We start from the raw sequence: 56,997 nt of genomic DNA, 5'->3' as shown, positions 1-56,997 counted from the left end.
TCATAGTCGTCCAGGACGTACATCCAGCACAGCGCGTCGCCGTCGAGCGTCTGCACCCGCACCCTGATCTTGCGGTAGACGTCGAGCGCGGCCCCCTCCCAGGCGTCGAGCTCCTTCTCGTCCCAGGCGGGCACGTCGTAGATCACGACGAAGACCTGTTCGGAGTCGTCCTCGACGACGGTCGCGAGGGCGCCGTCCCAGCCCTTGTCCTGCCCGCCGAAGGTCAGGCGCCATCCGGCCAGCCAGCCGGTGCCGCGCATGGGCGAGTGGGGAGCCCGGCCGGACATCTGCTCGGGGTCCATGTTGGAGGCGTACGCCGCGTACAGAGCCACGGTGAGAGGCTACGCCAAGTAAGGCTCGGGGGTGTGGGGGACGCCCCCCACCGGGAACGCGCCTCGCCGGAGGCCGGGGTGTTGCGGTTGGGTCGTGCGATGGAACGCGCCACACCGGTTGATGGGCTCCGGCAGGGTTGTCGCAGGAAGAAAGGGTCCGGAGCGGGACTTTTCACTGCCGGGAGTAGGAAACAATGGAAGATGTGACCCGCATCGTGATCATCGGAGGAGGCCCGGGCGGTTACGAGGCCGCGCTCGTCGCGGCGCAGCTCGGCGCCGACGTGACCGTCGTCGAACGGGACGGTCCGGGCGGCGCGTGCGTGCTCACCGACTGCGTGCCCTCCAAGACGCTCATCGCCACCTCGACCCGCATCGCGGTCATGTCGGAGTCGGCCGGCCTCGGCCTGCGCTTCAACGGCGGCCCCGACGGGATCGTCGGCGCCCTGGAGGCCGACATGGCGACCGTGAACAAGCGCGTGAAGGACCTCGCGCGGGCCCAGTCGTTCGACGTCGCCGAACGGCTCTCCTACGAGGACGTGAAGATCGTCCGTGGCGAGGCGCGGCTGGTGGAGCCGCACGTCGTGGCGGTCGGCGACCGCCGCATCGACGCCGACATCGTGCTCATCGCGACCGGCGCGACGCCGCGCGTGCTGCCCGGCGCCGAGCCCGACGGCGAGCGCATCCTGAACTGGCGCCAGCTCTACGACCTGCCGGAGCTCCCCGAGGAGCTGATCGTGGTCGGCTCCGGCGTGACCGGCGCCGAGCTCGCGGGGGCCTACCTGTCGCTCGGCTCGAAGGTGACGCTGGTCTCCTCGCGCGACCGGATCCTCCCGACGGAGGACGCCGACGCCGCGGCCGTCCTCCAGGACGTGTTCCTGCGGCGCGGCATGAACGTCATGTCGCGGTCGCGGGCGGCGGCCGTGGAGCGGTCGGGCGACGGTGTGATCGTCACGCTGGAGGACGGGACGAAGGTCGAGGGCACGCACTGCCTGATGACCGTGGGCATGGTCCCGAACACCCGGGGCATCGGCCTGGAGGAGGTCGGCGTGCGGTGCGACGCGCGCGGCTTCGTCGAGGTCGACAAGGTCTCGCGGACGTCCGTCCCGCACATCTACGCCTCCGGCGACTGCACGGGCGTGCTCATGCTGGCGTCCGTCGCCGGCATGCAGGGGCGCATCGCGATGTGGCACGCGCTGGGCGAGGCCGTGCAGCCGCTGAAGCTCGGCTGGGTCGCCTCCAACATCTTCACCGATCCCGAGGTCGCGTCGGTCGGCGTGACGCAGCACATGGTCGACTCCGGGGACGTCAACGCCCGGACGGTCATGCTGCCGCTGTTCACCAACGCGCGGGCCAAGATGCAGGGCTTCGAGGACGGTTTCGTGAAGCTGTTCTGCCGCCCGTCCACGGGGATCGTGCTCGGCGGCGTCATCGTGGCGCCGCGGGCCAGCGAGCTGATCCTGGGCGTGTCGATCGCCGTCCAGCAGCACCTCACCGTCGACCAGGTGGCGCACACGTTCGCGGTCTACCCGTCGCTGTCGGGCAGCATCACCGAGGCGTCCCGCCGGCTGATGGCCGAGCACGCCTACTAGGGGCGTGCCCGGCCGGTCCGGCTAGAAGTAGCGCAGGGCCACGTAGACCCACGCCATCAGCGTGCTCAGCACCGTCACGACGATCCCGTAGCGGGTGAACTGCCAGAAGCTGATCGGGTTGCCGGTCTTGGCGGCGATCCCGATCGCGACCACGTTGGCGCTCGCGGCGACGGCCGTCCCGTTGCCGCCGAAGTCGGCGCCGAGGGCGAACGACCACCACAGCGCCTGCGCGGTCGTCGGGTCGGGCGCACCCGCGGCCATCCCCTCCACGATCGGCGCCATCGTCGCCGCGTAGGGGATGTTGTCGAAGAACGCGCCGAGCACGGCCGACCCGAACAGCAGGGCGGTGGCGGCGGCGAAGTAGTTGTCGCCGACCGCGTCCGCCGACCAGGTCCCGATCCTCTCGACGACCCCGGTGTGCCCGAGGGCGGCCACCATCACGAACAGCCCCATGAAGAAGACCAGGACGGGCCACTCGACCTCTTCGAGGACGTCGGAGACCTGGACGCGCGAGACCAGCAGCATCACGCCCGCGCCGACGAGCGCGACGATGGACGGCTCGACGTGCAGCACCGAGTGCAGCGAGAACCCGACGATGACGAGGCCGAGCACGGCCAGGCACCGGGTCAGCAGCGCCGGATCGGTGATCGCCTTGCGTTCGTCCAGCGACATCACCTCGGCCGCGTACCGCTCGTCGTACCGGAAGGAGGAGCGGAACAGCACCCGGGCGAGCAGCACGAACGCGATGAACACGATCACCACGATCGGCGCCATGTGGACGAGGAAGTCGTTGAACGTCAGCCCCGCCCGGCTGGCGATGATGATGTTCGGCGGGTCCCCGATCAGGGTCGCGGCGCCGCCGATGTTGGAGGCCAGCACCTCGGCGATGAGGTAGGGGTGGGCCGGGACGCGCAGCCGGTTGCAGACCACCACCGTCACCGGCGCCACCAGCATGATCGTGGTGACGTTGTCCAGGAACGGCGAGGCGATCGCGGTGATGAGCATCAGCATCACCAGCAGCCGGTACGGCCGGCCCCGGGACCGCTTGGCCGCCCAGATCGCCAGGTAGTCGAACAGCCCGGTGCCCTTGATGATCCCTACGATGATCATCATTCCGAGCAGCAGGAAGATGACGTTCCAGTCGATCCCGTCGTGCTCGGAGAAGAAGACCTCGGCGCCGGGGGTGAGCCCGAGCACCGTCAGCAGGCCGGCGGCGACGAGGACGACCTTGACCTTGTCGACCTTCTCGGTCGCGATGAAGAAGAACGCGACCGCGAACACGGCGAGGGCCGCGACCGCGGTCACCGCGCGCCCTCTCGCCGGGCGCCGGCGGGGGAGCCGTCCCTCAGTCGGCGGGCCTGGTCAGCGCCAGCGCCGACACCAGCCGGTCGAGCGTGACCGCGCCGGCCAGCAGCCCGGCCTCGTCCACCACGGCGACGAGGGGGCTGCGCTGCCGCGCCATCAGGGTGGCGAGCTCCAGCAGCGTCGCGGACGTCTTGACGATCACCGGGCGGGGAGTGGGCGTTGCGAGGCAGTCGCCGACCGTCAGGTCGCGGATCTCGTGCCAGAACACGTCGGCGTGCGCCTCGTCCACCGTCCGTGTCAGCGCCGGGTCCTCCTGGTAGGCGACGGGGACCGCCAGCCGCAGCACCTGCGTGCCCGGCAGGACGACCCGGGGGCGCTGCGCCTCGTCGATCACGATCAGGCCGGGCAGCCGCCCGAGCGCGAGGACCTGGATCGCGTGGGCGATCGAATCGCCCAGGGTCACGGTGGGCACCTGTACGGCGATGTCCCGTGCTTGCATCTCGTCCTTTCGGCTTCCGGAAAGCCTGGTCCTCCGGGTGGATAGGGTCCTCCTTCTGGCGCCGGGGGCGGCCCCGCCACGGGACGGCCTCCGCGGTGCCATGGGCGGGGTACGGTGCCCTCCGCCTGTGAGCCGTGCCATGCGTCCGCCCCTTTCGTCCTGCGGCTTCCAGTCTTTTCGGCGGCGGCCCGCGTCCCCATCGGGTGCGTCACCCATTTCGGGGGGTGCGGATCGTGTATTCGCAGGCGGCCGCCGGTCCGTGCCGGGCGGCGCGCCTAGGATGAGGGCGAGAGCGGAGGTGATCGGTGCACGCGGGAGCCCACACCCGGGAGTCGGCCACCCGGATCCTGCTCGCCGACGACCACGCGCTGGTGCGCCGGGGGCTGCGCCTGATCCTGGACGCCGAGCCCGACCTGACCGTGGTGGCGGAGGCCGCCGACGGGGCGGAGGCGATCGACGCGCTGGCCGCGGGCGGCGTCGACCTGGCGATCCTCGACATCGCGATGCCGCGCATGACGGGGCTGCAGGCGGCGCGGGAGATCTCCCGCCGCTTCCCCGAGGTGCGGACGCTGATCCTGTCGATGTATGACAACGAGCAGTACCTGTTCGAGGCGCTGAAGGCGGGCGCGTCCGGGTACGTGCTGAAGTCCGTCGCCGACCGCGACCTGCTGCACGCCGTCCGCGCCGCGATGCGCGGCGAGCCGTTCCTGTACCCGGCGGCCGTGACGGCGCTGATCCGCGAGTACCTCGACCGGGACCGGCGCGGGGAGGGCCAGGCCAGCATCCTGACCCCGCGCGAGGAGGAGATCATCAAGCTGGTCGCGGAGGGCTACTCGTCCAGGCGGATCGCCGAGACCCTCACGATCAGCGTCAAGACCGTGGACCGGCACCGCGCCAACATCCTCGGCAAGCTCGGGATGCGCGACCGGCTGGAGCTGACGAAGTACGCGATCCGCGTCGGGCTCGTCGAGCCCTGACGCGGCGGTCGGGCCCGGCGGGTCAGGCCCGGCGGGCGCCGGGCGGCGGGACGACCAGCCTCACCTCGGTGCCGCCGCCGTCGGCCGGGCCGATGGTGAGCTGCGCGCCGATGAGCATCGCGCGCTCCCGCATCCCGTGGATGCCGGAGCCCACCCTGTCCGGCGGGCCCGACCCGTCGTCGGCGACCCGCAGGACGACGCGCCCCTCCCCGTCCCGCGTGAGCGACAGTTCGGCGTTCCGCGCGCCCGAGTGCCGCCAGACGTTCGTCAGGCTCTCCTGCGCGATCCGGTAGATCACCAGTTCGGCGTCCGAGCCGAGCCCCTCCAGACCCGGCTGGACGCGGCGGGTCACGCGCGGGCCGCCGGTCCCGGAGAAGTCCGTGGCGAGGGCGGTGAGCGCGCTGGTCAGCCCGAGGTCGTCCAGGACGCCGGGACGCAGCCGCCGGGCGACGCGGCGCACCTCGTCCAGGCTGGACCGGACGGTCTCCTGGACGTCCCGCAGTTCTTCCGCGACCCCCTCCGGCGCCCGGTCCACCACCGGCTTCAGCTCCAGCAGCACCACGGTGAGGGTCTGGCCGATCTCGTCGTGGAGCTCCTGGGCGATGCGGCGGCGCTCGGCCTCCTGCGCGTCCAGGACGAGGGCGGTGCTGGAGCTGCGGTCGGCCTCCAGCCGGTCGAGCATCGCGTTGAACTGCTCGACCACGTGGAACAGGTCGCCGTTCCCGCCGGCCGGCAGCCGGTCGCCGGAGCGCAGCGAGTCCATGCGCGCCATCAGCGCGGTGAGCCCCTCCAGCGGCGCCAGGCTGGCGCGCAGCAGCAGCGCGTTCGCGGCCACCATGACCGTCAGCCCGCCCAGCAGCACGAAGAACTCGCCCAGCAGGATCGGCGTCGACACGGTCACGGGCCCCACCGCGAGGACGAGGGTGCCGGCCACGAAGATCAGGCCGTTGATGCCGAGGATGCGCCAGAACAGCGCCGACGCGGGTGTCCTTCTCACGGGGCACGTCCCTCAGAAGCCGCCGAAGTCGCCGCCCCCTCCGAAGTCGCCACCGCCCCCGAAGTCGCCGCCGCCGAAGTCCCAGCCTCCTCCGACGTCGCCGTCGCCCCCGCCGAAGCCGCCGCCCCACATCGAGCCGAGCGCGGTGCCGATCAGCATGCCGCTGAGCAGGTCGACCCCGCCGTAGCCCTGGTAGTAGCCGCCCGCGTAGGGCGCGTACGCGGGACCGGCGTTCCAGTACGGCTGCCGCCCCCCGCCGGCCGGGACCATGCGGACGTCAGGGTCGCTCCCGCGCAGGACGGCCTCCGCGTCGGCCGCGCACGCCGGGACGGAGCGGGCGACGCCGCCGGGCGGCGCCCACGTCACGTCCTGGACGGACGGCCCGTGCTGCGGGTTGAAGAAGCAGGGCGCGCGCCGCTCGGGCACCGGGTCCCCGGCGAGCCGGGCGCGCGTCGCGGTCATGTAGTAGCGGCCGTCCTCCAGCGCCGTCGTGACCTCCTGCATGTCCTGCGGCCGGGCGGCGCGCTCGGTCGAGGACTTGGCCCGGTCGTAGGAGTTCATCGCGCGCTCGTAGTCGGCGCGCGTGTCGGGATCGAGGTCGCTGTCCATGACGGGCAGGTCGAGGCGGGCGATGTCCTCGCCCAGGAGCGTCACGTCCTCCTGCACGCCCGCCTTGAGGTCGTCCATCTCGCGGGCCGTGCGCTCCCGCCGCTTCCGCCGGGTGTTGAGCATGACGCCCACGATGGCCGCCACCACGAGGGCGAGCACGCCGAGCAGCACGTAGCCGACGGTCGCGCTGGTCCGGGTGCCGCTGTCGACCTTCTTCTCGGCGAGGTTCCCGAACTGGATCAGGCGCTGCTTCAGCGGCGCGCCCTCGGTGCGGGTGACGATCTGGTTGATCTCCGGGCGGTCGAGCTTCTTGGAGATCGCGCCCATCCGGCTGCCGTCGGCGGTGATCGCGACGTAGGTCCCGCCCTTGCCGACGCGCTCGGCGACGGCCGGGAGCATCTGCCGGACCTCGGTGGACGTGACGTCGTTGCGGACGACGACCGCGCGGATGTCGGCGTCGCTGTCGCCGCCCAGCGACGTCTCGATCTCGTTCCGGTCGGCGGGGGTCAGCGGGTTCCCGGCGCCGCTCGTCACGAACAGCCGCGAGTCGAGGAGGCCCTTGGCGATCTGGCCGACGGTGTCGTCGGCGGGTGCCCGCGGGACCACCGCGGGTGCCCCGGCCGCCTGCGCCCCCGCCGTCTGCGTCGTAGCGGTCGTGTGTGCGGTGGTCTGGGACGCGGCGGCGCCTGCCGGGGCGGCGCCCGCCGGGGCGGCCAGGGCGAACGCCGGGACGGCGACGGCGACGATGATCGCCGCGGCGGCGCCCCCGCGGGCCGCCCGGGCGGCCCGGTTCTCGGTGCTCATTCCCCCAGTCTGCCCACGTGGACGCGCCGTTACGTCCTTCGCCGGACGGATTTGCGCACGCGCCGTATGGGCATCGCGCCCCATCCTCGCCCGGAGACCCCGGTTCGGGGCCCCCGGGCGAGGACGCGGCGCGGCGGCCGGGGTCAGGAGTCCTTGATCTCGCAGATCACGGCGCCCGCGGAGACGGTCTGGCCCACCTCGGCGGACAGGCCGGTGAGCGTCCCCGCCTTGTGCGCGGTGAGCGGCTGCTCCATCTTCATGGCCTCCAGGACCACGATGGTGTCGCCCGCCGCCACGGTCGCGCCCTCCTCGACGAGGAGCTTGACGATGGTGCCCTGCATCGGGCTGACCAGGGAGTCGCCGGACGCCTGGGCGCCGCCGCCCTTCTTGGCGCCCCGCCGCTTGGCGGGCGCCGCCTTGCCCGCGGCCGGGGCGGCGGAGGCGCCGAACCCGGCGGGCAGGACGACCTCGATGCGCCGGCCGCCGACCTCGACGGTGACGCGCTCGCGCTCGCCCTCGTCCTCCTCGCCCGCGTGGGGGCCCTCATAGGGCGCGATCCGGTTGTCGAACTCCGTCTCGATCCACCGCGTGTGGACGCTGAACGGGGTCTCGTCGTCCGCCGGGACGAACGCCGGATCGTCCAGTACCGCCCGGTGGAACGGCAGGACGGTCGGCATGCCGTCGATGGCGAACTCGGCGAGGGCGCGGCGGGAGCGCTCGACGGCCTGCCGCCGCGTCGCGCCCGTCACGATCAGCTTGGCGATGAGCGAGTCGAACTCCTGCGGGACGGTCTGCCCGGCCTCGTAGCCGGCGTCCAGGCGGACGCCGGGGCCCGTCGGGGGGTGCCAGGCGGTCAGGGTGCCGACGGCGGGCAGGAACCCGCGCCCGGCGTCCTCGGCGTTCAGCCGGAACTCGATCGAGTGGCCGCGCAGCTCCGGGTCGCCGTAGCCGATCTCCTCGCCGTCGGCGACGCGGAACATCTCGCGGACGAGGTCGACCCCGGCGACCTCCTCGGTGACGGGGTGCTCGACCTGGAGCCGCGTGTTGACCTCCAGGAACGAGATCGTGCCGTCCTGGCCCACGAGGAACTCGCACGTCCCGGCGCCGACGTAGCCGGCCTCCTTGAGGATCGCCTTGGACGAGGAGTACAGCAGGTCCAGCTGCTCCTGCGACAGGTACGGCGCGGGCGCCTCCTCGACGAGCTTCTGGTGGCGCCGCTGGAGCGAGCAGTCGCGGGTGGACACCACGACCACGTTGCCGTGCTGGTCGGCCAGGCACTGCGTCTCGACGTGCCGGGGCTTGTCGAGGTACCGCTCGACGAAGCACTCGCCGCGCCCGAAGGCGCCCACGGCCTCGCGGACGGCCGACTCGTACAGCTCGGGCACCTCCTCCAGCGTCCGGGCGACCTTCAGGCCGCGCCCGCCGCCGCCGAACGCGGCCTTGATCGCGATCGGCAGGCCGTGCTCGCGTGCGAACGCGACGACCTCGTCCGCGCCCGACACCGGGTCGGCGGTGCCGGCGACCAGCGGGGCGCCGACCCGCTGCGCGATGTGCCGGGCCTGCACCTTGTCGCCGAGCGCGGTGATCGCGGCGGGCGGCGGACCGATCCAGGTCAGCCCCGCGTTCCGCACCGCCGCGGCGAAGTCGGCGTTCTCCGCCAGGAACCCGTAGCCGGGGTGGACGGCGTCGGCGCCCGACTCCGAGGCGATCTTCAGCAGCTTGTCGATGTCCAGGTAGCTCTCGGCCGCCGTCCGCCCGCCCAGGGCGAACGCCTCGTCGGCGACCCGAACGTGCAGCGCCTCCAGATCGGGCTCGGCGTACACCGCCACACTGACCAGCCCCCCGTCGCGGCAGGCACGGGCGATACGGACCGCGATCTCGCCGCGGTTGGCGATCAGGACTTTGCGCACGTGGGTCTCCTCCTTCAACCTCGCAGGCAGTCTAGATAACCGCGATCCCAGGTTTTCGTAAGCCCCTCCTTATTGGGGGCGTGGTCCCGGATAGCGGGAGGTTTCACGAGAAAGCGGTACCCCTACGGGGATCCCGGCGGGGCTCCGCGCCGTCTCACCCTGGAACCCGCGGCACGACCCCCCGCGCGGGTGTGAGAGGAGCCACTGTGGCAGAGAAGAAGACGTCCGCCGCCAAGGAGCGGGCCGGTGCGACCCGGCGCTCTGGGGTGAGGGCGCCCAGCAAGCGGACCGCCATCGTCACCGCCGTGCTGCTGGTCGTCGTGGGATGGCCGGTGCTGAGCGCGCTGTTCGGCGGCTTCGAGCGCACCGGCGGCGGCGAGATCGCCGTCGTCCGCAACGGCGGCTTCTTCGACAACAACAGGATCCGGCAGGTCATCGACCCCGGCTCCGGCCGCGTCTGGATCGGGCTGTACTCGCAGGTCCACAAGTACCCGGCCCAGCAGCGCTTCTACACGATCACCTCGGACGCCGGGAAGGGCGAGGAGTCCGGCGTGGACGTCGTCACCGTGCCGAGCTCGGACGGCGTCAACATGGGCATCGAGGGGACGCTGTACTTCACGCTCAACCAGGACCACAAGGCCCTCAGGCAGTTCGACGACAAGTACGGCACCCGCAAGTTCCGCAGCGCGAGCGGCGAGACCTTCAACGTCTACGACGGCGACAAGGGCTGGTCGGCGTTCCTCGACCAGATCGTCCGGCCGGTGATAGACAACGACCTGCGCAGCCAGATCAACAGCTTCCGCTGCGCCGAGCTCGTCTCCTCCTGCGCCCTCGTGCAGAACTCCTCCGCGCCGAGGAACGTCCAGACCGCGGGCCAGCAGGCGCAGAGCAACAACGGCAACATCGCCAAGGTGCAGACCGCGATCAACACGAGCCTGGCCGCGGACCTGGAGCAGACGCTCGGCGGCAAGTTCGTCACCAACATCCACTTCAACCTGGTGCGGATCACCCTGCCGGCCAAGGTGCAGGACGCGGTGGACCGCGCGCAGGCCGCGTTCGCGCAGATCAGCGAGGCGCAGGCGAAGGTCGCCTCGGCCAAGGCGGAGGCCGCGGCCAACAAGGCCCGCCAGGACGGGTACAACAAGTGCCCGACCTGCGCGAGGATCGAGGAGCTGAAGGCCCTCCCGCAGGGCATCACGGTCTACGCGCCCGGCAACCCGAACGGCTCGCTCCTGCGGGGCAGGTAGGCGCCCGGACGCGGACGGCGAGGGAGGCGGTCATGCGGTTCCTGATCGTTCTGGTGGCGCTGGCGGTGGCGGCCGTGGTGGTCGTCCTGCTGGTCTACGGGTTCTCCGACCGGTCGTCGCGGAGCCGGGCGCGGCTGGAGGGCGGCGCCCGGTGGGAGACGCACACCGAGTCGACCGGCGGCGTCACCGCGGTCGTCGTCCGGCGGGTCTCCCGAGGCGGCGGCGGGGACGTGCTCGCGGAGATCGGCCGCCAGACGGTCGCCACCATTCCGGACGGCGATCCGGAATGGGAGGAGCGCTACCACGAGGCGATGGCGCGGGCCCGCTCCCGCGTCGCCGCACTGGAGAGCGAAAGGGACTGAACCGGCGTTCCACCCGGGGCCCGGCGTGTAATGTCGGCTCGGATCTACCAGCCTTTGATCAGCGGGAGAGGCCGATGGTTCGCCCGTGGCCCCGGGCGGGACTGGCGGTCGCCCTGGCCGCCTGCCTGCTGGCGCCCTCGTCCGGTGTGCGCGGGCCGACCCCCGCGGTGGAGGACTACGTCACCCGCCAGCTCACGGTCGCCGCGAACACCTACCTGGCGCGCCGCTCCCAGGCCCTCGTCCAGAAGGACGGCCGGGACCGCCGCGCCGCCGCGCCCACCGAGGTGCTCGGCGTGCGGATCTCCCCGTCGCTGGTGCGGTCGCAGGAGAAGGCCGTCCGGGAGCTGGAGACCCGCAACCGCGCCCCCGTCGAGGGCGGCCCCGCCTACACCGGCGCCCGCACCCGCCTGGACGAGGGCCGCGCCGTCCGCACGGGCGACCGCATCACCCTGGAGGCGGTCGAGCACACCGAGATGCGCTACGGCCGAGGGGGGCGCGGGAAGGTCACCCAGTCGGTGCGGCGCCGGTTCGAGTTCCGCGCGAGCGGCGAGCAGATCACCATGGTCGGCGAGCGCGTCCTGGACCCGGCGGCGCACCCGGTGAACGACCCGCTCGGCGAGAGCCGCTGACGCGCCGCTTTCCCTTTCCCGCCGCGGTCGTCCATTCGGCCGCGGAAACCACTCTGAAACTCTCTTGACGGACAGTAATTATGCTCGTCACAAGCCATCCGACCATGGCCTTCCTGGCCACATCCGGACAGGCGGGGATGGTGGGAATGTGGCCGTTTCGACGGGGGATCGGCAGGGGGACGCTGGCTGGAAGTGATCGGTGGGGCGTAGGCTGGCGCCATTCCCGCGGTAGCGGCTGGAAACGTTCCAACGATCAGCGAGGAAAGGGCCGGGGCGATGGGTGACAAGCGCGGCGCCAACCTGGGCGAGCTAGAGGAACTGTCCCGCATCTTCAGCAAGCACTCCCGCAACCTCGACGCCCTCATCAAGGACCTCAACGGCCGCACCGTGAGCAGCAGCGCGGCCTGGTGGGGCCCCGGGGCCGACCGCTTCCGCGCCGCCTGGGCCGAGGCCAAGACCTCCTTCGACAAGATGGCCGTCGCCCTCGAACAGGGCAGCCAGGACATCCGCAGGTCCCAGCAGAACATCGAGGCCGCCACGCGCTGAGCCTCCGCGAGCCGCGGGTCCCGGCCCATCCCCCCGAGGCCGGGACCCGCCTTTTTTCTGTCCGGGGTCTTTTTGCCCGGCTTTCTCCGCGCGGGCGGCGATCAGTCGGCGCTGACCGGTGGGGGAAGCGCCACCTGGATCCGGGTGGTGGCGCCCGCAGCGACGAACAGGCCGCGGCCGGTGGGCCCGCCCAGCGGCGCGTTGCGGGGCAGCCGCAGACCGAACAGGTCGCCGTCGTCCGGCGAGTCCACCGACAGCAGGACCCCCGACCGGGAGCGCCGGGCGTCGGACAGGAAGCCCCGGTAGCCGCGGCCGAGATCGTCGGTGGTGCCGCCGATGACGACGGCGTGCTCCCCGTCGCGGGCGGTGCGCAGGACGTCGCTCAGGGCCTCGTCCATTTCGGTCTCGTCGAGGAGTTCGGCGTCGTCCACGACGACGGCGTAGCGGTGCTCGTCGCCGATCGCGCGCTCCAGGTCGCCGGCGTCGGCGTCGGAGGCGAGCACGCCGAGCACGCCGGGCCGGCCCGACAGCAGGCGGAGCGGGGAGCGGCGCGGCGTGACCAGGACGACCGGGACGAGCCCGCCGCCGACCGCGGGGTCGAGCAGCGAATGGACGATCGTGCGCAGCGTCGTCGAGCGGCCCGAGCGGGGCGGCCCGGCGACGGCGAACCCCGGGCCCTCGCCCAGCAGGTCGATCCCGACGGGCGCGAGCGTGTCGCCGCCGACGCCGACCAGCGCCCACAGCGGCGACGGGGCCAGGAACTCCGGGTCGAGCGACATCGCCTCCCGGTAGGTGACCCGGACGGGCAGCTCGTCCACGTGCAGGGGGCCCCGGCGGCGCGGCAGCCGGCCGTAGCGGGACACGGAGGTGCGGGCGATCTCCTGCAGTGCCGCGACCTGGGACGCGCCGGACGCGTCGTCCCCGAGGAGCGCGATCTGCGACTCGCGGGGCGGCGCGCCTGGGCCGGAGGGTTCCAGGGCGCGTCCGGGCGGCATCTCGGCGGGGATCTGCCGGTCCTGCAGCCCGCCGTACCCGTAGTCGTTCGGGTCGGCCATGCGCAGGAGGAGGCGGCGGTCGAAGACGGTGGAGACCTGGCCGCCGAGACCGGAGCGATCGCCGGTGAACACGGCGCGCAGCCCGGCCGCGGCGCCCTCGCGCAGCAGCCGGACGACCTGGTCGACGAGGCGCCCGTAGTCGTAGTGCTCGAACGCGCCGAGGAAGCCCTCCCAGCGGTCGAGGAGCAGGACCATCCAGGGGAGGCGGTCGGTGGCGGCGACGGCGGCGCGCTGCTCGGCGAGCGAGGAGAACCCCGCCTCGGCGAGCACCTGCTGGCGGCGGGCGACCTCGGCGGTGAGCGCGGTGAGCAGCCGCTCGCAGCGGTCGAGCTGGTCGCGGGTCACGACGGCGCCGCAGTGCGGCAGGGAGACCAGCGGGAGCAGCGCGTTCGCGCCGCAGTCGACGGCGTACAGGTGGGCGTCGTAGGGGGAGCAGGCGCCCGCGAGGGACCCGGCGATCGTGCGCAGCGCCGTGGAGCGGCCCGACTGCGCCGACCCGGCGATGTACAGGTGGCCGCCGGTCGCGAGGTCGAGGGTCAGCTCCTCGCGGGACTGGACGGCGGGCAGGTCCGTGACGCCGAACGGGACCGGCGGGACGTCCACGACGGAGCCGCCCGCGGCGGTGCGGGGCGCCAGCGCGACCCGCTCGGGCAGCGGGCTCAGCCACGGCGAGGGCTGCCGCGCGATCCCGGCGCGGCGGGCGGCCTCGTCGACCGCCTGGACGAGCACCCCAAGGTCGGTGGCGAGTACCGCGTCGTCGGCCGCCTCCCGCGGTGCGGGCAGCGGATGGCCGAGGCCCTGCCACGGCAGCGGGTGGACGGTCGGCCCCCCGGACCCGGCTCCGGTCCCGGGGCGGCGGCCGCCGATCCGCGCCGACTGGACGGCCTGCGGCGCCGACACCCCGGAGCGGACGTAGCAGCGCCCGGGCGTGGACTTGGAGATCTGCGCCGCGTCCGGGGAGTCCAGGACGTCGGCTGACTCGTCCGGGTCGGTGACGCGCAGCGCGATGCGCAGGTTGGTGTTGGCGCGGATGTCGGCGGTCACGACCCCGGCGGGGCGCTGCGTGGCGAGGATCAGGTGGACGCCGAGGGAGCGGCCCCGGCGGCCGATGTCGACCAGGCCGGTGACGAAGTCGGGCAGCTCGGTGACCATGGCGGCGAACTCGTCGATGACGAGGACGAGCCGCGGCATGGCCGGCAGCCCCGGATCGGAGGGGCGCAGGTCGTCGTAGTCGTCGACGTCCTTGGCGCCCGCGCCGAGCAGGATCTCCTCGCGGCGGCGGAGCTCGGCGGCCAGCGACTCCAGGGCGCGTTCGGTGGCGTGGCCGTCCAGGTCGGTGACCATGCCGACGGTGTGGGGGAGGTTCGCGCAGTCCTTGAACGCCGCGCCGCCCTTGTAGTCGATGAGGACGAACGTCATCTCGTCCGGGCGGTTCGCCACGGCGAGCGAGGCGATGAGGGTCTGGAGCAGCTCCGACTTGCCCGCTCCCGTGGTCCCGGCGATGAGGCCGTGGGGGCCGTCCACGCGCAGGTCGATCTCGTGGCGGCCGCCCGAGGCGAGCCCGATGGGGACGCGGGTCGTCCGCCCGCCCGTCCTGTTCCACGACTGGAGGACGTGCTCGGCCGTCGGCTCGGGCATGTCGAGGACGTCCAGGAGGCGCACGTCGGCCGGGAGCGAGTCCTCGGCGTCCTCGCGGGACACGTCCCGGACGGGGGCCAGCGCCCGCGCCACCCGGTCGGTCCAGGTCGCGGACACCTGGTCGGCCAGGACGGGGCCGACGACGTCCAGGCCCTGCCCCTGGAGCAGGAGCGTCGAGTGGCGCTGCGCGTCCCAGGCGGCGACGGCGCTGCACTCCTCGGGGAGCATCCGCTCCTCGTCGTCCACGCAGATGGCGTAGAGCCCGTACTCGGCGCCGCGCGACAGCAGCATCGGCATGCCGGGGATGCGGCGCAGCGCGCGGGCGCCGTCCAGGACGATCAGGATGTTGTAGGGCGCGGCGTCGGCGGGCCGCGCGCCCTGCCCGAAGAACGACGACTCGGCCTGCGCGGCCCGCCGCCGCTCGGTCACCCGGATCGCCAGTTCGGTGACGCGGTGCGCCGCCGACTCGGGGTCGGTGCCGACGAGGGCCACGCAGTCCTCGCCCTCGCGCGGCGCGCAGTGCGGCAGCCAGCGCACCCAGTTCCACTCGTTCCCGGCGTCCTGGTCGGCGGACAGCACGACGATGGCCAGGTCGCGGGGGCTGTGCAGGGCCGCGGCCTGCGCGACCAGCCAGCGGGCCAGGGCGCGCGACGCGTGCCGGGGCCCGGTCAGCCCGATGACGCCCAGCTCGGTGAGGGGCAGCACCACCGGCACCTGCCGGGCCTTCGGGACCCGGATCCCGTTCCCGCCGCGGGAGGACGGCGCCTCCGGCCCGGCCTGCTCGCTGCCGGGCCTCGCCGGCAGTTCGGCGTCGCCGGTCAGCTCGATGAGGGCGGGCAGGTCGGCGAGGCCCACGCGGAGATGGAGGACGTCGGGGTCGTCGCGGCGGCGCTCCCACAGGCGGCGCCGGGGGCCCGTCGCGGTGAGCAGGACCTCGGCGGCGTCGGGGTGCAGCGCGCGGCGCTCGGCCTCGTCCTCGCGCCGCAGCCGCTCCAGCTCGCCGTCGAACTCGCCCGCCTTGCGGTGGTACTCCTTCAGCGACTTCTTGTAGGACTTGCGGCCGTGCATCCGGTCGCCGAGCCACTCGCCCAGCGTCATCACGGGCCAGGCCAGCGCGAACAGCGCCCACCACCACTGGCCGAGCCCGAACGCCATGGCGAGCCCGAACGCCGAGAACAGCAGCGCGCCGAAGAGCCGGAGCCGCTCGCGCGGGTTGCGCTCGGGACGCTTCGGGACCTCCAGCGTCCGCGCCCGCCGCGGCCGGTTCAGACGCGGAGGGCGGTTGAACGCGAGGCCGCCCTCCGGCAGCGGCTCCAGATGGGTGTCGGGGGCGGCGCACGGCGCGAGCGCCAGCACGCTGGCCCCCACCGTCAGCAGCGCGCCCATCGGCCATGCCGTCCTCGCGCCGAGGGGCGTCCCGTCCAGAGCGACCGCCCCCTGCATCGTCAGGGCGGACGCCTCGACCTGGACGGCCGCGCGCTCGACCGTGAGCCGCAGGGACCGGGCCGGGACCGACGGGTCGTCCAGCACCACGTCGACGTCCTGCCCGGACCCGATCGTGCAGACGCCGAGCCCCAGCCGGTGGACGGACCCGGCCGCAGGGCCGCCGACGACGCGCACCTCGACCAGCCCGGTCGGCTCCGTCAGGACGGTCGCGGCGGCGCCGCGCCGCTCGACCGCCACGACGGCGCCGTCCCGCAGCTCCTTCACGGCGAGCGCCTGCGGGTCCAGCATCCGGCCGTCCATCCAGAGGGCCTTGCGCGCGCCCCTGGACAGCAGCGCGTCCTTGGAGAAGCGCGGCGCCGGGACGGCGGGGCGGCCGTCCAGCGTGGCGGCGAGCGTCTGCGCGACGCCGTCGACGGTGGCCTCGGAGTCGAGGTTCAGCACGACGTCGCGGGGGCCTCCGCCGGTAAGCGCCGTGAACGAGATCCGCATCCGAGCCTGCCCTCCGCCGTCCTCGGGACAACCGGGCCTAGCTTAATTACCCGCCCCCTCCGCCATCCGCGAAGCCGACACGACCGCCTTCAGAGCGTCGTCCAGCGGCGTCGGGGCCATCCCGAAAGTCGACTCGAAGGCCGAAGAGTCGAGGATGTAGGGCTTGTCGAACTGGTACCGGGTCTCCCGCAGCTCCTTGAGCATCGGCGAGAAGAACCCGGCCGCGTGGAAGATCGGGCGGGGCACCTCGTGGATGCGTGGCGCCGGCGCTCCGGCGATCTCGCACAGCCGCTTCCCGACCTCGACCGTGGAGACCGCCGGGCCGGTGGGGACGTGCCAGGGCCGCCCCCAGGCGCGCTCGTCCGTCCCGGCGATGGCGAGGGCCTGCGCGACGTCCGGCAGGTAGGTCCACGCGTGCGGGACGGACGGGTCGCTGAAGTACGGGACGCGCTTGCCCGCCAGCAGCGGCTTCACGAACCGCGTCTCGCCGATGTACGCCTGGTCGGTGCTGCGCGGCCCGTAGTAGTCGGATCCGCGGAGCTCGGTGACCCTGGCGCGGCCCGCCTCGTGCGCGGCCAGGGCGTCCCTCCACATCGTCGCCCGCACCCGTCCCTTGGTGCCTGTCGCGGCGAGGGGCAGGTCCTCGGTCATCGGCCCGTCCACAGGCCCATATCCGTAGAGGCAGCTCAATGTCACCAGGACCGCCCCGGTGTCCTCGGCGGTCCCGAGGAAGGACGCGGCCATCGGCGGCCAGTCCAGCGCCCACCGGTGGTACTGCGGGTTGACGCAGTTGTAGAGCGCGTCGGCGCCCTTGGCGAGCCGGGTGAGGCGCTCCCGGTCGGCGACGTCCGCCGCGACCCGCTCGACCCCGTCCGGGCCCGACCCGGACCGCGTCACGACGGTGACGTCGTGCCCCCGCCCGGTCAGCAGTTCCGCGAGGTGCGTCCCGACCTGCCCGGCTCCGACGATCACGTGCTTGCCCATGGTTCTCTCCTGGTCCAGGTGTGCTCGGTGGTCTCGATCTCCGCTCCCCGTAGGCGTCCAGCGCGCCGCTCGAAGGGGACCGGCTCCTTGGTCGGTGCTCCGTTATGAGAGCAATGCTCTCTTTCGAGAGCAGTGTTGTCAAGAGCAGTGCTCTCGAAAGAGGGCGGCGCTCTGCTAACCTGCGGGAAACGGGCGGAGCGGAGGGGCGGGAGACCGCCCCCGAGGAGGTGGGCATGGGCGCGGGGCAGACGGCGCGCGAGCGGGTCCGGGCGGAGCTGGTCCGGGAGATCACCGAGATCGCGAGGCGGCAGCTCGCCACCGAGGGCGCGACGGGGCTGTCGCTGCGCGCCGTCGCCCGCGAGATGGGCATGGTGTCGTCGGCGATCTACCGGTACTTCCCGAGCCGCGACGACCTGCTGACCGCCCTGATCATCGACGGCTACAACGCGGTCGGCGAGGCCGTCGAGCGCGCCGACGCCGAGGCCGCCGGGCACGACCACGGCGGCCGCTGGCTCGCCGTGTGCCGGGCCGTCCGGGAGTGGGCCCTCGCGCACCCGCACGAGTACGCGCTGCTCTACGGGTCGCCCGTGCCCGGCTACCAGGCCCCGCAGGACACCGTCGCCGCCGCCATGCGCGACACCGTCGTCATGGCGCGGATCGTCACCGAGGCGCACGCGGCCGGCGCGCTCGCCCCCGCCGGGCCGTGCCCGCCGCCCCCGCCCGCCATCGCCGAGGACATGGCCCGCGCACGCGCGATGCTCCCCATGGACGTCCCCGGCGACGTCATGGCGCGGGCGTTCACCGCGTGGGCCGCTTTGTACGGGACCGTCAGCTTCGAATTGTTCGGGCAGTACAACAACGTGATCGAGGAGCGGGCCGCCTATTTCGACCACACGATGGCCCTGCTCGCGCGCCTCGTCGGCCTGGAACCGTGACGCGGCGGGCCCTCCGGGCCGCCCGGTCCGGGGTCAGTGACGGATGTGACTGGTGGTAAGTGGCCATGTGATCCGTGAATTCGCAGGTCATCGCCGTCTGCTCGGATATGGGCGCGCCCGGCTCCCGCGAATCCATTGACGTGACCTCTCCGCCCCCGCGAGCATGGATCGCTCGAAGGCGCGGATTCCGGTGGGACGGGGCCGCGCCAGGGCGGGAAGGAGCGCGTGGGCAGCGCGATGAAGGCCAACCAGTCGACCATCTCCGGCGGCGGCGCGGCGGGCTCGTCCGGCGGGACGGGGCTCGGGCGGTCGGGGCTCGGCACCTCGGGAGGACAGCGGCTCCCCGCGTCGTCGCGCGAGCGCAAACCGGCGCTCGCCGCGCTCGCGGTGCTGCTGATCCTCGGCGGCGCTCTCGCCAGCGCCTACCTCGTGATGGCCAGCGGCGAGCGGGTCTCGGCGATCCGGATCGCCCAGCCCGTCGCGGCCGGGCAGCGGATCCCGGCGAGCGCCCTGGAAGAGGTGCAGATCGGCGACACCGGCATCCAGTACCTCAAGTGGTCCGAGCGGGCGAAGGTGAGCCGGTACTTCGCGGCCGTCCCGCTGGTGAAGGGCGCGCTGCTGACCAACTCCATGATCAGTCCGGCCGACGCGCCCGCGAGCGGCCGGCTCGTCGTCGGGCTCGCGCTCAAGCCCGGCCAGATGCCCTCCGGCGACGTCACCCGCGGCGCGCACGTCACCCTGTTCGCCGTCGGCGGCGGGACGGGCGGCGGCCCGCGGGCCGGGACCGTCCTCGCGCGCGACGCGGTCGTGCTGAACGTCGGCGCCGGGGACGGCGGCGGCCCCACGCGGCTGCGGTCCGAGCAGACGAGCGTCGACGTCGCCGTGCTCCCGGCGGACGCGGCGCGGGTGACGCAGGCGGCCTCCGCCGGGACGGTCGCGCTCGCGCTGATCCCGCCCGGCACGAACGTCTCGGTGCCGCCCGCGGCCCCCGAGGGGCAGGACGGCGGCAACGGCGTCCAGCCCGTCCCCGGGTCCGGCGGCTCCGGCAACGGCACCCAGGGCACCGGCACCCCGGGCCCAGGGGCGGGCGGTAACTGACGGTGGCACTCATCGCGCTGGCGGCCGACAAGGGGGCGCCGGGCGTCACGACCGCGGCGGTCGCGCTCGGCGCCGTGTGGCCGCGCCCCGTGCTCGTCGCCGAGTGCGACCAGGCGGGCGGCGACCTGGTCTACCGGCTGCCCTCCGCCCAGCCCGACGGCGACGCCGACGGCGGCATGCTCAACCCCTCGCGCGGGCTCCTCAGCCTCGCCGCCACGGCCCGCCGCGGGCTGCGCCCCGACCAGGTCGCCGAGCACTGCCAGCGGCTCGCCGGCGGCCTCGACGTCCTCGTCGGCGTCACCAACGCCGAGCAGGCGCAGGCGATGACGTGGCTGTGGGGGCCGCTCGGCCGGGCGTTCGCCGGCCTCGCCCCCGTCGACGTGATCGCCGACTGCGGGCGGCTCGGCGCGGCCAGCCCGCTGGTCGAGCTGATGCACGAGGCCGACCTCGTCGTCCTGCTCACCAGGGCCACCCTGGAGCAGGTCGCCCACCTGCGCGAGCGCGTCGCCGCGCTGACCGCGGAGCTGCGCGGCGGGCCGCCCGTCGGCGTGCTGGTGCTCGCCGACCCGCGCGACTTCCGCGGCTCCATCTCCGAGGTCGACCGGATCCTCGCGGGCGCGCGCGGCCGCGCCCCCGACGCCGCGCAGGGGCCCCCGCCGCCGGACGTCACCGTCCTCGGCGGCCTGGCCCTCGACCCGAAGGGCGCCGACCTGCTGTCGGGCAGCTGGGGCGGGCGGCTGGACCGCTCGCTGCTCATCCGGTCGGCGCGCGAGGTCGCCGCCGACCTCACCGCGCGCCTGCCCGCCGCGCCCTCGGCCCCGCCTCCCGCCGGGCACCCCGGGACGCCGCCCGCGCGGCAGGACGTCCCGTCCCCGGCGGGGCCGGCCCAGCAGCCGCCGCCGCAGCCGGCGCCGCACGTGCCCGCGGGCGGCGGGCACGAGGAGGGGAGGGGCTAGATGGACCACGCTCTGGTCAAGCGCCTCCGCCAGGAGGTCGGCGACCGGCTGGCCCGGCAGCGGCGGCTGGACGCCGCCAACGGGCTGCCGCCGATGTCCGGCGAGGACGAGCGGCAGTTCGCCCGCGCCCTGATCGGCCAGGTGCTGGAGGAGTACGCGCGCGGCGAGATCACCTCGGGGCGACGGCCGCCGAACGCCGAAGAGGAGGAGGCCCTCGCCGCCGGCGTGCACGCGGCCCTGTTCGGCGTCGGCCGGCTCCAGCCGCTGCTGGAGGACCCCGAGATCGAGAACATCGACATCAACGGATGCGACCGCGTGTTCCTCGGCTACGCCGACGGCCGCGAGGCGATGGGCGAGCCGGTCGCCGAGAGCGACGAGGAGCTGGTCGAGCTGATCCAGATCCTCGCCGCCTACAGCGGGCTGTCCTCGCGCCCGTTCGACACCGCGAACCCGCAGCTGGACCTGCGGCTCCCGGACGGGTCGCGGCTGTCGGCGGTGATGGACGTGACCGTCCGGCCCGCGCTGTCGATCCGCCGCGCCCGCCTCGGCAAGGTGTTCCTCGCCGACCTGGTCGGCAACGGCACGATCACGCAGGAGGTCGGGCAGTTCTTCCGCGCCGCCGTGCACGCCCGCAAGAACATCATGATCGCGGGCGCGACCAACGCGGGGAAGACGACGCTGCTGCGCGCCGTCGCCAACGAGATCCCGACGCACGAGCGGCTGATCACCGTCGAGCGCGCGCTGGAACTCGGCCTCGACGCGTTCCCCGAGCTGCACCCGAACTGCGTGGCGTTCGAGCAGCGGCTGCCGAACTCCGAGGGCCAGGGCGCGATCTCGATGGCCGAGCTGGTCCGCCGGTCGCTGCGGATGAACCCGTCCCGGGTGATCGTCGGCGAGGTGCTCGGCGACGAGATCGTGACGATGCTGAACGCGATGACGCAGGGCAACGACGGGTCGCTGTCGACGATCCACGCCAACTCCTCGGCGGAGGTGTTCAACCGCGTCGCCACGTACGCGATCCAGTCGGAGGAGCGGCTGCCGGTCGAGGCGACCCACATGCTGATCGCGGGCGCGATCGACTTCGTCGTGTTCATCGAGAAGCGCAACGACTACGCCTCCGGCGGGAGGCTGCGCCGCTACGTGGCCAGCGTCCGGGAGGTCACGGGCGTGGACGGGCGCGTGCTGTCCTCGGAGATCTTCGCGCTCGGGCCGGGCGGGTACGCCGTCCCCGCCGCGCCGATCGCGTGCGTCGCCGACCTCGTCGACCACGGCTACGACCCGTCCGCCGGAGGCGGCTGGTGACGCGCGGGGGTGGTGGGCGATGTACGCGCCGGACGTGATGCTCGCCGTCGCCGCCGGCGGCGCGGTCGGCGGCGGCCTCCTGCTGCTCATCGTCGCGATGCGCGGGCTGCCGCCGCGCCGCGGGCCCGCCCGCGGCCGCAGCCGCGAGGACCTGGTCCGCACCCTCACCACCCGTACCGCCGTCGCCGTCATCGTCGGCGCCGTCGTGCTGATCGTGACGCGCTGGCCGATCGCCGCCGCCGGCACCGCGGCGCTCGTCCTCGCCTGGAACGGCCTGGCGGGCGGCGCCGCCGAGGAGCGCAGGGGCATGGCGCGGCTGGAGGCCCTCGCCGCGTGGACCGAGTCGCTGCGCGACACCATCGCCGGCGCCGTCGGGCTGGAGCAGGCCATCCCCTCCTCGCAGCGCGCCGCCGCGCCCGCCCTCCAGCAGCCGCTGCGCAACCTCGTCGACCGGCTGCACACCCGCGTCCCGATGCCGGAGGCGCTGCGCCGGTTCGCCGACGACCTGGACGACCCGTCCGCCGACCTGGTGATCGCCGCCCTCATCCTGAACGCCAAGCTGCGCGGCCCCGGGCTGCGCGACATGCTCGGCGCCCTCGCCGACTCGGCCCGCGCCGAACTCGACATGCGGCGCCGCGTGGAGGCCGACCGCCGCGCGACCCGGCGCAGCGTCCGGATCGTCGTCGCCGTCTCCGTCGGGACGGCCCTGGCCCTCGCCGTGTTCAACCATTCCTACGTCGAGCCGTACGACGACGTGCTCGGGCAGCTCGTCCTGTGCATCGTCGCCGCCCTGTACGGGGCCGCGTTCCTGTGGCTGCGCCGCCTGTCGCGGTACGAGATGCCCGGGCGGTTCCTCAGCGAGCCGCGCGGGGCCGCCCAGCCCGGCGTGCCCGGCGAGGTGCCGAGCACCGTCGCGGGCTGGCAGGGCCGGACCGCCGAGGGCGGTGGAGCCTCGTGAACGGCGCGATGATCGCCGGCGCCGTCGTCGGCTTCGGCCTGTACATCCTCGTCCGGGCGCTGTTCCCGTCGCGTCCGGGCCTCGCCGCGCGGATGGCCGCGCTCGACGCCGCCCGCCGCCGCGACCTGGAGGAGCAGCGGGCCGGGACGGCCTCGCCGACGCTGGAGCGGGTCGGCGGGACGCGGGCGAAGATCGGGCGGGAGCTGGCGCGGATCTGCGAGGCGCGCGGCTGGCGGCTGCGGTCGGTGCGCGCCGACCTGGCGATCACCGAGCGGTCGCTGGAGGCGTTCCTCGCCACGAAGTTCCTGCTGCCCGCCGCCGCGCTGCTGTTCATCCCGCTGATCGTCGCCTACTTCACGCTGCTCGGCCTCGGCTCGTCCGTCGCCGTCCCGGTGTGGATCTGCGTGCTGTTCGCCGCCCTGTTCTTCTTCTTTCCCGACATGCAGCTCCGGCAGGAGGCGCAGGCGCGCCGGCAGGACTTCCGGCACGTCGTCGGCGCGTTCCTCGACCTGGTCTCGATGAATCTCGCGGGCGGCCGCGGCGTCCCCGAGGCGCTGATGACCGCCTCGAACGTCGGCGAGGGCTGGGCCATGCACCGCATCCGCGACGCCCTGTCCAACGCCCGCATCACCGGCCGGACCCCCTGGCAGGCGCTCGGCGGGCTGGGCGAGGAGGTCGACATCGCCGAGCTGCGCGACCTCGCGGGCGCGCTCGCGCTGGTGTCCGACGACGGCGCCCAGGTCCGCAAGTCCCTCGCCGCCCGCGCCGCGTCGATGCGCAGCCGCGAGCTGTCGGAGCTGGAGGGCAAGGCGGGCGAGCGCTCCCAGTCGATGCTCATCGCGCAGCTGTTCCTGTGCGCCGGCTTCCTGATCTTCCTCGCCTATCCGGCCCTGATGCGGGTGCTCGCCTCATGACCGAGAACCGTATGACCTCTGACAGTCCCGCCGAACCCCCTCTGGAGGTGTCACGATGAGTCCGCTCAATCCCCTGAACGACCCGGCCGTCGTCTACTTGCGCGCCCTGATCGGCACCCGGCTGGCGCGGCTGCGAGACGAGGAGGAGCGGTGCCGCGGCGCGTCCGCGATCGAGTGGGCGATCATCACCGCGATCCTGGCGCTGATCGCGATCACGATCGGGGCGGTGATCCAGAAGAAGATCCAGGACAAGGCCAACAGCATCAACACGGGCTGACCGCCGTGCGGCCCAGGGAACCCGGCGTCTCCTCCGACGCGGGGGCCTCATCGATGGAGTGGGCGCTGCTCACTCCCGTCCTCATCCTCATGATGCTCGTCGCGGTGCAGTTCGCCATGGTCTTCCACGCCCGGCATGTCGCGCTCGCGGCGGCGCAGTCGGGCGCCCGCGTCGCGCGCACCTCCCCGGTCGGCGGCGGCTGGGAGGGCGCGGCGACCGCGAAGGCGGCCGGCAGCGTGCGCGAGATCGGCCCGGACCTGCTCGGCGGGCTCCAGGTCAGGGCGGGGGAGGACAACGACGAGCGCTGGGTCGAGGTCAGCGGCGAGGCCGTCCAGGTCGTCCCGTTCATGACGTTCCACGTGTCGCAGCGCTCGCAGGGGCCGATCGAGTGCTTCCGTCCCGACGTCGGCGCCGGGACGGCCTGCCAGCGGGGAGCCGGCGGATGAGGGCCCGCGTGCCGCGTCCCGCCGCCGACGGCGGTTCCATGTCCCTGGAGATGGTCCTCGTCACGCCCATCTTCGTGGCGTTCCTGCTGTTCCTCGCGGGCGCCGGGCGGATGGTGGACGCCAAGAGCCAGGTGGACGGCGCGGCCCGCGACGCCGCCCGCGCCGCGTCCATCGCCCGCAGTTCCGGAGCCGCGCAGAGCCTCGCCGCCGACACGGCGTCCGCCGGGCTGCGCGGAACCGCCTGGTGCTCGGGCGGCCCCTCCGTGCAGACCGACGTGTCCCGCTGGGGGCCGGGAGGCAGCGTCGGCGTGACCATCACCTGCGACGTCGACCTCGGCGACCTGGCGTTCATCGGGCTGCCCGGCAGCAAGCGGCTCCAGGGCCACGCGATCGCGCCCGTCGACACCTACACCTTCCGCGGGACCGACGGCGAGCCGCCGGAGGACGCGCCATGACGAGACCACCCACCGCGTCGGAGGCGCGGGCCGCCGGCGACGGCCCGGCCGGGGACGACGGCCGCGACCGGGGCACGATCGCGATGTACACGGTGCTGTTCACCCCGGTCGTCATCCTGCTGGCCGGGCTGCTCGTGGACGGCGGCCTCGCCATCCACGCCCGGCAGCGCGCCGCGGACATGGCCGAGCAGGCCGCCCGCGCCGGGGCGAACCAGATCGACACCGACGCCCTGCGGCGGACCGGGGAACCCGTCCTGGACCCGGGCCGGGCCCGCGCGGCGGCGTGCGACCTGCTGGCCTCCTACAGCGACCAGGTGACCGGGTCCCGGTGCGACGCCGACGAGCAGGAGGTCGCGGTCACCGTGCGGATCGGCGTCCGGCCGCAGCTGCTCGGGATCATCCCGGGCTTCGGCGAGTTCCAGCTGACCTCCAGCGCGACCGCCCGCCCGGTCACGGGCGGACCGGGAGGAGTCAACCCGTGAGCATCGGCGAGAACGGCTTTACCATGAGGACGACGTCCAGCGACCGGAGAACGGCAGGGGCGCGATGGTGACACGGCAGGGGCGCAGGGCACCCGTCCGGGTGCGCAGGCAGCGCAGCGCGGGCGACGTACTGGCCGGGATCGGGGCGCTCGTCCTGCTCGCCGCGCTGATGGCGGGCGTGCCGTTCGCGCTGCTGACGATCTTCGGTTCGCCGCTGCCGGACCACGTGCCGTCCGCGTCCGACCTCACGCACAAGGTGGGGCCGGGCTCGCTCATCGCGATCCTCGTGGTGCTGGTGTGGCTCGCCTGGATCCAGCTCGCGGCGTGCGTGGTCGTCGAGGTGTACGCCGGGATCCGCGGCGTCGGCGTGCCCGCGCGGGTGCCGCTCGCGGGCGGCACGCAGTCGCTCGTGCACCGGCTCGTCGTGGCCGCGCTGCTGCTGTTCACCGCCACCACCGCGATCATGCCGGCGCTCTCCGGCGGCGGGCTGTCCCAGCGGCCGCCCGCCGTGCAGATGCAGCCGCAGTCGCAGGAGTTCCACCGGATCCCCGAGGCGCCGGAGCGCCCCGCCGCCGCCCCGGCCGCCGAGAACCTCGCCGCGCACCCGGCGGAGAAGGCCGCCACCACCAAGATCTACCGGGTGCACCCGCCGGAGGGCCGGCACCACGAGTCCCTGTGGGAGATCGCCGAGAAGTGCCTCGGCGAGGGCCGCCGCTACAACGAGATCTACTCCCTCAACAAGGGCCACATCCAGCCGGACGGGACGCGGCTGACGATCGCGAGCCTGATCCGTCCCGGCTGGATCCTGGAGATGCCCGCGGACGCCAAGCACGCGCAGGTCATCCCCACCAAGGACCTCCACGACTACTTCAAGCACGGGCACGCCGTCCCCGACGCGCCCGCCAGGACGAACCCGGCCCCGCCCGCGGTGCCGAAGCCCACCCCGCCGGCGCAGCAGACACCGCCCGCGCAGCAGGCTCCGCCGACGCAGGCTCCGCCGACCCATCAGGCGCCGCCCACGCATCAGCCGCCCACGCAGGAGGCCCCGCCGACGCAGCCGCCCGCCTCCCAGGCCCCGCCGGCCGTCCCGCGGCCGTCGGCCACGCCGACCCCGGCGCCGCAGCACACCGAGCCGAAAGCGCCAGCGACCGAAAAGCCCGCATCGGAGAAGCCGGCGCCGGAGAAGCCGGAGACGGCGCAGCCGTCCGCGCACGACGGCGGGACGGAGCGGCCCTCGGACGAGACCGGCCGCACGTTCGACGTGAGCTGGCCGCACGGCATCGCGGCGGCGTCGCTGCTCGCCGCCGGGCTGCTCGGCGCGCTCGGCCGGCGGCGCCGCACCCAGATGTGGCACCGCGCGTTCGGGCACATGATCGTCCGGCCGGAGGGGGCCGCGGTCGAGGCGGAGCGGGCGCTGCGGATCGGCGCCGACGAGGACGCCGCGCGGCTGCTCGACCTCGGGCTGCGGCACATGTCCAAGTCGATGGCGGCGGGCGGGCGCGCCCTGCCGACCATCTACGGCGTGCACCTCGGGCACGGCAGCCTCGACCTGTGGATCGCGCCCGCCGACCGGAACCCGCCCGCGCCCTGGCAGGCGTTCGACGACGGGCAGGTGTGGCGGCTGGGCGCCGACGCGCTGCCGGGCCTGGAGGCCTCCGACCTCGTCGACGTCCTCGCCCCCTACCCCGGCCTGGTCTCGATCGGCACGAACGACAACGGCCGCATCCTCGTCGACCTGGAGGCCGCGCACGGGCTGATCGCGCTGCGCGGGCCCGAGGACACCCGCCGCGCCGTGCTGTCGGCGGTCGCGCTGGAGCTGGCCACCAACCGCTGGTCCGACCACATGCGGATCACGCTCGTCGGGTTCGACGCCGAGCTCGGCGAGGGCCTGGCGGAGATCGCCCCGGACCGCGTCCGGTCCGTCCCGACGCTGGAGGACGCGCTGCCCGAGCTGGAGGGGCGCAGCGAGGAGGTGCGGCAGGCGCTCGCCGCGTCCGGCGTCGACTCGGTGCTCACCGGACGCTGCCGCGGCGTGTTCGGCGAGGCGTGGATGCCGCACTACCTGATCATGGCGGACCAGCCCGCGGAGCGGGACGCCGACCGGCTCGTCGCGCTGGCCCGCACCGGCACCCGGATGGCCGCCGGCTACGTCGTGCCCGGCGACGTGCAGGGCGCCACCTGGACGTGGGACGTCGACGCCGCCGGGCGCCTGCAGGCCGGCGTGCTCGGCTTCGACGTCGAGGCGCAGCTCGTCGGCGACGACGACTACCGCGGCGTGTTCGAGCTGTTCCGGACGGCCGCGCGGCTGGAGCCGGTGGAGCTGCCCGGCCTCGCCGGCGGCGAGGAGCCGCCGACCGCGCAGGAGTCGTCGGTGGAGGTCCGGCTGCTCGGCCCGATCGAGGTCGACGCGCCGGGGCCGATGGACGAGTCCCGCCGCGAGCTGTGCACGGAGCTGCTGGTGTACCTCGCGGCGCACCCGGAGGGCGTCCACCCGACGGTGCTGTCCGGCGCGATCTGGCCGCGCGGCACCAGCGCCGGGGTCCGCGACGCGTCCGTGGCCCGCGTGTCGGACTGGCTCGGCCGCGACGCCCGCGGCCGCCCCAACCTGTACCACGACGACCGGGGCCGGATCCGGCTCGGCTCCGAGGTGCGCGTCGACCTGAACGTGTTCCGCTGGCTGGTGTGGCGGTCGGCGGCCGAGCCCGCGTCCGAGACCGCCTACATGGCGTACGCGCTGGACCTCGTCCGCGGCCCGCTCCTCGCCGACCGGCCGCGCGGCCGCTACGCCTGGCTCGCCGACCACGACCTGGAGTTCGAGGCGCCCGCGCGGGTGATCGACGTCGCGCACCGCCTCGTCGTGCTGCGGCTGGAGGAGGGCGACCCGCGCGGCGCGGTGAGCGCGGCCCGCGCCGGGCTGCGGCTCGCCCCCGAGGACGAGGGCCTGTGGCGCGACCTGCTCCGCGCCACCCACGCGACCGGCGACGTGGCGCAGGTCCAGGTGGCCGTTGACGAGCTGCGCGGCCGCGTCGGCCGGGACCCGCTGTTCGACGGGCTCCAGCCCGAGACGGAGGCGCTCGTCGAGGAGCTGCTCCCCGACTGGCACCCTGTCGGTTCGCGCTAGCGGTACAGGCCGGTGCCGCCCAGCGAGTAGCGGCCCGGCTGCGGATGCACGCACAGGCCCGCCGGGCGGCCGCCGACCCGGACGGACCGGACGACGCGCCCGGTCCGGGTCGAGACGGCGTAGACGAGCCCGGCGGGGTCGGCGAGCCACAGCGCCGTGCCGTCCGAGGACACCCCGCCCGGTGCGGGCGAGCCGCCGCCGGGCAGCGGCCAGCGGGCCGCGACCCGCCGCGATCCGAACTCGACGGCGGTGAGGGCGCCGCCGCCCACGACGAAGAGCCGCCGCGCGTCCCTGCTGATCGCCAGGCCCCGCGCGCCGGGCCCCGTCCGGACGAACCCGGCCAGGGCGAACCGCCGGGCGTCCACCAGCCACACCCCGCCGTGGCGGGCGTCCGCGACGTAGAAGGCGGACCCGTCGGGGGAGAGGCGCAGGTCGCCGGGCCGGGCCCCGTCCGGCAGCCGGATCGTGCCGGAGACGGCGCGGCTCGCGATACCGACGCGGGTGAGCAGGCCGGCGGCGGTGCACGTGGCGACGAGGGACGCGCCGTCGGGCGTGAAGTCGGCGTGCCCGGCCGCGCACGGCAGGGGCGCCGACCCCCGCGGCGCCATCGTGCGCGGGTCGCGCAGGTCGACCCGGTCCGGGCGGCGCGCCAGGACGAGCGCGTCGCGGCCGTCGGGGGTGAAGTAGAGCCCGGTCGGCGCCGTGACCCCGACCGGGCGGCCCCGCCGCCCGCTGCGCGGCCCGAGCGGGATGAGCAGGCCGTTCGCGCGGTCGGTGGCCCACAGCCGCCGCAGATCCCACGACGGCGCCAGCCGCGACGCCGCCCCGGTGTGGAAGCGGCCGACGAGCCGGAGCCCGGCGGCGTCGAGGACGTCGACGTACGGGCCGTTCGGCACGTACAGCCGCGGCGGCAGCCCGCGCGCGGCCGGCGCGAGCATCCCGGGGCCGGTGGCGGCGTAGACGGCGCCGCCCGCGGGCGCGACGGGCACCCCGCCGGGCGGCCCGGACTCGGACGCGCGCGGAGCGGCGCCGCCCGGGCGCGCCGGCAGGTAGGGCGCCGGCCCGCCGAGCCCGACGACCGGGTCGTCCGGGGAGCCCTCCCCGGGCCGGTAGAAGGGGACGGGCGACTCGCACCCGGCCAGGCCGGTCAGCGCGAGGCCCGCGGCGAGCGGCAGCGCGGCGGCCCGTGATCGTCCCTTGTGAGTTCGCATGCGCGGTCTCCCCCATTCACGGCGGGGACCTTACCTACGGACGACGCTCGGTATCCGGTTAATTGCCAAACGTGTTCCCCGCGGAGGCGGTTTCGGGTGCCGGCCGGCCCTCGGGGTGCGCGGTTCACCGCCACGAAAGACGCAAAGCCCACCCGCCCGCTTAAAAAACACTTATGTCTGTTAGATTCGGCGCCGGTCCTGAGGGGAGCGATCGATGACCTTCGCGCACTGGCCCGGCACCGTCGACGACATCATCGGCGGCGACCAGGCCGTCATACTTGCCACCGTCACCCCGGCCAGGGGAGTGGTGCTCACCCCGGTCACCAACTTCGGCGCGCGTGACCGCGACGGCGGAACCATTACGGTGAACAGTTCGGTTGGAGGGTGGAAGAAGCTCCAGCGCATCAAGCGCGAACCCAAGGTCGCCCTGGCCTTCCACACGCGAGACCACGGCTACAGCGACCGGCCCGAATACGTGCTGGTCCAGGGCACCGCATCGCTCTCAGCCCCGCTCGGCGACTACCCCGAGACGCTGGGCGCCGACTGGGAGCGCTTCGACGGGCCCCGCGCCACCGGCCCCTTCTGGAACCGCTGGCTGCGCCTCTACTACACCCGCGTGCTGATCGAGGTCACCGTCGCGCGCATGGTCGTCTGGCCCGACCTCGCCTGCCGGGAGGAGCCCCGCGTGCTCGGACCGGCGCTGCCGAGCGGCCCTCCGGCACCGCACGAGCCGCCCGGCCTGGGCACCGCCCCCCGGATCGACCACGCCAGGGCGTCCAGTCGCCTGGCGGCATTGCCCGAGACCCTGCTCGGCTGGACCGGCGCCGACGGCTTCCCCATGGTGGTCCCCGTCTCCGTCACCGGCCACGACCCGGCCGGCCTACTGCTCGACGCACCTTCCGGGATCCTCCCCGGCGGAGGTCGTCGCGCCGGCCTGACCGCCCACTCCTTCACCAAGTACGTCCAGGGGCAGCACCAGCGCGTCCACACCGGATGGCTGGAGAACGGCCCCGAGGTGCGCTACGCCCCGCACACGGAACTCGCCTACCGGACACCGCCGTCCAGGCTTGTCTACCGGCTCGGAGTGGGCGCCGCCATGCGCGTCGCCCGGCGACGCGCGCGCCGTGCGGGCCACGACATCCTCGGCTGAGGCACCGTGGCCGGTCCTCAGTCGGACTTGCCGATGCCGATGCCGAACTCACGGTAGACGCGCTCCCAGAAGCCGTCGCGCAGCCAGGTGCGGGCCTCCTGGTAGGGGCGCAGCGAACCGCCGAGCTCCTTCTCCGCCTCGATCAGCAGTTCCTTGTCGATGACGGGCGGCAGGATCGGGCCGGGCAGCAGGTCGCGGATGTTGTCCCGGCCCCGCTCGAAGATCCACTTCTGGGCGACGTGCTCGCCGATCTCCAGCATGTGGTCGCGGTCGGGGCCGAGCTTGCCGTCGGACGGCGCGGCCGTGGCGGAGTTCAGCGACGCGGCCACCGTGGCGGGCGTGGCGGCGCCCGGCACCGGGACGGCAGCGCGGGCCGCCGCGGGCGTCGGCTTGACCGACGGGGGGCGCCCCGCGAACACCTGCGACGGTGACGGGACGGGGCTGGAGCGCTGCGCGGCGGCCGCGGCGTCGCGGACCGCGGCGGCGGACCCGGGCGCGGGCACCGGCAGCACCTTGGCCTTGGTGAAGTACGGGCGCAGGAACTCGGCGGGCAGCACCTCGACCGTGTCGGACTCCCAGACCAGCCACTCGGCCTGGTTCGAGCCGTGCGTCGGCTCGACGCCCCACAGGTGCACGCGGATGCCGTAGCGCTGCGCGGCCTCCACGGCGGGCAGCATGTCCTCGTCGCCGGCCAGCAGCACCGCGTCGGTGATCCCGCGGTGCCGGGCCAGGGCCTCCAGGTCGGCGCGCAGCTGGGCGTCCACGCCCTTCTGCTGCCCCTGGGCGTTCAGGTTGCCGAGGCGCAGCTTCACCAGCGGCAGGTTGGCGATCACCCGCTGGTCCACGGTCGGCTGGCGCTTGGGCGCGGCGTCGAACCAGTACACCCGCAGCAGCTCGCCCCGCCGCTGCTCGTCGGCGTGGTCGGTGAGCGCCTTGATGAGCTTCTCCGCGGCGACCCGGTACTCCCGCCGGGATCCGCAACCGAGCAGCAGGGCACCGGAGGCCGCGTAGAGGTACCCCGCGTCGACGAAGATCGCGTATCGCGCGGGCTGTGGGACGTACTCCGAGGTGGCCATGGCCTTCCACCTTATTCGTGCGGAGCGCCCCGCCGGGTGCGAACCACGGTTACATGTCGCGGGGCGGCCCGGCGTGGCCCGCGTCGGGCGTCAGCGCGGCAGGCCGCTCGCCCGCCACGCCCCGGGCCCCCGCGGCCGCGGCGCGCCCGCGAGCGTGGTGCGCACGAGCCGGGAGCGGTCGGCCCAGCGCGACGGCGGGGGCGGGGCCGCGCCGTCGCGGGCCGCGGCGGCGGCCCCGGCGCGGGCGGTCAGCACGGCGACCAGCGCCGCGACCTCCTCCGGACCCGGGTCGCCGCGGACGATCCGCAGGAACGGCTTGCTGTCGGCGGTCACGAGATATCCCACCTTCCGGGCGTGTCCCCGCTAGAGCGGGATGTTCCCATGCTTCTTGGGCGGCAGGGTCTTGCGCTTCTCGCGCAGCGCCCGCAGCGCCCGCACCACCTGCCCGCGCGTCTCCGACGGCTTGATCACGTTGTCGATGTAGCCGCGGTCCGCCGCGATGTAGGGGTTGGCGAGCGCGTCCTCGTACTCGGTGATCAGCTCGGCGCGGCGGCCGTCGGGATCGTCGGAGGCGGCCAGCTCGCGCCGGTACAGGATGTTCACCGCGCCCTGCGCGCCCATCACGGCGATCTGCGCCGTCGGCCACGCCAGGTTGATGTCGGCGCCGAGGTGCTTGGACCCCATGACGTCGTAGGCGCCGCCGTAGGCCTTGCGCGTGATGATCGTGACGAGCGGGACGGTGGCCTCGGCGTAGGCGTACAGCAGCTTCGCGCCGCGCCGGATGATCCCGTTCCACTCCTGGTCGGTGCCGGGCAGGAAGCCGGGGACGTCCACGAAGGTCAGCACCGGGATGTTGAAGGCGTCGCAGGTCCGGACGAACCGGGCGGCCTTCTCGGAGGCGTCGATGTCGAGCGTCCCGGCGAACTGCATCGGCTGGTTGGCGACGATGCCGACCGAGTGGCCCTCGACCCGGCCGAACCCGACGATGATGTTGGGCGCGTACAGCGCCTGGACCTCCAGGAACTCGCCGTCGTCCAGCACGTGCTCGATGGCGGTGTGCATGTCGTACGGCTGGTTCGGCGAGTCGGGGATGAGGGAGTCGAGCTCCTCGTCCACCTCCGACGGGTCGACGGGCACGTCGAACGCGGGCGCGTCGGACAGGTTGTTCGACGGCAGGTACGACAGCAGCGCCTTGACGTACTCGATCGCGTCGTCCTCGTCCGACCCCTGGTAGTGGGCGACGCCGGAGCGCGAGTTGTGCGAGTGGGCGCCGCCGAGCTCCTCCATGGTCACCTCTTCGCCGGTGACCGTCTTGATGACGTCCGGCCCGGTGATGAACATGTGGGACGTCTTGTCCACCATGACGATGAAGTCGGTGATCGCGGGGGAGTACACGGCCCCGCCCGCGCACGGCCCCATGACCAGCGAGATCTGCGGGATGACGCCGGAGGCGTGCACGTTCCGCTTGAAGATCTCCGCGTACAGGCCGAGCGCGACCACGCCCTCCTGGATCCGCGCGCCGCCGGAGTCGTTGATGCCGATCACCGGGCAGCCGGTCGTGACGGCGTGGTCCATGACCTTGCAGATCTTCTCGCCGAAGACCTCGCCGAGGGAGCCGCCGGAGACGGTGAAGTCCTGGCTGAAGACCGCGACGGGACGCCCGTCGACCGTGCCGTACCCGGTGACGACGCCGTCGCCGTAGGGGCGGTTCTTCTCCATCCCGAAGCTGGTGGAGCGGTGCCGCGCCATCTCGTCGAACTCGACGAACGAGCCGGGGTCCAGGAGCGCGTCGATCCGCTCCCGGGCCGTCATCTTGCCCTTGGCGTGCTGCTTCTCCACGGCGCGCGCCGAACCGGCGTGCACCGCCTCGTAGCGGCGCCGTTCCAGGTCCGCGATCTTTCCCGCCGTGGTGTGGATGTCGTAGTCCACCGGGGGTTCAGGGGCTTCCATCGCCATGCGCGCCAGGGTAACCGCCCGCTGATGCCGCGCTCGCGGCCGGGGCCCGCTGACCGGGACCGACGGGGGCGCGGGCCGGTGGGAAGGGGCCTCGCGGCCTCTCGTTACCCTTGGTCGGGTGGCTACGAAGACGCGAGACATCCTCCGGCAGGACATGCCCGAACCGCTGCGCCGCGACGTGCGGCTGCTCGGCGCCATGCTCGGCGACTCCCTCGTGGAGTACGGCGGTCCGGGGCTCCTGGACGACGTCGAGCGGCTCCGCCACGCGGTGATCTCGGCCCGCCGAGGCGAGGCGGGCGGCGACGACGTCGCCGCCCTCGTCGACGGCTGGTCGCTGGAACGCGCCGGCCAGGTCGCCCGCGCGTTCACCGTGTACTTCCACCTGACGAACCTGGCCGAGGAGCACCACCGCATCCGGACGCTGCGGGAACGTGACACCGGCGGCACCGTCGCCGGGTCCGCGGCCGCCGCGGTCGAGGAGATCCGCGCCGCGGGCGACGGACGGCTGGAGGCGGTCGTCGAGGGCCTGGAGTTCCGGCCGGTCTTCACCGCGCACCCCACCGAGGCCCGCCGCCGCGCTGTCGTCACCGCCATCCAGCGGATCAGCGACCTGCTGGCCCGGCTGAACGGCGACCCCGGCGCGAGCGAGCGCGAGGAGACCGAGCGCAGCCTCCGCGAGGAGATCGACCTGCTGTGGCGGACCGCGCTGCGCCGCGTCTCGCAGATGGACCCGCTGGACGAGGTCCGCACCGCGATGGCCGCGTTCGACGAGACGATCTTCCGGGTCGTCCCGCACGTGTACCGGTCCCTGGACCGCGCCCTGGAGGGCGGCGCCGACGCCGGGACCCTCGGCGCCCGCCCGCCGAAGGCCCGCCCCTACCTGCGGTTCGGCAGCTGGATCGGCGGCGACCGCGACGGCAACCCCTACGTCACCGCGCAGGTCACCCGGGACGCCGTCATGATCCAGGCGGACCACGTCCTGCGCGCCCTGGAGGCGGCGTGCGCCCGGATCGGCCGGGAGCTGACCGTCCACGAGTCGACCACGCCCGCGTCCGGCGAGCTGCTGAACGCCCTCGCCGCCGCCCGCACCGCCCACCCGCGGCTGCTCGGGGAGACGGCCAAGCGCTCGCCCGGCGAGCCGCACCGCCAGTTCCTCCTGCACGCCGCCGCCCGCATCTCCGCGACCCGCGAGCGCGACGCCGACCTCGCCTACGACTCCCCGGAGGAGCTGCTCGCCGACCTGCGCGCCGTCCAGGACTCCCTCGCCGCCGCGGGCGCCCCCCGGCAGGCGTACGGGCGCGTCCAGCAGCTCATCTGGCAGGTCGAGACGTTCGGGTTCCACCTCGCCGAGCTGGAGATCCGCCAGCACTCCGAGCTGCACGAGAAGGCCCTGGAGGAGGTCCGCTCCGGAGACGCGCGCTCGGAGATGACCGAGGAGATCCTGGAGACCCTCCGGGTCGTCGCCTGGATCCAGCGGCGGTTCGGCGTCCGCGCCTGCCACCGCTACATCGTCTCCTTCACCCGCTCCGCCGAGGACATCGCGAACGTCCACGCCCTGGCCGAGACCCTCGGCGACGGCGCGCCGGTCCTCGACGTGATCCCGCTGTTCGAGACCGGCGAGGACCTGGAGCGCGCGCCGTCCGTCCTCGACGGAATGCTGGAGATCCCGGCCGTCCGGCGCCGCCTGGAGGACACCGGCCGCCGCCTGGAGGTCATGCTCGGCTACTCCGACTCCGCCAAGCAGCTCGGCCCGACCAGCGCCACCCTGCGGCTGTACGACACGCAGGAGGCCCTCGCCGCGTGGGCGGCCCGGAACGACGTCAGGCTCACGCTGTTCCACGGCCGCGGCGGCTCGCTCGGCCGCGGCGGCGGGCCCGCCAACCGGGCGATCCTGGCGCAGGCGCCGGGCTCGGTCGCGGGCCGCTTCAAGGTCACCGAGCAGGGCGAGGTCATCTTCGCCCGCTACGGCCACGCCGAGATCGCCAAGCGGCATGTCGAGCAGGTCACCAGCGCCGTCCTGCTCGCCTCGACCGACGGCGTCCAGGACCGCGCCCGCGAGGCCGCGGCCCGCTTCCGCCCCCTCGCCGACAAGATCAGCGAGGCGGCCAGGGGCGCGTTCCGGAGCCTCATCGAGACCGAGGACTTCGCCGTCTGGTTCGCCCGGGTCAGCCCCCTGGAGGAGATCGCCGAGCTGCGCATCGGCTCCCGCCCGGCCCGCCGCAAGGCCGCCCGCGGCCTGGAGGACCTGCGCGCCATCCCGTGGGTGTTCGCCTGGACGCAGACCCGCGTCAACCTCCCCGGCTGGTACGGCCTCGGCAGCGGCCTCGCCGCCGTCTCCGACGACGGCCGCGACCTCGCCGAGCTCCGCGAGGCCTACGAGGCGTGGCCCCTGTTCAACACCCTCCTCGACAACGCCGAGATGAGCCTCGCCAAGTCCGACCGCGCGATCGCCGAGCGCTACCTGGCCCTCGGCGAGCGTCCGGAGCTCTCCGAGACCGTCCTGACCGAGTACGACCGCACCCGCCGCCTCGTCCTCGCGGTCACGGGCCACGACCGCCTCCTGGAGAACCGCCGGGTCCTGTCCCGCGCGGTCGAGCTCCGCAACCCCTACGTGGACGCCCTCTCCCACCTGCAGCTACGAGCCCTGAAGGCGCTGCGCGCGGGCGTGCGGGACGACGCGGAGCGCGCCCACCTGGAGGACCTCCTCCTGCTGTCGGTCAACGGCGTCGCCGCCGGCCTCCAGAACACGGGATGACCATGATCAGACCCGCCGCCCGGCCGGACCGCCCCCGCATCGAGGAGATCGTCGAAGCGGCCTACGCCCCCTGGGCCGAGATCATCGGCGCCCGCCCGATCCCCATGGACGCCGACTACGCGACCCTGATCGACGCCGGCCAGGTCTTCGTGACCGTCCCCAGGGACGGCCTGATCGTCCTCGTCCCCGAGGACGGCGTCCTCCTGGTCGAGAACGTGGCCGTGGACCCGGGCCGCCACGGCCGGGGCATCGGCCGAACGCTCCTGGCGTTCGCCGAGGACCGCGCCCGCACGCTGGCCCTGCCCCGCCTGCGCCTGTACACCAACGAGCTGATGACCCCCAACATCGCCCTCTACGAGCGCCTCGGCTACCACGAGACGGGCCGCGAGACCATCGGCGGCCGCGGCATCGTCCACATGGCCAAACAGGTGCCCGCCCGCTCGTAGGGGGTGTGTCGGCGGCGTCGGGCAGAATCCTCCCATGAGGTACGCGCTGCTGATCTGCGATGACGAGTCGGTCTCGCCGAGCAACGAGGAGCTGGCGGCCGATCCCCGGCACCAGGCGTGGCAGGCCGATCTGGACCGGCGCGGCGCGAAGCTCGTCGGTGCGCGGCTGCGGCCGGTGGCGGACGCGACCACGGTCCGGGTCCGCGAGGGGGAGACCCTGGTCGCCGACGGTCCGTTCGCCGAGACCAAGGACTTCGTCGGCGGCCTGTTGATCATCGAGTGCGCGGACCTGGACGAGGCGATCGAGATCGCCGCCGGGCACCCCTACGCCCGCTGGGGCGGCGTCGAGATCCGCCCCCTCTGGGAATGACCGCGCCCGGCGACCGGGTGCGGTCGGCCGTCGAGGCCGCCTACCGGGACGAGTGGGGCCAGGTCGTCGCCACCCTGATCGCGGCCACCGGCGACTGGGACCTGGCCGAGGACTGCGCGCAGGACGCCTTCGCCGCCGCGCTGGCGAGCTGGCCCCGCGACGGCGTCCCGCGCCGCCCGGGCGCCTGGCTCACCACGGCGGCCCGCAACCGCGCGCTCGACCGGCTGCGCCGCGACGCGGCCGGCGCGGCCAAGCTGCGCCTGCTCGCGGCCGGCGGCGCCGGCGAGCCCGCCGAGGAGGACATCCCCGACGAACGGCTCAGACTGATCTTCACCTGCTGCCACCCGGCGCTGCCGTTCCCGGCCCGGGTCGCGCTCACCCTGCGCACGCTGGCCGGGTTGAGCACCGACGAGATCGCCCGGGCGTTCCTGACCGCCGAACCCGCGATGGCGCAGCGCCTGGTCCGCGCGAAGCGCAAGATCCGCGAGGCGGGCATCCCGTACCGGATCCCGGCGGCCGCGCATCTCCCGCGGCGCCTCGCAGCCGTGCTCGCGGTGCTCTACCTGATCTACAACGAGGGGTACGGCGAGGAGGGGCGGCGGGGCCTGGCGGCCGAGGCCGTCCATCTGGCGCGCGTGCTCGTCCGGCTGATGCCGGCCGAACCCGAGCCGCGAGGGCTGCTCGCGCTGATGCTCTTGCACGAGGCCCGCCGTCCCACCCGCACGGACGGCGGCGTCCTCGTCACCCTGGAGGACCAGGACAGGTCCCGGTGGGACCGGGCGCTGATCGCCGAAGGCGTGGAGACGCTCGACCGGGCGGTCGCGATGCGGCGCCCCGGCCCCTACCAGGTGCAGGCCGCCATCGCCGCCTGCCACGCCACGGCGCCCGGCGCGGCGGCCACCGACTGGCCGCAGATCGCGGCGCTGTACGGCGAGCTGGCCCGGCTGGCGCCGTCCCCGGTCGTGGACCTCAACCGCGCTGTGGCGGTCGCGATGGCGGACGGCGTCGCGGCGGGCCTCGCCCTCGTCGACGAGCTCGCGGCGTCCGGGAGGCTCGCCGGGTACCACCTCCTGCCCGCGACCCGCGCCGACCTGCTCCGCCGCGACGGCCGCGCCGCCCAGGCCAGAACGGCGTACGAGGAGGCGCTGGCGCTCGCGCCCACCGAGCCCGAGCGCCGCTATCTGGCGCGCCGCCTCCGCGAACTCTGAGAAATTCTTCGCCGCGGGTGTCGATCCCGGCGGGCGCCCTTCGTCGGTGGGGCGAAGGTCCACCGAGAGGAAGGGAAGCCATGAACCCCACGACGCCGATGCCCGAGGTGGTCGACCGGGCCGCCTGGCAGGCCGAACTGGACGCGCTGCGGGAGCGGGAGAAGGCCCACACCCGCGCGGGCGACGCGATCGCGGCGGCGCGGCGGCGGCTGCCGATGGTGGAGGTGGACGCCTCCGCGCCCCTGACCGGCCCGGACGGCCCCGTGACGCTGCTGGACGCATTCGAGGGCCGCCGCCAGCTGATCGCGTACTACATGATGTGGTCCGCCGGCCGGCCCGCCGCCGAGCAGTGCGACGGCTGCACGTACTTCAACGGCCAGCTCAGGGAGCTGTCCAACCTGCACGCGGCGGGCATCACCTACGCCACCCTTTGCCAGGGCCCCTACGAGGAGAGCGTGCGGTACCGCGACTTCATGGGCTGGGAGATGCCCTGGTACTCCGCCCAGGACTCCGCGGAGACCCTGCTCACCGGCCGCCGGCCCGGCATGTTCCACCTGGTCTTCTACCTGCGGAACGGCGACCGCGTCTTCGAGACCTACTGGACGAACGGCCGCGGTGTCGAGGCCATGGACATCGCCTACTCGCTCATGGACATGTCCGTCTACGGGCGCCAGGAGAACTGGGAGGACTCCCCCGAAGGCTGGCCGCGCGAAGGCTCGGTCGACGGCGGCTTCTTCCGCACCGACGGCCGCCCGACGGCCCAGTGGCCCCGCCTGCAAACAGGCCACTCCGACACCCTGACCTAGAGCCTCAGCCGGGTCACGGGCAGGCGCGTGGAGTGACCGCAGCGACGCCACACAAGCCGCAACAGGCACAACCGACCGCAACAGCGGCGTGAGGATCGCCTGCGTCGCAACGGGGGTTCCAGGGGGTCGCCCCCCTGGGAAACACAGCGCGGGTCGGGCGGCCGGAAGGCGCTCTAAGCGCCTGGAGGTCGCACGACCCGTCGAGCCGGGCGACCGCAGCGACACGACACGAACCCGCACGGACGCGACACACCCGCACTGTGGCGTGAGGATCGTCCGGCTCGTGACGGGGGTTCCAGGGGGTCGCCCCCCTGGGAAACACAGCGCGGGTTGGGCGGCCGGAAGGCGCTCTAAGCGCCTGGAGGTCGCACGACCCGTCGAGCCGGGCGACCGGAGCGACACGACGCGAACCCGCACGGACGCGACACACCCGCACTGTGGCGTGAGGATCGTCCGGCTCGTGACGGGGGTTCCAGGGGGTCGCCCCCCTGGGCTAGGACGGCCAGACGGGCTTGCGCTTCTCGTTGAAGGCGGCGATGCCTTCGCGGCGGTCGGCGGAGAAGGCGGCCGTGCGCCAGGCGTTGTCTTCGAGGTCCAGGGCGGCGTCCAGGGCGGTGCCGCCGCCGAGGCGCATGGCGCGCTTGGCGGCGCGGACGGCGGTGGGGGAGTTGCGGGCGATCGACTCGGCGATGGCGAGGGCTTCCGCGCGGGCGGTGCCCGCGGGGACCCGGCGGTCGGCGAGGCCGTAGGCGAGGGCCTCCTCGACGCCGAGGCGGCGGCCGGTGAAGACCAGGTCGGCGGCCCTGCCGGGGCCGAGGCGGCGCAGGGCGAGCTGGGTTCCGCCGCCGCCGGGCACGAGTCCGACGCTCACCTCGGGGAGGCCGAACACGGCGGATTCGTCCGCGACGATGATGTCGGCGGACAGCGCGAACTCGCAGCCGCCGCCGAGGGCGTAGCCGTGGACGGCCGCGACGACGGGCTGCGGGAGGTTCAGGACGCCGCCGAACGCGGCGCGGAAGACCGGGCGCTGCGCGAGGATCTCCGCGTCGGTCATGGTGCCCCGCTCCTTGAGGTCGGCGCCCACGCAGAACGCCTTCTCTCCGGCGGCGCCGAGGACCACGGCGCGGGCCGAGGCGTCGGCGGCGACCTCGGCGCACACGTCGGCGAGGCGGCGGGCCATCGCGGTCGACAGGGCGTTGAGGGCTTCGGGCCGGTCCAGCACGATCTCCGCGACGTGCCCGTCGCGCCGCAGCGTCACGCCATCCAGCGTCGCACCATCCATGGGGGCACCCTAACGAGCGCGGTCGCCGCGGGCGGACGCCGGTCCCAAGATCGAAATCGCGATGGGGTTGGATTGGAGGTGTGAGCGACTCACCGTATGGGGATCTCGACCGGCCGCCGTTGCACGAGGCGGCGCTGCGGAGCGCGCTCGTGCGGGAGGGCGGGCTGTGGAGGGACGTCCGCGTGGTGGAGGAGACCGGGTCCACCAACGCCGACCTGGCCGAGCGGGCGCGGGAGGGCGCGCCGGAGGGGACGGTGCTGGTCACCGAGCTGCAGACGGCGGGCCGGGGGCGGCTCGGGCGGACCTGGACGGCGCCGCCGCGGTCGGGGCTGACGTTCTCGATGCTGCTGCGCCCCCGGGTGCCGGTGGCGCGGCTGGCGTGGGCGTCGCTGCTGACGGGCGTCGCGGTCGCCACCGCCCTCCGGCGGATGACCGCCTGGTCGCAGGAGGGGGAGGGGTTCCTCGGCGGCGGGGGCGACGTCGCGGTGGACGTGCGCCTGAAGTGGCCGAACGACGTGCTGGTCGGGGGCCGCAAGCTCGCCGGGATCCTCGCGGAGACGGTCGACGGCGGGCTGGTGGTCGGGGTCGGCCTGAACGTGGGGCTGCACGAGGAGGAGTTGCCGGTGCCGACGGCGACGTCCCTCGCGATCGAGGGCGCGCCGCTCAGCGACCGGGCGCCGCTGCTGCGCGCGATCCTGCGCGAGTTCGGCACCTGGTACCAGGAGTGGACGGCGCTCGACGGTGATCCGGAGAGCAGCGGGCTGCGCACCGCGTACCGGGACCTGTGCGCGACCCTCGGCCGCGAGGTGCGGGTGGAGATGCCCGGCGGCGAGCGGCTGGCGGGGACGGCGCGGGACGTGGACGGGGCGGGGCGGCTCGTGGTGGCCGGACCGGGCGGTGACGTCGCGGTCAGTGCGGGCGATGTGGTGCATGTCCGGTGAACGGGACAGGACGATCCGGCATCCGGCCGCTGACGTTGATGCTGATCTGCGACGATATGTGCGGGTACCGATTCACGACGCCGCCGCCACGGCCCACGGCGGCCGCGGACTGAGGGGCGGATGATGGCGGCCGGATTGCCGGATCCGAAGGAGATCGAAGAGCTCCTGCTCGGAGGCGAGCTGCGCTACAACCGCGTCCAGGCGGTCCGGCAGTCGGGGGTGTCCCGGGACTTCGCCGGCCGCATCTGGCGGGCGTTCGGCTACCCGTCGATGCCGGACGAGACGATCGCCTACACCGAGGGCGACGTGGCGGCGCTGGACCGGCTCCGCCGGCTCGTCGACGACGGGATCCTGGACGAGGACGGCGTGATCCGCCTGGTCAGGGCGTTCGGCCAGACGATGACCAGGCTCGCGGAGTGGCAGGTCAACCTGCTGCGCAGCATGCTGACGCAGGACCTGACCGAGACGCCGTCCGCGCAGGCGGTGGACACGGTGGTGGACATCGCCGAGAAGCACATCGGCGACTTCGAGCCGCTGGTGCTGCACGCGTGGCGGCGGCAGCTCGCGGCCGCGGGGACGCGGGCGCTGGCCGCGGCGGCGAGCCGGGAGAACGGCGATTCCGCGGGCCGGCCGATGACCACGGTCGGGTTCGCGGACATGGTCTCCTTCACCCAGGTCAGCCGGGAGCTGGAGGAGATCGAGCTGGCCCGCGTGGTGGAGTGGTTCGAGGAGACCGCCGCCGACATCATCGCCTCCTGCGGCGGCCGGCTGGTGAAGACGCTCGGCGACGAGGTGCTGTTCAGCGCGGGGACACCGGAGATCGGCGCGGAGATCGCGCTGACGGTGGCGGCGGCGATCCAGGACGAGACCGAGGTCCCGGACGTGCGGGTCGGGGTCGCGCACGGGCCCGTCCTGCCGCTGATGGGCGACGTGTTCGGCACGACCGTGAACCTCGCGGCCCGGCTCACCTCGCTCGCCCGGCCGGGCGCGGTGGTGATCGACGCCGAGCTGGCGGCGTGCCTGGAGAAGGCGCCGGGCTACGAGGTCACGCGGATCGTCAAGCGCCCGGTCCGCGGCCTCGGCATCATCCAGCCGTACGTGCTGCGCAGGAGCGGCGGGCGGGCGACGTAGGGCTCAGACGGGGCTCGGGCCGCCCTCGCCGGGCGAGTCGGTGAGGCGCTGCAGGTAGTTCTGCTCGCCGAGGGCCTGGACGAGGCTCAGTTCGGTCTCCAGGTAGTCGATGTGCTCCTCCTCGTCGGCGAGGATGTCCTCGAAGATCCGGGCGGAGGTGACGTCGCCGCGCGAGCGCATGAGCTCGATGCCGGGCCGCAGCCGGGCCACGGCCTCCATCTCGATCTCCAGGTCGGCCTTGAGCTGCTCGACGATGGTCTGCCCGATGCGCAGGGTGCCGAGCTTCTGGTAGTTCGGCAGGCCCTCCAGGAACAGGATCCGGTCGGTGAGCCGCTCCGCGTGCCGCATCTCGTCGAAGGACTCGTCGCGGGTGTGCTTGGCGATGCGGGTGAAGCCCCAGTTCTCCTGCATCTTGGAGTGCAGGAAGTACTGGTTGATCGCCGTGAGCTCGGCGGTGAGCTGCTCGTTCAGCAGAGCGATGATGTCGTTGTCGCCTTCCATGGCCCCCATGCTTCCATGCCGGGCCGGATCCGGGACAGTACCTAATCGCACACAGCGCGTTCCCTAATCGGAACGGAACGTAAGGGCGGGGTCTGTTCAGGCGGCGGTCGAGGTCGCGGGGTCGTTGCCCCCGAGGAGCGCGTCCGCTCCCCCGAGGAGCGCGTCCGCTCCCCCGAGGAGCGCGTCCGCCATGGCCGTGGAGGCGCGGTACTCGCTGACCATCGTGTGGATGCGCTTGGTGCACAGCCCGCAGCCGGGCTTGAAGCCGCAGGCCGCCTTGACGGCCTTGGCGGTCGTGCAACCGCTCGCCATGCAGCCGTGAACGTCGTCCTCCGTGACGGCGTTGCAGATGCAGACGTACATTCCGGTGGGAGACCTTCCGTGCGGCTCGTTGTCTACGCAGCGTGCCCCACCGGCGCCGGTTAGGGCGCCCTCATTAAGGTAAGGCTCCCCTAACGTAACGCACGGATGTCCGTTCTGGCCAGTGGGGTCCCGATCGGTGTGATCCATCCCCCAGGGGGAAGGGGTTCGGGGATGCGGCCCCCGGTACGCGCGCGGTCGGGCGCGCCCCGGCGCCGCACCCTACGAAGGGCGGAACAATTGGCTCAGGTTTGGCCGGGTGACGCCTACCCCCTGGGGGCCCGGTTCGACGGCGCGGGCACGAACTTCGCCGTCTTCTCCGAGGTGGCGGAGAAGGTGGAGCTGTGCCTGTTCGACGGTCCGGCGGGCGAAGGTGAGGAGACGCGGCTGACGCTGCCGGAGGTCGACGCCTTCGTATGGCACGGCTACCTTCCGGGGGTCATGCCGGGACGCCGGTACGGGTACCGGGTGCACGGGCCCTACGATCCGCCGCGCGGCCTGCGCTGCAACCCCGCGAAGCTGCTGCTCGACCCGTACGCGCAGGCCGTCGAGGGGCAGGTCGACTGGGACGAGGCGTGCTTCGGGTACAACTTCGGCGACCCCTGGTCGCGCAACGACGCCGACTCGGCGCGCCACACGATGCGGTCGGTGGTGGTCAGCCCGTACTTCGACTGGGGGGACGACCGCCCGCCCCGCACCCCCTACCACGAGACGGTGATCTACGAGGCGCACGTCAAGGGGCTCACCGCCCGGCATCCGGACATACCGCCGGCGATGCGCGGCACGTACGCGGCGCTCGGCCACCCCGTGATCACCGATCACCTGCGCTCGATCGGGGTGACGGCGGTCGAGCTGATGCCCGTCCACCAGTTCGTCCACGACGACGCGCTGACGGGCCGCGGGCTGCGCAACTACTGGGGCTACAACACCATCGGCTTCTTCGCGCCGCACAACGAGTACTCCTCGTCCGGCCACCGCGGCGAGCAGGTGCTGGAGTTCAAGGCGATGGTGAAGTCGCTGCACGAGGCCGGGATCGAGGTGATCCTCGACGTCGTCTACAACCACACCGCCGAGGGCAACCACCTCGGGCCGACGCTGTCGTTCCGCGGCATCGACAACGCCTCGTACTACCGGCTCACCGAGGACGACTCCCGCTACTACATGGACACCACGGGCACCGGCAACAGCCTGCTGATGCGCAGCCCCCACGTCCTGCAGCTGATCATGGACTCGCTGCGGTTCTGGGTGACCGAGATGCACGTGGACGGGTTCCGCTTCGACCTCGCCGCGACGCTGGCCCGCGAGCTGCACGCGGTGGACCGGCTCTCGGCGTTCTTCGACCTCGTCCAGCAGGACCCGGTGGTCTCGCAGGTCAAGCTGATCGCCGAGCCGTGGGACGTGGGCGAGGGCGGCTACCAGGTCGGCAACTTCCCGCCGCTGTGGACGGAATGGAACGGCCAGTACCGGGACACGGTCCGCGACTACTGGCGCGGGCAGCCGGGCACGCTGCCCGACTTCGCCTCCCGGCTGACGGGCTCGTCGGACCTGTACGCCGACGACGGCCGCCGCCCCATCGCCTCGATCAACTTCGTGACCTGCCACGACGGTTTCACGCTGCACGACCTCGTCTCCTACGACGGCAAGCACAACGACGCCAACGGGGAGGGGAACCGGGACGGCACCGACGACAACCGGTCGTGGAACTGCGGCCACGAGGGCGCGACGGACGACCTGGACGTCATCTCGCTGCGCGAGCGGCAGAAGCGCAACTTCCTGACCACGCTGTTCCTGTCGCAGGGCGTGCCGATGCTGCTGCACGGCGACGAGATCGGCCGGACGCAGGGAGGCAACAACAACGCCTACTGCCAGGACACCGAGTTGTCCTGGGTCGACTGGACGGGCCTGCGCGACGACACGTTCTTCGACGAGCGCGGCCCGCTGCTCGACTTCGTCCGCCGCCTGTCCGCGTTGCGCACCGAGCATCCGGTGTTCCGGCGGCGCCGCTTCTTCATCGGCGGCGACGAGGGCTCCGTCCGCTCCCGCGCGGGGGCGAGGCCCGAGGACCTGCCCGACCTCGTCTGGTTCACGCCCGGCGGGGCGGAGATGACCGGCCGGGACTGGTCCGCCGGCTTCAACAAGTCGCTGACCGTGTTCCTGAACGGCGACGCGATCGGCGAACCGGACCGGCGCGGGCGGCAGGTGAGGGACGCCTCGTTCCTGCTGCTCGTCAACGCCCACGACGGGGACCTGGCGTTCGCGCTTCCGCCCGTGCTGTACGGGCAGATGTGGATAAAGGTGCTCGACACCGCAGACCCGCTGCTCGCCGAGGAGGAGTCGCCCGTCGTGAAGTCCCGCGAGAACGTGCCGGTCGCCGCCCGTTCCATCCAGGTCATGCGCCGGGTCTGAGAGCAGGGATACGCAGATGGACGACGACACCCGGCCGGCCGCCGGCACGCGGATGGGCGGCGCGCCGGCGGACGGCGGCATGCAGGCCGAGCCCGTCCCAGAGGAACCGCTCCCCGTCGCCGAACCCCCTGAGGAAACCGTGTCCGAGGACCACAGGCCCGAACGGGCGGAGACATCCGAACGCGTGGACAGGGGCGTCCCCGAGGAGGACGCCCTCGCCGCGCCGCCGACCGGCACCTACCGCCTCCAGCTCCGCGGGACGCCCGAGGGGCACTTCGGGTTCGCCGAGGCGGCGGCGCTGGCCCCCTACCTGGCGGCACTCGGCGTGTCGCACGTCTACCTGTCGCCGGTCCTGCAGGCCGCGCCGGGCTCCACGCACGGCTACGACGTCGTCGACCACTCCCGGCTGTCGGAGGAGCTGGGCGGGCCCGAGGCGTTCGGCGCCATGGTGACCCGGTTCCGGGCGCACGGGCTGCGGGTGCTGGTGGACGTCGTCCCGAACCACATGGCGATCCCGGAGCCGGCCGAGCTGAACCTGCCGTTCGCGGACGTCCTGGCGGAGGGGCCGCGGTCGCGGTTCGCCCGGTGGTTCGACATCGACTGGGAGGCGGGCGGCGGGCGGATCGTGCCGCCCGGCGAGGGCGAGCCCAACTACCGGCGCTTCTTCGACATCTCCGGCCTGATCGGACTGCGGCAGGAGGACGCGGAGGTCTTCGAGCGCACGCACGCGCTGCTGCTGAGCCTGGTCCGGGACGGCCTGGTGGACGGGTTGCGCGTCGACCATCCCGACGGGCTCGCCGATCCGCGCGGCTACCTGCGGTGGCTCGCCGAGGCCGCCCCGGACCGCTGGCTGCTCGTCGAGAAGATCACCGAGGGGGAGGAGCGGCTGCCGCCGGACTGGCCGTGCGCGGGCACCACCGGCTACGACGCGCTCGGCATGATCGGCGGACTGTTCCTCGATCCCGCCGGGGAGAAGCCGCTGACCGACTACTACGTGGCGCTCACGGGCAACCCGGCCTCCTTCGAGGAGGTCGAACGCGACGCCCGGGCGCACGCCGCCTCGCACAGCCTCAGGCCCGAGGTCGAGCGGCTCCAGCGCGTCCTCGAACGGGTCGTGGGCGAGCGCCGTCCGGGCCTGGAGCGGGCGCTGGTCGAACTGCTGGTCGCCATGCCCGTCTACCGCGCCTACGTCGTGCCCGGCGAGGACGCCCCGCAGCAGGCCGTGGACGTCGTGAACGAGGCCGCCCGCCGTGCGCGCGCGCATCTGCCAGAGGAGATGCACGGCGACCTCGACGTCGTCGTGGATCTGGCCCTCGGACGCGGTGAGCGCACCGACGCCGAGTTCATCGTGCGGTTCCAGCAGACGACGTCCCCGCTCGCCGCCAAGGGCGTGGAGGACACGGCCTTCTACCGGTGGAACCGCATGGCCGTGCTGAACGAGGTCGGCGGTGCGCCAGGGCGGTTCAGCGTCGCCCAGGAGGACTTCCACTCGTTCTGCATCCGGCTCGCCCGCGACTGGCCGTTGACGATGACGACGCTCTCTACGCACGACACCAAGCGTGAGGAGGACGTGCGCGCCTGGCTGGCGGTTCTGTCGGAACTGCCCACCGAGTGGGCCGAATCCGTGGATCGGTGGCGGAACTGGGGTTCCGGCACATCGCCCCTAGAGCCGGACCTGGAATACCTGTTCTGGCAGACGTTGGTCGGTGCGTGGCCGCTCACGATCGGACGGCTGGAGGAGTTCCTCACCAAGGCGATGCGCGAGGCCAAGACGCGCACTTCCTGGGCCGAACAGGACCCCGCCTACGAAGAGGCCGTCCTGGAGTACGCGCGAGGCGTCCTGGCCGACCCGGACCTCGTGACCGACATGACGTCGTTCGTCGCGAAGCTGACCCCGCACGCGCGCGTGAACACGCTCGGGCAGAAGCTCGTCCAGCTGGCGATGCCGGGCGTCCCGGACATCTACCAGGGCTGCGAGATGACGGGCCTGTCGCTGGTCGACCCCGACAACCGGCGGCCGGTCGACTACGGGCGGCGCCGCGAGCACCTGTTCCGGCTCGACACCGGGCGGCAGCCGAAGGAAGTGGACGACGAGAAGCTCCTGCTCACGTCCAGGGCGCTGCGGCTGCGCCGCGCCCATCCGGAGTGGTTCGGCCCCGGCTCCCGGCACGAGCCCGTCGCCGCGCGCGGGCCGGCCGCCGAGCACGTCGTGGGGTTCGCCCGAGGGGAGGCCGTCGCGCTCGCCACCCGGCTCCCCGTGGGCCTGGAGCGCCGCGGCGGCTGGAAGGGGACGCGCGTGGACGTCCGCCGCCAGGGCTGGAGGGACGTCCTGACCGGTTGCACGCACATGGGCCCGATCCTTGACGCCTCGCGCGTGTTCGAGCACCTTCCCGTCGCGCTGCTCGTCCCCCGGGAGATCGATCGGTGAGCGCCCGTTTCGAGGTGTGGGCTCCGGCCGCCGTCCGCGTTGACGTCGAGGCGGGCGGCGCCCGGTACGCCATGGAGGCACGGCCGTCCGGACCGGGGTCTTCTGGATGGTGGGAGGCCGAGGTCGCGGACGCCTCCCACGGGACCGGCTACGGGTTCGTCCTGGACGGGGCCGACGAAGTGCTGCCCGACCCGCGTTCGCCCTGGCAGCCCGATGGCGTCCACGGTCAGAGCCGCGTCTACGACCACGGACGGTTCGCCTGGACCGACCAGCAGTGGCACGGCCGCCCGCTGGCCGGCAGCGTCCTGTACGAGATGCACGTGGGCACGTTCACGGCCGAGGGCACGTTCGACGCGGCGATCGAGCGTCTCGACCATCTGACGGCGCTCGGCATAGACGCCGTGGAACTGCTCCCGGTCGCCTCTTTCCCCGGCCGACACGGCTGGGGCTACGACGGTGTCCACCTTTGGGCGCCGCACGAGCCCTACGGCGGCCCGGACGGACTGAAGCGATTCGTGGACGCCGCCCATTCGCGCGGTCTGGCCGTCGTCCTGGACGTGGTCTACAACCACCTGGGGCCTGACGGGAATCGCCTCGGAAGCTACGGCCCGTACTTCACCAGCGCCCATGCCACTCCCTGGGGCGACGCGGTGAACTTCGACCAGGAAGGCTCGGACGAGGTCCGCGCGTTCGTCGTCCAGAACGCGCTGATGTGGTTGCGCGACTACCACCTCGACGGGCTGCGCCTCGATGCCGTGCACGCCATCACCGACCACGGCGCGCAACACCTCTTGGAAGAGATGGGACGCGCCGTGTCGGCGCTTTCGGCTCACCTTGGCCGGGAACTGTTCCTCATCGCCGAATCGGACCTGAACGACCCGCGCCTGGTGACGTCCAGAGAGGCTGGCGGGTACGGCCTGGACGCCCAGTGGAGCGACGACTTCCACCACGCCCTGCACGCCGCGCTCACCGGTGAGAGGCAGGGCTACTACTGCGACTTCGGCTCCCTGGAAACGCTGAAGAAGGCCCTCACCAAGGCATTCGTGCACGACGGGACCATGTCGACCTACAGGGGGCGGCATCACGGCCGTCCGGTGAATGTCGGGGAGACGCCGGCGCACAGATTCCTGGGTTTCCTGCAGAACCATGACCAGGTGGGCAACCGTGCGGCGGGCGACCGCATCGGTGCTCTTCTGCCCTCTCCCGGTCTGCTCAAAGTCGGCGCGGCCCTGCTCCTGCTCGCGCCTTTCACGCCCATGCTCTTCATGGGCGAGGAATGGGGCGCGGCGACCCCGTGGTGCTACTTCACCGACCACCAGGACCCGGAGCTGGCGCGCGCGGTCAGCGAGGGACGCCGGCGCGAGTTCTCCCGGCACGGCTGGAGCGGCGAGGTCCCCGATCCACAGGCTGTGGACACGTTCCGGCGATCCGTCCTCGACTGGGCCGAACCGGACCGGCCGCCGCACGCCGACCTGCTCGCATGGCATCGCGACCTGATCGCGCTGCGCCGCTCCCGGCCCGAACTGAACGATCCCCGGCTGACCGCGACGGCGGTCGAGACCCGCGAGGAGGCGGGCGACCGGGCGGACGACGTCGCGGCGCGGTGGCTGACCGTGCGGCGCGGCTCGGTGTGCGTGGCGGCGAACCTCGGTGACCGGCCCGTCCTGGTTCCGGTGCCCGGTCGGGGCGAGGCCGCGCCGGGGCTGCTGCTCGCGTCGGATCCGGCGATTCGCCTTGACCCGGTCGGCCTCGGCGATTCCGGAACGGCTTCGGTGGTGCTGCCGGGCGCCTCGGTCGCGGTCCTCGATCTGGCCGGGCCCCCTGCACTGCGGGGATGATACGGCCTACATCCTGATAGAGCCCGAAATATTGTGTTCGCGGATGTACTACGAGTGGCAAACCGCAGGTCAAGAGCGCGGCGGTAGCCGAGCAAAGGTCAAGATTGGTCATACGATCGGTTCATGACCTCAGTACTGCTCGCCGAGGACGACACGTCCATCTCCGAGCCTCTCGCCCGCGCGCTGCGTCGCGAGGGGTACACCGTCGAAGTCAGTCCCGACGGCCCTCAGGCGCTGGAGCGGGCGCTCGGGGGCGGCGTGGACCTGATCGTCCTCGATCTCGGCCTTCCCGAGCTGGACGGCCTTGAGGTGGCCCGCCGGGTGCGGGCCGAGGGGCATGGCGTGCCCATCCTGATCCTGACCGCCCGTGCCGACGAGGTCGACACCGTCGTCGGGCTGGACGCGGGCGCCGACGACTACGTGACCAAGCCGTTCCGGCTGGCGGAGCTGCTCGCGCGGGTGCGCGCTCTGCTGCGCCGGGGCAGCACCGAGACTCCGATCGTCCAGGGGGTGCGGATCGACGCCGAGTCGCGCCGCGCCTGGATGGGCGACCAGGAGCTGCAGCTCACCACCAAGGAGTTCGACCTGCTGCGCGTCCTCGTGCGGGACGCGGGCAAGGTCGTGACCCGCGAACAGATCATGCGCGAGGTGTGGGACACCAACTGGTGGGGTTCCACCAAGACCCTCGACATGCATATTTCCTGGCTGCGCCGCAAGCTCGGCGACGACGCCGGCAGTCCCCGCTACATCACCACGGTGCGGGGCGTCGGCTTCCGGTTCGAACGCGGCGACTAGCACCGGCCGCCGCGGCCCGGCGGGACGCCGGGGGCCTTCCCGAGAGGCCCCCGGGGCGCGTGCCGCACGGTCCGCGGCCCCACCCTCAGAAGGAGCCCTGATGAGGCGCCGACTGCTCCTGTCGACGCTCGCGGTGGCGGTGGTCGCGCTGCTCCTGCTCGGCATACCCCTCGCCTACGCCGCGCACAAGCTCGTCTACGAGGAGGCCGGCCGGTCGCTCGACCGGGAGGCGTCCTCGATAGCCGGCGGCGTCGGCTACAGCCTGGAGGCGCGCCAGCCGGTGACGCCCGCGGTCCTCGCCCGCGAGTACCCGGGCCGGCACGTCTCGATCACGCTGCCGGACGGCCGGACGCTCGCCGCCGGGCCGCCGCGGCGCGGCCGCGTGCTGTCGGCGACGGCGGTGCACGGCCGGGTCAGGGTGCGGGTGTCGCGCCCGGAGGCGCAGGTCCGCGACGCCGCGCTGCGGCTGCTCCTGCTCGTCGGCAGCCTGGCCCTGCTCGGCGTTGCCGTCACGGTCGGCCTGGCGATGGTGCAAGCCCGCAAGCTGACGCTGCCGCTGGTCGACCTCGCCGAGACCGCCGACCGGCTCGGCAGCGGCAACGCCCGGCCGCGCCCGCGCCGCTACGGCATCCCCGAGGTCGACCGGGTCGCCGAGGTGCTGGACCGCAGCGCCGTGCGCATCACCGACCTGCTCGTCGCCAGCCGCGAGTTCGCGGCCGACGCCAGCCACCAGCTCCGCACCCCGCTGACCGCGCTGTCGATGCGGCTGGAGGAGATGATCGAGGCGGCGGACTATCCCGACGTCGTCCGGGAGGAGGGCGCGGCGGCGGTCGCGCAGGCCGAACGGCTCGTCGCGGTCGTCGAGCAGCTGCTCGCCCGCGCCCGGCACGACCGGACCGGCGGCGCCGTCCCGTCCCCGATCGACGAGATCATCGCCCAGCAGGTCGAGGAGTGGCGGCCGAGCTTCCGCAAGGCGGGCCGCGACGTGCGGATCATCGGCGAGCAGGGCCTCGTCGGCATGACGCACCCCGAGGGCCTCTCCCAGATCGTCGCCACGCTCCTGGAGAACTCCCTGACGCACGGCGCCGGCACCGTGACCATCCACACCAAGCCGGGCGCGAGCTCGGTGGTGGTCGAGGTCGGCGACGAGGGCGAGGGAATCCCGTCGGAGCTGGAGCCCCGCATCTTCGAACGCAGCGTCTCGGGGGGCCGCGGCACCGGCCTCGGCCTCTACCTGGCCCGCTCCCTGGCGGTGGTGGACGGCGGGCGCCTGGAGCTGATCCAGTCCCGTCCCGCGGTCTTCGGGGTCTTCCTGCGCCAGACCGCCGAGGTCAGGCTGGCCGCCGAACGCGTGGTCATGGGCCCCGCCTGAGGGTCAGAGCTCGGCGTAGTCTCCGGCGGTGCGGTCGAGGGGGCGCAGGGGGCCGGGCGCGCGGCCCGGGGCGCCGGTCGCGCGGGTCGCGCCGGGGCCCTCGGCGGCGGGCCCGTCGGCGGGGGCCTCGGGCAGCCCGGACGCGGGGTCGACGTGCGGGGCGCTCGCCGGCAGGAACACCCACTTCTTGTAGGACCAGAAGCGGAACAGCGTCGCCACCCCGGTGCCGACGATCAGCGCGATGTTGAAGAACACGGCGCCGTCCAGCCCGAGGACGTAGTGCGAGAAGCCGATGAACAGCTCGGTGATCACCAGGCCGACGCCGTTCAGCGCGAAGAACAGCACGTACTCGCGGCCGAGGCCGGTGCGGTCGCGGTGCCGGAACGTCCAGTAGCGGTTGGCCAGGTAGGAGAACGTGGTCGCGATCACGGTGGCGACGCCGTTGGACGTGAGCGGGCCCACCCCCAGTCCGGTGTGCAGGCCGTTGCCGATCGCGAAGGTGATGACGAACGCGATGGCGCCCACGCTGCCGAACTGGGCCAGTTCTCGCACCAGGTGCGCGAACCGCCGGTGGATCTTGGCTACCAGGCTCACGAAGGGAAACCGTCCTTCCGGGCTTGCACTGTGCGGCGCGGCCGGCGGCCGGCGACTGCGGGGGAGGCACCACGAGAATAGACGTCCGTGGCTCCCGGGACGTCCGAACATGAACGTTTCACGCGCACGCCCCGTTCCGTGCCCATTGCCGTGCCCCCCACACACACCCGCGGCCCACCCCCACACGCCTTCGACGCGGACGCCGCGTGATTCGTTCGCCCCGGCGGCCCGATAACCTTTCGACGTGAAGGTTCGTGAGATGCCCGTGGTCGGGATGGCGGGCGGAGGGCAGCTCGCCCGGATGACCCAGCAGGCAGCGATCGCGCTCGGCGTGTCGCTGCGCGTGCTCGCCGGGGCGCCGGACGAGTCGGCCGCCAGAGCCGTCTCGGACGTGCGGGTCGGCAACGATCGCGCCCTCGACGACCTGCTGGCCTTCGCCCAGGGCTGCGACGTGGTGACGTTCGACCACGAGCACGTCCCGGGGCCGCACATCCAGAAGCTGGAGGCCACCGGCGTCCCGTGCCGGCCCGGGTCGGCCGCCCTCGCGCACGCCCAGGACAAGCTCGTCATGCGCGAGCGCCTGAGCGAGCTCGGCGTCCCCTGCCCCGCCTACGCGCCCGTCCCCTCGCCCGAGCCGCGGGCGTTCCTGGAGGCGTTCGGCCGCGAGCACGGCTGGCCGCTGGTCCTGAAGTCCACGCGCGGCGGCTACGACGGCAAGGGCGTCTGGATCGTCGGCGATCCCGAGGAGGCGCGGGTCGCCGACCGGCTGCAGGCCGAGGGCGTCGACCTGATGGTGGAGCAGCACGTCGCCTTCGGCCGCGAGCTGGCCGCGCTCGTCGCGCGCTCCCCGTACGGGCAGGGCGCCGCGTACCCGATCGTGGAGACCGTCCAGGAGGGCGGGATCTGCACCGAGGTGATCTCGCCCGCGCCCGGCCTGCCGAAGGACCTCGCCGCCGAGGCGCAGAGCCTCGCCCTGCGCGTCGCGGACGAGCTGGGCGTCGTCGGCCTCCTCGCCGTCGAGCTCTTCGAGACCGGCGACGGCCTGCTGGTGAACGAGCTGGCCATGCGCCCGCACAACTCCGGGCACTGGACGATCGAGGGCGCCCGGACGTCGCAGTTCGAGCAGCACCTGCGGGCCGTCCTCGACCTGCCGCTCGGCTCCACCGAGCCCACGGCCCCCTACACGGTCATGGCCAACGTCCTCGGCGGCGACGACCCGGACGTCTACCCCCGCTACATCCACGTGATGGCCCACGACCCGGGCGTCAAGGTGCACATGTACGGCAAGGAGTCCCGTCCGGGACGCAAGATCGGCCACGTGACCGCGCTCGGCGCCGACCTCGCCGAGGTCCGCGAGCGCGCCCGGCACGCCGCCGACTACCTGCGCTGGGGCCCCGCCATGAAAGATCACCGGTGAGAGAGTTCGAAGTGGAGGCGCGCGTGAACGACCCGGTCGTCGGCGTGGTGATGGGGAGCGACTCGGACTGGCCCGTGATGGAGGGCGCCGCCCGGGCGCTGGAGGAGTTCGGCGTCCCCTACGAGGCGGACGTGGTGTCCGCGCACCGCATGCCGCACGACATGATCGCCTACGGGGAGGACGCGGCCGCCCGCGGCCTCCGAGTGATCATCGCGGGGGCGGGCGGCGCCGCGCACCTGCCGGGCATGCTGGCCTCGGTGACGCCGCTGCCGGTGATCGGCGTGCCGGTCCCGCTGAAGTACCTGGACGGGATGGACTCGCTGCTGTCGATCGTGCAGATGCCCGCGGGCGTCCCCGTCGCGACGGTGGCGGTCGGCGCGGCCCGCAACGCCGGGCTGCTGGCCGTCCGGATCCTGGCCGCCTCCGACGACGGTCTGCGGGCCAAGATGGCCGTGTTCCAGCGGCACCTCTACGGAGAGGCCAAGGCGAAGGGCGCGCGGCTGCGAGAACGGCTCTGAGGGACGCCCGCCGCCGGGGCGCTCACGGCCCCGCTGAGCCGGTCAGCGCCGCAGGGCCCACTCGACGGCGGGGCAGCGGTCCATGACGACGTCGAGCCCGGCGTCCCTGGCGCGCCGGGCCGCCGCCTCGTCGATCACCTGGAGCGGGAGCCACACCGCCTTCGCGCCCGCCGCGATCGCCTCGTCCACCGCCTGACCGGCGTGCTCGGCGCGGCGGTAGACGCCCACCACGTCCACCTCGGAGGCGTCGGGGACGTCGGCGAGTGAGGCGTACCCCTTCTCGCCCAGCACCTCGCGCGCCTCCGGGTGCACGGGGATGATCCGCTTCCCTCGCTCCTGCATCAGCCGGGCCTGGCTGTGGACCTCCCGCGCCGGGTTGTCCCCGAGGCCGACGAAGGCCCACGTCCTCGACTCGTTCAGCAGGCGGCGGATCACGGCCTGGTCGGCGAAGTCAGCGCTCATGCCCGCTGCAACACCGCCGCGGGCGCTTTAGTTCCGCGTCAGCGCCGCCTCACGGGCGTCCCAGGGCCCGGTAGTTCCATCCCGCCGCGCGCCACCGCTCGGGGTCGAGCGCGTTGCGCCCGTCCACGATGTTGCGCTCCGCCACGGCCTCGGCGACCACGGCCGGGTTCATGTCCCGGAACTCGGCCCACTCGGTCAGCAGCAGGACGGCGTGCGCGTCCTGGACGGCCGACATCGCCGACTCGCCGTACTCCAGCGTCGGCTGGGCGCGGCGCGCGTTCCGCATGGCCTGCGGGTCGTAGACGGTCACCCTGGCGCCCTGGGCACGGATGGAGGCGGCCACGTCCAGCGCGGGGGAGTCGCGCACGTCGTCGGAGTTCGGCTTGAACGCGGCGCCGAGGACGCCGACCGTCCGCCCGGCGAAGGAGCCGCCGAGCAGTTGCCGGGCGAGGTCCACCATCCGGATCCGGCGCCGGATGTTGATCTCGTCGACCTCGCGCAGGAAGGTCAGCGCCTGGTCGGCGCCGAGCTCGCCCGCCCGGGCCATGAACGCCCGGATGTCCTTGGGGAGGCAGCCGCCGCCGAACCCGAGGCCCGGGCCGAGGAACTTGCCGCCGATCCGGTCGTCGTAGGACAGCGCCTCCGAGAGCTTCGTCACGTCCGCGTGCGCGGCCTCGCACACCTCCGCCATCGCGTTGATGAACGAGATCTTGGTGGCGAGGAACGCGTTCGCCGACACCTTGACCAGCTCGGCGGTGGGGAAGTCGGCGGTGATGAAGGGGGTCCCCTCGGCGATCATCGTCCGGTAGACCTCGCGGAGCACCTTCTCGGCGTGCTCGGCGGCGCCCTGGTCGGCGGGCAGCCCGGCGACGATCCGGTCGGGGTGCAGGGTGTCCTGGACGGCGAAGCCCTCGCGCAGGAACTCGGGGTTCCACGCGAGCACCGCGTCCCCGCCCGCCGGCGCCGCCTTGGCGAGCGCCTCGCCGAGCCGCGCGGCCGTCCCGACCGGAACGGTCGACTTGCCGACGACCAGGCAGGGCCGCTCCAGCAGCGGCGCCAGCGCCGCGATCGCGCCGTCGACGTAGGACAGGTCGGCCGCGTACTCCCCGGCCTTCTGCGGGGTCCCCACGCACACGAAGTGGACGTCGCCGAACTCCGCGACCTCCTCGTAGGACGTGGTGAAGCGCAGCCGCCCGGTCTCCAGGCCCCTGCGCAGCACGGGTTCGAGGCCCGGCTCGTACACGGGCAGGTCGCCGGCCGAGAGCCGCGCGATCTTCTCCGCGTCCACGTCGAGGCCCAGGACCTCGAAACCCAGGTCGGCCATGCACGCCGCGTGGGTCGCGCCGAGGTAACCGGTTCCGATGACCGTCAGCCGGTGGGACAAGGCCTGCTCCTCTCCGTTCGCTGTCGCCGACGAGCGGCCCTACTGGACACGTGCCCGCTGCGGGCGGGTGCCCGCGTCGGCCGCCACTGCCTACTGGCCGGTAGCATCGGCGGCATGAGTCCTGATTTTCCCACGTACGCGCCGTCGGAGGAGCACGAGCTGTTGCGGCGTTCGGTGCGTGAGCTGGCCGAGGCCAAGATCGCTCCTTTCGCGGCGGAGGTGGATGAG

Annotated in this window: 51 protein-coding genes (1 of these 51 only partly in view); 33 read left to right on the top strand and 18 right to left on the bottom strand. The window is 73.6% G+C overall.

Annotated features, from left to right (window positions below; genetic code table 11):
- Positions 1 to 332, bottom strand: partial view of a gamma-glutamylcyclotransferase gene (locus AB0C84_RS36240; RefSeq protein ID WP_179846078.1) — the 5' portion only. Its footprint begins 121 nt before the window's first position; the window shows 332 of its 453 coding nt (coding positions 1-332); its start codon is at positions 330 to 332; its stop codon lies beyond the left edge, outside the window.
- Between the two features lie 203 nt (positions 333 to 535).
- On the opposite strand from AB0C84_RS36240, the gene AB0C84_RS36235 reads away from it, so the two are divergent.
- A complete protein-coding gene (locus AB0C84_RS36235; RefSeq protein WP_361075089.1) occupies positions 536 to 1,921 on the top strand; it encodes an NAD(P)H-quinone dehydrogenase in 1,386 nt (461 codons plus the stop codon).
- A 21-nt stretch (positions 1,922 to 1,942) separates the two neighbouring features.
- Here the strand turns inward: AB0C84_RS36235 and AB0C84_RS36230 are convergent, their stop codons facing one another.
- Both AB0C84_RS36230 and AB0C84_RS36225 read right to left on the bottom strand, forming a co-directional pair.
- Positions 1,943 to 3,226: an ArsB/NhaD family transporter gene (locus tag AB0C84_RS36230; protein WP_361075087.1), complete on the bottom strand. Its 1,284-nt coding sequence runs from the start codon at positions 3,224 to 3,226 to the stop codon at positions 1,943 to 1,945.
- A gap of 40 nt (positions 3,227 to 3,266) precedes the next feature.
- Complete coding sequence (locus AB0C84_RS36225) at positions 3,267 to 3,689, bottom strand: CBS domain-containing protein (RefSeq protein ID WP_361075085.1); 423 nt, start codon at positions 3,687 to 3,689, stop codon at positions 3,267 to 3,269.
- Positions 3,690 to 4,030: 341 nt separating this feature from the next.
- Between AB0C84_RS36225 and AB0C84_RS36220 the strand changes: the two genes are divergently transcribed.
- Positions 4,031 to 4,702: a response regulator transcription factor gene (locus AB0C84_RS36220; protein ID WP_258944384.1), complete on the top strand. Its 672-nt coding sequence runs from the start codon at positions 4,031 to 4,033 to the stop codon at positions 4,700 to 4,702.
- A gap of 22 nt (positions 4,703 to 4,724) precedes the next feature.
- Here AB0C84_RS36220 and AB0C84_RS36215 read toward each other — a convergent pair whose 3' ends face one another.
- From AB0C84_RS36215 to AB0C84_RS36205, 3 genes are all read right to left on the bottom strand, one after another.
- Positions 4,725 to 5,699, bottom strand: coding sequence for a sensor histidine kinase (locus tag AB0C84_RS36215; protein ID WP_361075082.1), 975 nt, complete (start codon positions 5,697 to 5,699; stop codon positions 4,725 to 4,727).
- 12 nt (positions 5,700 to 5,711) lie between these two features.
- Positions 5,712 to 7,112: a hypothetical protein gene (locus AB0C84_RS36210; RefSeq protein ID WP_361075080.1), complete on the bottom strand. Its 1,401-nt coding sequence runs from the start codon at positions 7,110 to 7,112 to the stop codon at positions 5,712 to 5,714.
- Between the two features lie 143 nt (positions 7,113 to 7,255).
- Entirely contained in the window at positions 7,256 to 9,022 is a 1,767-nt protein-coding gene (locus AB0C84_RS36205; protein ID WP_361075078.1) for a biotin carboxylase N-terminal domain-containing protein, read from the bottom strand.
- Between the two features lie 206 nt (positions 9,023 to 9,228).
- Here AB0C84_RS36205 and AB0C84_RS36200 point away from each other — a divergent pair, with 206 nt between their 5' ends.
- From AB0C84_RS36200 to AB0C84_RS36185, 4 genes are all read left to right on the top strand, one after another.
- Entirely contained in the window at positions 9,229 to 10,269 is a 1,041-nt protein-coding gene (locus AB0C84_RS36200; protein WP_258944380.1) for an SPFH domain-containing protein, read from the top strand.
- 32 nt (positions 10,270 to 10,301) lie between these two features.
- Complete coding sequence (locus tag AB0C84_RS36195; RefSeq protein ID WP_179846086.1) at positions 10,302 to 10,631, top strand: hypothetical protein; 330 nt, start codon at positions 10,302 to 10,304, stop codon at positions 10,629 to 10,631.
- A 74-nt stretch (positions 10,632 to 10,705) separates the two neighbouring features.
- A complete protein-coding gene (locus AB0C84_RS36190) occupies positions 10,706 to 11,260 on the top strand; it encodes a hypothetical protein (RefSeq protein ID WP_258944379.1) in 555 nt (184 codons plus the stop codon).
- Positions 11,261 to 11,536: 276 nt separating this feature from the next.
- The gene (locus AB0C84_RS36185) at positions 11,537 to 11,806 is read left to right on the top strand and encodes a WXG100 family type VII secretion target (protein WP_179846088.1); all 270 of its coding nucleotides are present in this window, start codon (positions 11,537 to 11,539) and stop codon (positions 11,804 to 11,806) included.
- Between the two features lie 101 nt (positions 11,807 to 11,907).
- Here the strand turns inward: AB0C84_RS36185 and AB0C84_RS36180 are convergent, their stop codons facing one another.
- Entirely contained in the window at positions 11,908 to 16,434 is a 4,527-nt protein-coding gene (locus AB0C84_RS36180) for an FtsK/SpoIIIE domain-containing protein (RefSeq protein WP_361075075.1), read from the bottom strand.
- 42 nt (positions 16,435 to 16,476) lie between these two features.
- A complete protein-coding gene (locus AB0C84_RS36175) occupies positions 16,477 to 17,418 on the bottom strand; it encodes an NAD-dependent epimerase/dehydratase family protein (protein ID WP_361075073.1) in 942 nt (313 codons plus the stop codon).
- A 233-nt stretch (positions 17,419 to 17,651) separates the two neighbouring features.
- Here AB0C84_RS36175 and AB0C84_RS36170 point away from each other — a divergent pair, with 233 nt between their 5' ends.
- The 11 genes from AB0C84_RS36170 (at position 17,652) to AB0C84_RS36120 (ending at position 28,362) form a co-directional block, all read left to right on the top strand.
- Positions 17,652 to 18,353 (top strand): TetR/AcrR family transcriptional regulator, encoded by a 702-nt coding sequence (locus AB0C84_RS36170; protein WP_361075071.1) that lies wholly within the window; start codon positions 17,652 to 17,654, stop codon positions 18,351 to 18,353.
- A 225-nt stretch (positions 18,354 to 18,578) separates the two neighbouring features.
- The gene (locus AB0C84_RS36165; RefSeq protein ID WP_179846093.1) at positions 18,579 to 19,451 is read left to right on the top strand and encodes a hypothetical protein; all 873 of its coding nucleotides are present in this window, start codon (positions 18,579 to 18,581) and stop codon (positions 19,449 to 19,451) included.
- Between the two features lie 2 nt (positions 19,452 to 19,453).
- Positions 19,454 to 20,407 carry a hypothetical protein gene (locus tag AB0C84_RS36160; RefSeq protein WP_361075068.1) on the top strand — a complete coding sequence of 318 codons (954 nt, stop codon included), beginning with the start codon at positions 19,454 to 19,456 and terminating at the stop codon, positions 20,405 to 20,407.
- Positions 20,408 to 21,709 (top strand): ATPase, T2SS/T4P/T4SS family, encoded by a 1,302-nt coding sequence (locus AB0C84_RS36155; protein ID WP_361075066.1) that lies wholly within the window; start codon positions 20,408 to 20,410, stop codon positions 21,707 to 21,709.
- A gap of 19 nt (positions 21,710 to 21,728) precedes the next feature.
- On the top strand, positions 21,729 to 22,667 hold the full coding sequence (locus AB0C84_RS36150; protein ID WP_258944373.1) for a type II secretion system F family protein: 939 nt from the start codon (positions 21,729 to 21,731) through the stop codon (positions 22,665 to 22,667).
- Positions 22,664 to 23,581: a type II secretion system F family protein gene (locus AB0C84_RS36145; RefSeq protein ID WP_179846096.1), complete on the top strand. Its 918-nt coding sequence runs from the start codon at positions 22,664 to 22,666 to the stop codon at positions 23,579 to 23,581. The genes AB0C84_RS36150 and AB0C84_RS36145 overlap by 4 nt, the downstream gene beginning before the upstream one ends.
- 55 nt (positions 23,582 to 23,636) lie before the next feature.
- Complete coding sequence (locus tag AB0C84_RS36140; protein ID WP_179846097.1) at positions 23,637 to 23,858, top strand: hypothetical protein; 222 nt, start codon at positions 23,637 to 23,639, stop codon at positions 23,856 to 23,858.
- A gap of 5 nt (positions 23,859 to 23,863) precedes the next feature.
- Positions 23,864 to 24,304 carry a TadE family protein gene (locus AB0C84_RS36135; protein ID WP_258944372.1) on the top strand — a complete coding sequence of 147 codons (441 nt, stop codon included), beginning with the start codon at positions 23,864 to 23,866 and terminating at the stop codon, positions 24,302 to 24,304.
- On the top strand, positions 24,301 to 24,759 hold the full coding sequence (locus tag AB0C84_RS36130; RefSeq protein ID WP_361075063.1) for a TadE family protein: 459 nt from the start codon (positions 24,301 to 24,303) through the stop codon (positions 24,757 to 24,759). The genes AB0C84_RS36135 and AB0C84_RS36130 overlap by 4 nt, the downstream gene beginning before the upstream one ends.
- A complete protein-coding gene (locus tag AB0C84_RS36125) occupies positions 24,756 to 25,241 on the top strand; it encodes a TadE family protein (protein ID WP_246396125.1) in 486 nt (161 codons plus the stop codon). Before AB0C84_RS36130 ends, AB0C84_RS36125 begins: the two co-directional genes overlap by 4 nt.
- A 64-nt stretch (positions 25,242 to 25,305) precedes the next feature.
- The gene (locus AB0C84_RS36120; RefSeq protein WP_361075061.1) at positions 25,306 to 28,362 is read left to right on the top strand and encodes a BTAD domain-containing putative transcriptional regulator; all 3,057 of its coding nucleotides are present in this window, start codon (positions 25,306 to 25,308) and stop codon (positions 28,360 to 28,362) included.
- Here the strand turns inward: AB0C84_RS36120 and AB0C84_RS36115 are convergent.
- Complete coding sequence (locus AB0C84_RS36115; protein ID WP_339155422.1) at positions 28,359 to 29,573, bottom strand: hypothetical protein; 1,215 nt, start codon at positions 29,571 to 29,573, stop codon at positions 28,359 to 28,361. The genes AB0C84_RS36120 and AB0C84_RS36115 overlap by 4 nt on opposite strands.
- Positions 29,574 to 29,787: 214 nt before the next feature.
- Here AB0C84_RS36115 and AB0C84_RS36110 point away from each other — a divergent pair, with 214 nt between their 5' ends.
- The gene (locus tag AB0C84_RS36110; RefSeq protein ID WP_361075058.1) at positions 29,788 to 30,723 is read left to right on the top strand and encodes a pyridoxamine 5'-phosphate oxidase family protein; all 936 of its coding nucleotides are present in this window, start codon (positions 29,788 to 29,790) and stop codon (positions 30,721 to 30,723) included.
- Positions 30,724 to 30,740: 17 nt separating this feature from the next.
- On the opposite strand, the gene AB0C84_RS36105 is transcribed toward AB0C84_RS36110, so the two are convergent.
- From AB0C84_RS36105 to AB0C84_RS36095, 3 genes are all read right to left on the bottom strand, one after another.
- On the bottom strand, positions 30,741 to 31,799 hold the full coding sequence (locus tag AB0C84_RS36105) for an NYN domain-containing protein (RefSeq protein ID WP_179846100.1): 1,059 nt from the start codon (positions 31,797 to 31,799) through the stop codon (positions 30,741 to 30,743).
- Between the two features lie 90 nt (positions 31,800 to 31,889).
- Positions 31,890 to 32,132, bottom strand: a complete 243-nt coding sequence (locus AB0C84_RS36100; RefSeq protein WP_361075056.1) for an acyl-CoA carboxylase subunit epsilon — start codon at positions 32,130 to 32,132, stop codon at positions 31,890 to 31,892.
- A 30-nt stretch (positions 32,133 to 32,162) separates the two neighbouring features.
- A complete protein-coding gene (locus tag AB0C84_RS36095; protein ID WP_361075053.1) occupies positions 32,163 to 33,755 on the bottom strand; it encodes an acyl-CoA carboxylase subunit beta in 1,593 nt (530 codons plus the stop codon).
- A 154-nt stretch (positions 33,756 to 33,909) separates the two neighbouring features.
- Between AB0C84_RS36095 and AB0C84_RS36090 the strand changes: the two genes are divergently transcribed.
- From AB0C84_RS36090 to AB0C84_RS36070, 5 genes are all read left to right on the top strand, one after another.
- On the top strand, positions 33,910 to 36,510 hold the full coding sequence (locus AB0C84_RS36090) for a phosphoenolpyruvate carboxylase (RefSeq protein WP_361075100.1): 2,601 nt from the start codon (positions 33,910 to 33,912) through the stop codon (positions 36,508 to 36,510).
- Complete coding sequence (locus tag AB0C84_RS36085; RefSeq protein ID WP_361075051.1) at positions 36,507 to 36,956, top strand: GNAT family N-acetyltransferase; 450 nt, start codon at positions 36,507 to 36,509, stop codon at positions 36,954 to 36,956. Before AB0C84_RS36090 ends, AB0C84_RS36085 begins: the two co-directional genes overlap by 4 nt.
- Before the next feature lie 34 nt (positions 36,957 to 36,990).
- Complete coding sequence (locus AB0C84_RS36080; RefSeq protein WP_179846103.1) at positions 36,991 to 37,326, top strand: YciI family protein; 336 nt, start codon at positions 36,991 to 36,993, stop codon at positions 37,324 to 37,326.
- The gene (locus tag AB0C84_RS36075; RefSeq protein ID WP_361075049.1) at positions 37,323 to 38,534 is read left to right on the top strand and encodes a sigma-70 family RNA polymerase sigma factor; all 1,212 of its coding nucleotides are present in this window, start codon (positions 37,323 to 37,325) and stop codon (positions 38,532 to 38,534) included. The genes AB0C84_RS36080 and AB0C84_RS36075 overlap by 4 nt, the downstream gene beginning before the upstream one ends.
- A gap of 80 nt (positions 38,535 to 38,614) precedes the next feature.
- On the top strand, positions 38,615 to 39,340 hold the full coding sequence (locus AB0C84_RS36070; RefSeq protein WP_361075047.1) for a DUF899 family protein: 726 nt from the start codon (positions 38,615 to 38,617) through the stop codon (positions 39,338 to 39,340).
- 493 nt (positions 39,341 to 39,833) lie between these two features.
- Here AB0C84_RS36070 and AB0C84_RS36065 read toward each other — a convergent pair whose 3' ends face one another.
- Positions 39,834 to 40,622, bottom strand: coding sequence for an enoyl-CoA hydratase-related protein (locus tag AB0C84_RS36065; RefSeq protein ID WP_361075045.1), 789 nt, complete (start codon positions 40,620 to 40,622; stop codon positions 39,834 to 39,836).
- 80 nt (positions 40,623 to 40,702) lie between these two features.
- On the opposite strand from AB0C84_RS36065, the gene AB0C84_RS36060 reads away from it, so the two are divergent.
- Complete coding sequence (locus tag AB0C84_RS36060) at positions 40,703 to 41,563, top strand: biotin--[acetyl-CoA-carboxylase] ligase (RefSeq protein ID WP_361075043.1); 861 nt, start codon at positions 40,703 to 40,705, stop codon at positions 41,561 to 41,563.
- 123 nt (positions 41,564 to 41,686) lie between these two features.
- A complete protein-coding gene (locus AB0C84_RS36055) occupies positions 41,687 to 42,694 on the top strand; it encodes an adenylate/guanylate cyclase domain-containing protein (protein ID WP_361075041.1) in 1,008 nt (335 codons plus the stop codon).
- Positions 42,695 to 42,697: 3 nt separating this feature from the next.
- Here the strand turns inward: AB0C84_RS36055 and bfr are convergent, their stop codons facing one another.
- The gene (gene bfr, locus AB0C84_RS36050) at positions 42,698 to 43,195 is read right to left on the bottom strand and encodes a bacterioferritin (protein WP_141581003.1); all 498 of its coding nucleotides are present in this window, start codon (positions 43,193 to 43,195) and stop codon (positions 42,698 to 42,700) included.
- Between the two features lie 96 nt (positions 43,196 to 43,291).
- Positions 43,292 to 43,558, bottom strand: coding sequence for a (2Fe-2S)-binding protein (locus AB0C84_RS36045; RefSeq protein WP_361075038.1), 267 nt, complete (start codon positions 43,556 to 43,558; stop codon positions 43,292 to 43,294).
- Between the two features lie 237 nt (positions 43,559 to 43,795).
- Here AB0C84_RS36045 and glgX point away from each other — a divergent pair, with 237 nt between their 5' ends.
- From glgX to AB0C84_RS36020, 5 genes are all read left to right on the top strand, one after another.
- Positions 43,796 to 45,961 (top strand): glycogen debranching protein GlgX, encoded by a 2,166-nt coding sequence (gene glgX / locus AB0C84_RS36040; protein WP_361075036.1) that lies wholly within the window; start codon positions 43,796 to 43,798, stop codon positions 45,959 to 45,961.
- Positions 45,962 to 45,977: 16 nt separating this feature from the next.
- The gene (gene treY, locus AB0C84_RS36035; RefSeq protein WP_361075034.1) at positions 45,978 to 48,389 is read left to right on the top strand and encodes a malto-oligosyltrehalose synthase; all 2,412 of its coding nucleotides are present in this window, start codon (positions 45,978 to 45,980) and stop codon (positions 48,387 to 48,389) included.
- Positions 48,386 to 50,227 (top strand): malto-oligosyltrehalose trehalohydrolase, encoded by a 1,842-nt coding sequence (treZ, locus tag AB0C84_RS36030; RefSeq protein ID WP_361075032.1) that lies wholly within the window; start codon positions 48,386 to 48,388, stop codon positions 50,225 to 50,227. The genes treY and treZ overlap by 4 nt, the downstream gene beginning before the upstream one ends.
- Before the next feature lie 123 nt (positions 50,228 to 50,350).
- A complete protein-coding gene (locus tag AB0C84_RS36025) occupies positions 50,351 to 51,022 on the top strand; it encodes a response regulator transcription factor (protein WP_019629095.1) in 672 nt (223 codons plus the stop codon).
- Between the two features lie 100 nt (positions 51,023 to 51,122).
- On the top strand, positions 51,123 to 52,394 hold the full coding sequence (locus tag AB0C84_RS36020) for an ATP-binding protein (RefSeq protein WP_179846112.1): 1,272 nt from the start codon (positions 51,123 to 51,125) through the stop codon (positions 52,392 to 52,394).
- Between the two features lie 3 nt (positions 52,395 to 52,397).
- Here the strand turns inward: AB0C84_RS36020 and AB0C84_RS36015 are convergent, their stop codons facing one another.
- Positions 52,398 to 52,988, bottom strand: coding sequence for a GtrA family protein (locus tag AB0C84_RS36015; protein WP_361075030.1), 591 nt, complete (start codon positions 52,986 to 52,988; stop codon positions 52,398 to 52,400).
- A 259-nt stretch (positions 52,989 to 53,247) separates the two neighbouring features.
- Here AB0C84_RS36015 and AB0C84_RS36010 point away from each other — a divergent pair, with 259 nt between their 5' ends.
- Positions 53,248 to 54,405 (top strand): 5-(carboxyamino)imidazole ribonucleotide synthase, encoded by a 1,158-nt coding sequence (locus AB0C84_RS36010; protein ID WP_339156712.1) that lies wholly within the window; start codon positions 53,248 to 53,250, stop codon positions 54,403 to 54,405.
- 50 nt (positions 54,406 to 54,455) lie between these two features.
- Positions 54,456 to 54,923, top strand: a complete 468-nt coding sequence (gene purE, locus AB0C84_RS36005; protein ID WP_179849651.1) for a 5-(carboxyamino)imidazole ribonucleotide mutase — start codon at positions 54,456 to 54,458, stop codon at positions 54,921 to 54,923.
- A gap of 42 nt (positions 54,924 to 54,965) precedes the next feature.
- On the opposite strand, the gene AB0C84_RS36000 is transcribed toward purE, so the two are convergent.
- Both AB0C84_RS36000 and AB0C84_RS35995 read right to left on the bottom strand, forming a co-directional pair.
- Positions 54,966 to 55,385 (bottom strand): CoA-binding protein, encoded by a 420-nt coding sequence (locus tag AB0C84_RS36000; protein ID WP_179846114.1) that lies wholly within the window; start codon positions 55,383 to 55,385, stop codon positions 54,966 to 54,968.
- Positions 55,386 to 55,434: 49 nt separating this feature from the next.
- Positions 55,435 to 56,769: a UDP-glucose/GDP-mannose dehydrogenase family protein gene (locus AB0C84_RS35995; RefSeq protein WP_258943808.1), complete on the bottom strand. Its 1,335-nt coding sequence runs from the start codon at positions 56,767 to 56,769 to the stop codon at positions 55,435 to 55,437.
- A gap of 114 nt (positions 56,770 to 56,883) precedes the next feature.
- Here AB0C84_RS35995 and AB0C84_RS35990 point away from each other — a divergent pair.
- Positions 56,884 to 56,997 (top strand): acyl-CoA dehydrogenase family protein (locus AB0C84_RS35990; RefSeq protein ID WP_361075097.1); only part of this gene is annotated, 114 nt, incomplete at its 3' end.

This window comes from Actinomadura sp. NPDC048955, assembly GCF_040649435.1.
GTDB lineage: Bacteria > Actinomycetota > Actinomycetes > Streptosporangiales > Streptosporangiaceae > Spirillospora > Spirillospora luteofluorescens.
The sequence above is the reverse complement of the archived record's forward strand: the minus strand, read 5'-3'. Positions and strand labels throughout refer to the sequence as shown.

Bases quoted from the DNA above. Each gene is read 5' to 3' on its own strand.
- AB0C84_RS36210 (WP_361075080.1), bottom strand. From the start codon at position 7,112: ATGAGCACCGAGAACCGGGCCGCCCGGGCGGCCCGCGGGGGCGCCGCC.
- AB0C84_RS36195 (WP_179846086.1), top strand. From the start codon at position 10,302: ATGCGGTTCCTGATCGTTCTGGTGGCGCTGGCGGTGGCGGCCGTGGTG.
- AB0C84_RS36190 (WP_258944379.1), top strand. From the start codon at position 10,706: ATGGTTCGCCCGTGGCCCCGGGCGGGACTGGCGGTCGCCCTGGCCGCC.
- AB0C84_RS36185 (WP_179846088.1), top strand. From the start codon at position 11,537: ATGGGTGACAAGCGCGGCGCCAACCTGGGCGAGCTAGAGGAACTGTCC.
- AB0C84_RS36180 (WP_361075075.1), bottom strand. From the start codon at position 16,434: ATGCGGATCTCGTTCACGGCGCTTACCGGCGGAGGCCCCCGCGACGTC.
- AB0C84_RS36175 (WP_361075073.1), bottom strand. From the start codon at position 17,418: ATGGGCAAGCACGTGATCGTCGGAGCCGGGCAGGTCGGGACGCACCTC.
- AB0C84_RS36170 (WP_361075071.1), top strand. From the start codon at position 17,652: ATGGGCGCGGGGCAGACGGCGCGCGAGCGGGTCCGGGCGGAGCTGGTC.
- AB0C84_RS36155 (WP_361075066.1), top strand. From the start codon at position 20,408: ATGGACCACGCTCTGGTCAAGCGCCTCCGCCAGGAGGTCGGCGACCGG.
- AB0C84_RS36150 (WP_258944373.1), top strand. From the start codon at position 21,729: ATGTACGCGCCGGACGTGATGCTCGCCGTCGCCGCCGGCGGCGCGGTC.
- AB0C84_RS36140 (WP_179846097.1), top strand. From the start codon at position 23,637: ATGAGTCCGCTCAATCCCCTGAACGACCCGGCCGTCGTCTACTTGCGC.
- AB0C84_RS36130 (WP_361075063.1), top strand. From the start codon at position 24,301: ATGAGGGCCCGCGTGCCGCGTCCCGCCGCCGACGGCGGTTCCATGTCC.
- AB0C84_RS36125 (WP_246396125.1), top strand. From the start codon at position 24,756: ATGACGAGACCACCCACCGCGTCGGAGGCGCGGGCCGCCGGCGACGGC.
- AB0C84_RS36120 (WP_361075061.1), top strand. From the start codon at position 25,306: ATGGTGACACGGCAGGGGCGCAGGGCACCCGTCCGGGTGCGCAGGCAG.
- AB0C84_RS36115 (WP_339155422.1), bottom strand. From the start codon at position 29,573: ATGCGAACTCACAAGGGACGATCACGGGCCGCCGCGCTGCCGCTCGCC.
- AB0C84_RS36110 (WP_361075058.1), top strand. From the start codon at position 29,788: ATGACCTTCGCGCACTGGCCCGGCACCGTCGACGACATCATCGGCGGC.
- AB0C84_RS36105 (WP_179846100.1), bottom strand. From the start codon at position 31,799: ATGGCCACCTCGGAGTACGTCCCACAGCCCGCGCGATACGCGATCTTC.
- AB0C84_RS36095 (WP_361075053.1), bottom strand. From the start codon at position 33,755: ATGGCGATGGAAGCCCCTGAACCCCCGGTGGACTACGACATCCACACC.
- AB0C84_RS36090 (WP_361075100.1), top strand. From the start codon at position 33,910: ATGCCCGAACCGCTGCGCCGCGACGTGCGGCTGCTCGGCGCCATGCTC.
- AB0C84_RS36085 (WP_361075051.1), top strand. From the start codon at position 36,507: ATGACCATGATCAGACCCGCCGCCCGGCCGGACCGCCCCCGCATCGAG.
- AB0C84_RS36080 (WP_179846103.1), top strand. From the start codon at position 36,991: ATGAGGTACGCGCTGCTGATCTGCGATGACGAGTCGGTCTCGCCGAGC.
- AB0C84_RS36075 (WP_361075049.1), top strand. From the start codon at position 37,323: ATGACCGCGCCCGGCGACCGGGTGCGGTCGGCCGTCGAGGCCGCCTAC.
- AB0C84_RS36070 (WP_361075047.1), top strand. From the start codon at position 38,615: ATGAACCCCACGACGCCGATGCCCGAGGTGGTCGACCGGGCCGCCTGG.
- AB0C84_RS36065 (WP_361075045.1), bottom strand. From the start codon at position 40,622: ATGGATGGTGCGACGCTGGATGGCGTGACGCTGCGGCGCGACGGGCAC.
- AB0C84_RS36055 (WP_361075041.1), top strand. From the start codon at position 41,687: ATGGCGGCCGGATTGCCGGATCCGAAGGAGATCGAAGAGCTCCTGCTC.
- bfr (WP_141581003.1), bottom strand. From the start codon at position 43,195: ATGGAAGGCGACAACGACATCATCGCTCTGCTGAACGAGCAGCTCACC.
- AB0C84_RS36045 (WP_361075038.1), bottom strand. From the start codon at position 43,558: ATGTACGTCTGCATCTGCAACGCCGTCACGGAGGACGACGTTCACGGC.
- treY (WP_361075034.1), top strand. From the start codon at position 45,978: ATGGACGACGACACCCGGCCGGCCGCCGGCACGCGGATGGGCGGCGCG.
- AB0C84_RS36025 (WP_019629095.1), top strand. From the start codon at position 50,351: ATGACCTCAGTACTGCTCGCCGAGGACGACACGTCCATCTCCGAGCCT.
- AB0C84_RS36020 (WP_179846112.1), top strand. From the start codon at position 51,123: ATGAGGCGCCGACTGCTCCTGTCGACGCTCGCGGTGGCGGTGGTCGCG.
- AB0C84_RS36010 (WP_339156712.1), top strand. From the start codon at position 53,248: ATGCCCGTGGTCGGGATGGCGGGCGGAGGGCAGCTCGCCCGGATGACC.
- purE (WP_179849651.1), top strand. From the start codon at position 54,456: ATGGGGAGCGACTCGGACTGGCCCGTGATGGAGGGCGCCGCCCGGGCG.
- AB0C84_RS36000 (WP_179846114.1), bottom strand. From the start codon at position 55,385: ATGAGCGCTGACTTCGCCGACCAGGCCGTGATCCGCCGCCTGCTGAAC.